General features: G+C 59.8%; 49 protein-coding genes. 28 read left to right on the top strand and 21 right to left on the bottom strand.

Annotated elements, in window-relative coordinates; all coding sequences use genetic code 11:
* Positions 1-380: 380 nt before the first annotated feature.
* Entirely contained in the window at positions 381-800 is a 420-nt protein-coding gene (locus tag GM79_RS13845) for a hypothetical protein (protein WP_035564832.1), read from the top strand.
* A gap of 163 nt (positions 801-963) precedes the next feature.
* On the opposite strand, the gene GM79_RS13840 is transcribed toward GM79_RS13845, so the two are convergent.
* The 3 genes from GM79_RS13840 to GM79_RS13830 all read right to left on the bottom strand — a co-directional run bounded on the left by GM79_RS13840 (position 964) and on the right by GM79_RS13830 (position 2,959).
* Positions 964-1,824: a TPM domain-containing protein gene (locus GM79_RS13840; RefSeq protein WP_316930116.1), complete on the bottom strand. Its 861-nt coding sequence runs from the start codon at positions 1,822-1,824 to the stop codon at positions 964-966.
* 8 nt (positions 1,825-1,832) lie between these two features.
* Complete coding sequence (locus GM79_RS13835) at positions 1,833-2,291, bottom strand: TPM domain-containing protein (protein WP_035564828.1); 459 nt, start codon at positions 2,289-2,291, stop codon at positions 1,833-1,835.
* Positions 2,292-2,380: 89 nt separating this feature from the next.
* Positions 2,381-2,959: a LemA family protein gene (locus tag GM79_RS13830; protein WP_035564826.1), complete on the bottom strand. Its 579-nt coding sequence runs from the start codon at positions 2,957-2,959 to the stop codon at positions 2,381-2,383.
* A 188-nt stretch (positions 2,960-3,147) separates the two neighbouring features.
* Here GM79_RS13830 and GM79_RS13825 point away from each other — a divergent pair, with 188 nt between their 5' ends.
* The 4 genes from GM79_RS13825 to GM79_RS13810 all read left to right on the top strand — a co-directional run bounded on the left by GM79_RS13825 (position 3,148) and on the right by GM79_RS13810 (position 9,156).
* Positions 3,148-4,149, top strand: a complete 1,002-nt coding sequence (locus GM79_RS13825; protein WP_035564824.1) for a sugar phosphate nucleotidyltransferase — start codon at positions 3,148-3,150, stop codon at positions 4,147-4,149.
* A 264-nt stretch (positions 4,150-4,413) separates the two neighbouring features.
* Positions 4,414-5,484: a hypothetical protein gene (locus tag GM79_RS13820; protein WP_035564822.1), complete on the top strand. Its 1,071-nt coding sequence runs from the start codon at positions 4,414-4,416 to the stop codon at positions 5,482-5,484.
* 327 nt (positions 5,485-5,811) lie between these two features.
* Entirely contained in the window at positions 5,812-8,043 is a 2,232-nt protein-coding gene (locus GM79_RS13815; RefSeq protein ID WP_035564820.1) for a prolyl oligopeptidase family serine peptidase, read from the top strand.
* A 24-nt stretch (positions 8,044-8,067) separates the two neighbouring features.
* On the top strand, positions 8,068-9,156 hold the full coding sequence (locus tag GM79_RS13810) for an LLM class flavin-dependent oxidoreductase (RefSeq protein ID WP_035564818.1): 1,089 nt from the start codon (positions 8,068-8,070) through the stop codon (positions 9,154-9,156).
* A 254-nt stretch (positions 9,157-9,410) separates the two neighbouring features.
* On the opposite strand, the gene ahcY is transcribed toward GM79_RS13810, so the two are convergent.
* Positions 9,411-10,727 (bottom strand): adenosylhomocysteinase, encoded by a 1,317-nt coding sequence (gene ahcY, locus GM79_RS13805; RefSeq protein WP_035564816.1) that lies wholly within the window; start codon positions 10,725-10,727, stop codon positions 9,411-9,413.
* 136 nt (positions 10,728-10,863) lie between these two features.
* Entirely contained in the window at positions 10,864-11,616 is a 753-nt protein-coding gene (locus tag GM79_RS13800; RefSeq protein ID WP_081867762.1) for a DUF4397 domain-containing protein, read from the bottom strand.
* A gap of 174 nt (positions 11,617-11,790) precedes the next feature.
* On the opposite strand from GM79_RS13800, the gene GM79_RS13795 reads away from it, so the two are divergent.
* The 4 genes from GM79_RS13795 to metK all read left to right on the top strand — a co-directional run bounded on the left by GM79_RS13795 (position 11,791) and on the right by metK (position 15,920).
* On the top strand, positions 11,791-12,387 hold the full coding sequence (locus GM79_RS13795; protein WP_035564813.1) for a hypothetical protein: 597 nt from the start codon (positions 11,791-11,793) through the stop codon (positions 12,385-12,387).
* Positions 12,388-12,416: 29 nt separating this feature from the next.
* Positions 12,417-13,628, top strand: a complete 1,212-nt coding sequence (locus GM79_RS13790; RefSeq protein WP_035564812.1) for a class I SAM-dependent methyltransferase — start codon at positions 12,417-12,419, stop codon at positions 13,626-13,628.
* A 100-nt stretch (positions 13,629-13,728) separates the two neighbouring features.
* Positions 13,729-14,463: an SDR family NAD(P)-dependent oxidoreductase gene (locus tag GM79_RS13785; protein ID WP_035564810.1), complete on the top strand. Its 735-nt coding sequence runs from the start codon at positions 13,729-13,731 to the stop codon at positions 14,461-14,463.
* 191 nt (positions 14,464-14,654) lie between these two features.
* A complete protein-coding gene (metK, locus tag GM79_RS13780; RefSeq protein ID WP_035564808.1) occupies positions 14,655-15,920 on the top strand; it encodes a methionine adenosyltransferase in 1,266 nt (421 codons plus the stop codon).
* A 154-nt stretch (positions 15,921-16,074) separates the two neighbouring features.
* On the opposite strand, the gene hpf is transcribed toward metK, so the two are convergent.
* Both hpf and GM79_RS13770 read right to left on the bottom strand, forming a co-directional pair.
* Positions 16,075-16,374: a ribosome hibernation-promoting factor, HPF/YfiA family gene (gene hpf, locus GM79_RS13775; protein WP_035564806.1), complete on the bottom strand. Its 300-nt coding sequence runs from the start codon at positions 16,372-16,374 to the stop codon at positions 16,075-16,077.
* A gap of 37 nt (positions 16,375-16,411) precedes the next feature.
* Positions 16,412-17,290: a tyrosine-type recombinase/integrase gene (locus tag GM79_RS13770; RefSeq protein WP_035564804.1), complete on the bottom strand. Its 879-nt coding sequence runs from the start codon at positions 17,288-17,290 to the stop codon at positions 16,412-16,414.
* A 341-nt stretch (positions 17,291-17,631) separates the two neighbouring features.
* Between GM79_RS13770 and GM79_RS25510 the strand changes: the two genes are divergently transcribed.
* The gene (locus tag GM79_RS25510; protein ID WP_161787179.1) at positions 17,632-17,796 is read left to right on the top strand and encodes a hypothetical protein; all 165 of its coding nucleotides are present in this window, start codon (positions 17,632-17,634) and stop codon (positions 17,794-17,796) included.
* A 109-nt stretch (positions 17,797-17,905) separates the two neighbouring features.
* On the opposite strand, the gene GM79_RS13765 is transcribed toward GM79_RS25510, so the two are convergent.
* The 5 genes from GM79_RS13765 to GM79_RS13745 all read right to left on the bottom strand — a co-directional run bounded on the left by GM79_RS13765 (position 17,906) and on the right by GM79_RS13745 (position 21,822).
* Positions 17,906-18,508, bottom strand: coding sequence for a peroxiredoxin-like family protein (locus tag GM79_RS13765; protein ID WP_051718889.1), 603 nt, complete (start codon positions 18,506-18,508; stop codon positions 17,906-17,908).
* A gap of 75 nt (positions 18,509-18,583) precedes the next feature.
* Positions 18,584-19,270, bottom strand: a complete 687-nt coding sequence (locus GM79_RS13760) for a haloacid dehalogenase type II (protein ID WP_035564803.1) — start codon at positions 19,268-19,270, stop codon at positions 18,584-18,586.
* Between the two features lie 205 nt (positions 19,271-19,475).
* Positions 19,476-20,072, bottom strand: a complete 597-nt coding sequence (locus GM79_RS13755) for a carboxymuconolactone decarboxylase family protein (RefSeq protein ID WP_035564801.1) — start codon at positions 20,070-20,072, stop codon at positions 19,476-19,478.
* Between the two features lie 196 nt (positions 20,073-20,268).
* Positions 20,269-20,463, bottom strand: a complete 195-nt coding sequence (gene rpsU, locus GM79_RS13750; protein WP_035564799.1) for a 30S ribosomal protein S21 — start codon at positions 20,461-20,463, stop codon at positions 20,269-20,271.
* 213 nt (positions 20,464-20,676) lie between these two features.
* The gene (locus GM79_RS13745; protein ID WP_035564797.1) at positions 20,677-21,822 is read right to left on the bottom strand and encodes an acyl-CoA dehydrogenase family protein; all 1,146 of its coding nucleotides are present in this window, start codon (positions 21,820-21,822) and stop codon (positions 20,677-20,679) included.
* Positions 21,823-22,071: 249 nt separating this feature from the next.
* On the opposite strand from GM79_RS13745, the gene GM79_RS13740 reads away from it, so the two are divergent.
* From GM79_RS13740 to GM79_RS13715, 6 genes are all read left to right on the top strand, one after another.
* Positions 22,072-23,040 carry a polysaccharide biosynthesis/export family protein gene (locus GM79_RS13740; RefSeq protein ID WP_152559994.1) on the top strand — a complete coding sequence of 323 codons (969 nt, stop codon included), beginning with the start codon at positions 22,072-22,074 and terminating at the stop codon, positions 23,038-23,040.
* Between the two features lie 154 nt (positions 23,041-23,194).
* Positions 23,195-25,690, top strand: a complete 2,496-nt coding sequence (locus tag GM79_RS13735) for a GumC family protein (protein ID WP_081867761.1) — start codon at positions 23,195-23,197, stop codon at positions 25,688-25,690.
* Positions 25,691-25,702: 12 nt separating this feature from the next.
* Positions 25,703-26,470, top strand: a complete 768-nt coding sequence (locus GM79_RS13730) for a tyrosine-protein phosphatase (RefSeq protein WP_035564793.1) — start codon at positions 25,703-25,705, stop codon at positions 26,468-26,470.
* A 141-nt stretch (positions 26,471-26,611) separates the two neighbouring features.
* Positions 26,612-27,634, top strand: coding sequence for an NAD-dependent epimerase/dehydratase family protein (locus GM79_RS13725; RefSeq protein ID WP_035564791.1), 1,023 nt, complete (start codon positions 26,612-26,614; stop codon positions 27,632-27,634).
* A gap of 168 nt (positions 27,635-27,802) precedes the next feature.
* A complete protein-coding gene (locus tag GM79_RS13720; RefSeq protein WP_035564874.1) occupies positions 27,803-29,203 on the top strand; it encodes a tetratricopeptide repeat protein in 1,401 nt (466 codons plus the stop codon).
* 244 nt (positions 29,204-29,447) lie between these two features.
* Positions 29,448-30,278, top strand: coding sequence for a phosphosulfolactate synthase (locus GM79_RS13715; RefSeq protein WP_035564790.1), 831 nt, complete (start codon positions 29,448-29,450; stop codon positions 30,276-30,278).
* A 105-nt stretch (positions 30,279-30,383) separates the two neighbouring features.
* Here the strand turns inward: GM79_RS13715 and GM79_RS24315 are convergent, their stop codons facing one another.
* Both GM79_RS24315 and GM79_RS13705 read right to left on the bottom strand, forming a co-directional pair.
* Positions 30,384-33,719: a T9SS type A sorting domain-containing protein gene (locus tag GM79_RS24315; protein WP_161787178.1), complete on the bottom strand. Its 3,336-nt coding sequence runs from the start codon at positions 33,717-33,719 to the stop codon at positions 30,384-30,386.
* Positions 33,720-33,905: 186 nt separating this feature from the next.
* Positions 33,906-34,829, bottom strand: a complete 924-nt coding sequence (locus GM79_RS13705) for a bestrophin family protein (protein ID WP_035564788.1) — start codon at positions 34,827-34,829, stop codon at positions 33,906-33,908.
* A 508-nt stretch (positions 34,830-35,337) separates the two neighbouring features.
* Here GM79_RS13705 and GM79_RS13700 point away from each other — a divergent pair.
* Positions 35,338-36,015 carry a DedA family protein gene (locus tag GM79_RS13700; RefSeq protein ID WP_035564786.1) on the top strand — a complete coding sequence of 226 codons (678 nt, stop codon included), beginning with the start codon at positions 35,338-35,340 and terminating at the stop codon, positions 36,013-36,015.
* A gap of 123 nt (positions 36,016-36,138) precedes the next feature.
* The gene (locus tag GM79_RS13695; protein WP_035564784.1) at positions 36,139-36,882 is read left to right on the top strand and encodes a shikimate dehydrogenase family protein; all 744 of its coding nucleotides are present in this window, start codon (positions 36,139-36,141) and stop codon (positions 36,880-36,882) included.
* Positions 36,883-36,971: 89 nt separating this feature from the next.
* Here the strand turns inward: GM79_RS13695 and GM79_RS13690 are convergent, their stop codons facing one another.
* Positions 36,972-38,405: a serine hydrolase gene (locus tag GM79_RS13690; RefSeq protein ID WP_051718886.1), complete on the bottom strand. Its 1,434-nt coding sequence runs from the start codon at positions 38,403-38,405 to the stop codon at positions 36,972-36,974.
* Between the two features lie 123 nt (positions 38,406-38,528).
* A complete protein-coding gene (locus GM79_RS25505) occupies positions 38,529-38,684 on the bottom strand; it encodes a hypothetical protein (protein ID WP_161787177.1) in 156 nt (51 codons plus the stop codon).
* Here GM79_RS25505 and GM79_RS23155 point away from each other — a divergent pair.
* Together GM79_RS23155 and GM79_RS13680 are read left to right on the top strand one after the other, a co-directional pair.
* On the top strand, positions 38,683-39,885 hold the full coding sequence (locus GM79_RS23155) for a sensor histidine kinase (RefSeq protein ID WP_051718885.1): 1,203 nt from the start codon (positions 38,683-38,685) through the stop codon (positions 39,883-39,885). The genes GM79_RS25505 and GM79_RS23155 overlap by 2 nt on opposite strands.
* Before the next feature lie 40 nt (positions 39,886-39,925).
* Complete coding sequence (locus GM79_RS13680) at positions 39,926-40,684, top strand: LytR/AlgR family response regulator transcription factor (protein ID WP_035564782.1); 759 nt, start codon at positions 39,926-39,928, stop codon at positions 40,682-40,684.
* A gap of 57 nt (positions 40,685-40,741) precedes the next feature.
* On the opposite strand, the gene wrbA is transcribed toward GM79_RS13680, so the two are convergent.
* The gene (wrbA, locus tag GM79_RS13675) at positions 40,742-41,356 is read right to left on the bottom strand and encodes an NAD(P)H:quinone oxidoreductase (RefSeq protein WP_035564780.1); all 615 of its coding nucleotides are present in this window, start codon (positions 41,354-41,356) and stop codon (positions 40,742-40,744) included.
* A 372-nt stretch (positions 41,357-41,728) separates the two neighbouring features.
* Between wrbA and GM79_RS13670 the strand changes: the two genes are divergently transcribed.
* From GM79_RS13670 to GM79_RS13650, 5 genes are all read left to right on the top strand, one after another.
* The gene (locus tag GM79_RS13670) at positions 41,729-42,379 is read left to right on the top strand and encodes an RNA polymerase sigma factor (protein WP_081867758.1); all 651 of its coding nucleotides are present in this window, start codon (positions 41,729-41,731) and stop codon (positions 42,377-42,379) included.
* Positions 42,369-44,102 (top strand): hypothetical protein, encoded by a 1,734-nt coding sequence (locus GM79_RS13665; protein ID WP_152559992.1) that lies wholly within the window; start codon positions 42,369-42,371, stop codon positions 44,100-44,102. The genes GM79_RS13670 and GM79_RS13665 overlap by 11 nt, the downstream gene beginning before the upstream one ends.
* 99 nt (positions 44,103-44,201) lie before the next feature.
* Positions 44,202-46,244 (top strand): excinuclease ABC subunit UvrB, encoded by a 2,043-nt coding sequence (gene uvrB, locus GM79_RS13660; RefSeq protein WP_035564776.1) that lies wholly within the window; start codon positions 44,202-44,204, stop codon positions 46,242-46,244.
* 82 nt (positions 46,245-46,326) lie between these two features.
* Positions 46,327-46,821 carry a hypothetical protein gene (locus GM79_RS13655; protein WP_035564774.1) on the top strand — a complete coding sequence of 165 codons (495 nt, stop codon included), beginning with the start codon at positions 46,327-46,329 and terminating at the stop codon, positions 46,819-46,821.
* Positions 46,822-46,886: 65 nt separating this feature from the next.
* On the top strand, positions 46,887-47,591 hold the full coding sequence (locus tag GM79_RS13650; protein WP_035564772.1) for a head GIN domain-containing protein: 705 nt from the start codon (positions 46,887-46,889) through the stop codon (positions 47,589-47,591).
* A 146-nt stretch (positions 47,592-47,737) separates the two neighbouring features.
* Here the strand turns inward: GM79_RS13650 and GM79_RS13645 are convergent, their stop codons facing one another.
* Together GM79_RS13645 and GM79_RS23150 are read right to left on the bottom strand one after the other, a co-directional pair.
* Complete coding sequence (locus tag GM79_RS13645; protein WP_051718884.1) at positions 47,738-48,979, bottom strand: metal-dependent hydrolase family protein; 1,242 nt, start codon at positions 48,977-48,979, stop codon at positions 47,738-47,740.
* A 325-nt stretch (positions 48,980-49,304) separates the two neighbouring features.
* Complete coding sequence (locus GM79_RS23150) at positions 49,305-52,769, bottom strand: PAS domain-containing protein (protein WP_051718883.1); 3,465 nt, start codon at positions 52,767-52,769, stop codon at positions 49,305-49,307.
* A 247-nt stretch (positions 52,770-53,016) separates the two neighbouring features.
* On the opposite strand from GM79_RS23150, the gene GM79_RS26335 reads away from it, so the two are divergent.
* Genes GM79_RS26335 through GM79_RS13625 form a run of 3 tightly spaced genes read left to right on the top strand, consistent with a single transcriptional unit; the run spans position 53,017 to position 54,685 of the window.
* Positions 53,017-53,469, top strand: a complete 453-nt coding sequence (locus GM79_RS26335; protein WP_081867757.1) for a MarR family winged helix-turn-helix transcriptional regulator — start codon at positions 53,017-53,019, stop codon at positions 53,467-53,469.
* Positions 53,470-53,511: 42 nt separating this feature from the next.
* On the top strand, positions 53,512-53,946 hold the full coding sequence (locus tag GM79_RS13630) for an organic hydroperoxide resistance protein (protein WP_035564770.1): 435 nt from the start codon (positions 53,512-53,514) through the stop codon (positions 53,944-53,946).
* Positions 53,947-54,004: 58 nt separating this feature from the next.
* Positions 54,005-54,685: a type 1 glutamine amidotransferase domain-containing protein gene (locus GM79_RS13625; protein ID WP_035564768.1), complete on the top strand. Its 681-nt coding sequence runs from the start codon at positions 54,005-54,007 to the stop codon at positions 54,683-54,685.
* A gap of 110 nt (positions 54,686-54,795) precedes the next feature.
* Here the strand turns inward: GM79_RS13625 and GM79_RS13620 are convergent, their stop codons facing one another.
* Positions 54,796-56,085 carry a cation:proton antiporter gene (locus tag GM79_RS13620; protein WP_035564766.1) on the bottom strand — a complete coding sequence of 430 codons (1,290 nt, stop codon included), beginning with the start codon at positions 56,083-56,085 and terminating at the stop codon, positions 54,796-54,798.
* A 32-nt stretch (positions 56,086-56,117) separates the two neighbouring features.
* Positions 56,118-57,012, bottom strand: an 895-nt coding sequence (locus GM79_RS13615) for a YitT family protein (protein WP_410471184.1), incomplete at its 5' end; no start/stop codon positions are given.

Raw genomic sequence — 57,012 nt, 5'->3', positions numbered from 1 at the left:
TTCGCGTCTCCGATGCGCGGGGCCAATGAGACCAGACGGAGGCGAACGGCAGCGGTTGGAATCGCCAAGCCAGCAAGCCACGCGTCAGAGACGCGCGCCAGCGGCTGAGGGCGTAAGTCCTGACAAAATAGCCCGCCGTACTGCGCACCCTTGTTCTTACCCAAAGCTGGAACACGCGCCGAAGCCAGTTAATGAACCGGAGCAGTGTATGTTTGGGAGTGCCCCGCCCTTGGCCGGAGAGCCTATAAAAACCTGAATAATTAGCCACAATGGTGAAACGCAGCTTATTAACTCTTTTCTGTTTGGCGGCCCTGCCATCATGGGGGCAGGAAGCGCTTCCCCTTGCGGCCTACCCGGTACGTCGGTTTTCTGTTGGGGTATTGGGCACTTACAATGGCGTGGGCATTCAGTCGGACTACCGCTTTGCCCGGCGCTGGGGCGTGAAGCTGGCCGGGGTTCAGCAGTTTGGCTACGAACGGGCCGCCGAGTACGGCCGGGCCGGCATCGGGCTCCTGACCTATTCCCTGCCCACCAACTTTAAACTGGTAGAACCGGTAGTGGGCGTTGGGGCCGTGTACTCACTTTACCACTGGGCGCTTGCCGGGGACAGCGGCAACGTAACCGACCTGAACTTCGGGGCAGGCTTTGGCACCAACCTACGGTTCAACGACCGTTTTCGGACCGGGCTCAACATTTTTGCAGTCAACGGTTTTCGGGCCGAATACCAGGCGGGCGACATGGTGGTAACCGGCCGCCGGGTGGTAGTTTTCCCAACCCTCACGCTGGACTTCTTCCTCTAGCCGGCTCGCCAAATAACTACGGCACCGCCCATTTAACGCACAAAAAAAGGTCCCTGCTGAAACCTGGCCCTTCCCCAAAACTCAAATAGCCCTTCCAGCCATGTGGCCGGAAGGGCTATTTGAGTCTCTCTATTTAAACACCTGGCGAATATCCGGTTTGCAGCTACCAGCTGCCGCTAGCGCCACCGCCGCCGCTGCTGCCGCCGCCGAAGCCACCGAAACCGCCCCCGCCGCCGCCACCAAAGCCACCACCGCCGAAGCCGCCACCGCCGCCACCAAAGCCGCCGCCGAAGAGGATGGGCGGGATAAAGCCGCCGCCAATGCCGCGGTTGCCGCGCCCGCCACCCCCTCCGCCGCGCTTGCGCAGGAAGAAGAAAACGAGCACCAAAACGCCGATAATAACCCAGAAGGGCGGACCCGAACCAGACGTATCGCGCCGGCCCCGGCGTTGGGCATCGGCCGGGTCGGCCTTGTACTCGCCTTTAGCGAGGGCAATGAGCTGGTCGGTGGCCCGGTCGAGGCCGGCGTAGTACTGGTTTTGGCGGAAGGCCGGCACCAGCGTGTTGCTGATGATGCGCTTGGCGATGGCGTCGGGCACGGCGCCTTCCAGGCCGTAGCCGGTTTGGATGCGCGCCACCCGTTCCTGCTGCGCCACTAGCACCAGAATACCGTTGTTGCTGCCTTTGCGGCCAATGCCCCAGCTTTCGTACAGCTTCTGAGCGTAATCAGCTATTTCCTCGCCCCCGAGGCTGGGCACGATGACCACCGCAATCTGCGACGAGGTGCTGTCATTATACGCCACCAGCTTGCGCTCCAGGGCATCGGTTTCGCCGGGCTGCATCAGGTTGGCCAGGTCGTTGACGAGACGCGGCGGATTAGGACGCGGCGGCAGGCCCTGGGCCGCCACCAACCCTCCCGGCAGCAGCCAGAGCAGCGCCAGCAGCAGCGGCCACCAGCGCATGGCTGCCCCAAACCAGGCGCGAGCTACCGGGCGAAGTAGCGTGGACGGCTGGGCGTTAGCCACAAAATTTCTCATTTGTCGGATGACGGCTTGGGGCCGCCGAAAGAAATGGCATCGTCCAGCTCGTTCTCGTCGGTCTGGGCGTTGTAGGGGAAGTAGCTTCTGAGCTGTTCGCCCACCCTATTAATGCCGTGCTCCAGGCCCAGCACGTACTTGCCGTGCCGAAACTGGTCTAGCACCGCTTCTTTGGTGGTTTCCCAAAAATCATCGGACACGGCCGCGTTGATGGCTGCATCGCCAATCACGGCAAACTGCCGGCTCTCCCAGGCCAGGTAAAACAGCACGCCGTTGCGGGCAGCCGTTTTGTGCATGTTGAGCTCGGCAAAAACCTGCGCCGCGCGGTCCAGGGGCTCGGGCGTGGGACAGACGTCCTCCAAGTGCACCCGAATTTCGCCCGAAGTCCGCACTTCAGCCCGGCGAATGGCTGCCACCAGCGCCGCGTCCTGCTCAGGGGTGAGAAAGCTTTTCATTCGCTGCTATTGAATATCACAAATCGATTGAACGTCATGCTTCGACAAGCTCGGCACAACAGACGACTATCGGTGTTGCATCTCTCCCTTTAAAACTGAACCGTGGGCGCCTTGCTGGCGGCGGCGTCAGCCTCAAAATAAGGCTTCTCGGCAAAGCCGTACATTTTGGCAAACAGGTTGTTGGGGAACGACTTCACGGTGCCGTTGTAGTCGTTGGTGACGGTGTTGAACTTGTTGCGCTCCACGTTGATGCGGTTTTCGGTACCTTCAATCTGAGCCTGCAGCTCCTGGAAGTTGGCGTTGGTTTTCAGCTCCGGGTAGTTCTCCGACACGGCCAGCAGCCGGCCCAGGCCGGAGGAGAGCTGGCTTTGCGCGGCCTGGAATTTCTGGATATTTTCGGGCGTGAGCTGGTCGGCCGAAATCTGCACGCTGGTGGCTTTAGCACGGGCCTCCATCACGCTGGTGAGGGTGGCCTGCTCCTGCTTGGCGGCGCCCTTCACGGTATTCACCAGGTTGGGAATCAGGTCGGCCCGGCGCTGGTAAGAACTTTGCACGTTGGCCCACTGGCCTTTCACGGCCTGCTCTTTCTCGGTCATGGCGTTGAAGCCGCAGGAGGACTGGGTGAGCAAAAGGGCCAGGCCCACGAAGTAAAGAAGGAAGCGTTTCATGATGAGGTGAGGGAATGAAAGGGTAAGAAGTTGAGAAGGGGTGATTTTCAGGCCGACCCAAACCTTGACGCGGCGGGGCCGGTTTAGGTCGGGTTTGGCGCAAAGTACGCAGCTTGGCCCCAGTGGTTGTAGCTTGCTCCCTAGCTGGGCCCGTTTTCGCACCCACTCACCTGCTTCCAACCACCCCCATGAAAGCTGTTATTCCCGTTGCCGGCATTGGTTCGCGCCTGCGCCCCCACACCCACACCCAGCCCAAAACTCTGGTTCCGGTGGCCGGAAACACCATTCTGGGCCACATCATCGACCGGCTGCGCAACGCTGGCATCACCGAGTTTGTGTTCATCGTGGGCTATCTGGGCGATAAAATCGTGCGCTACGTGCGCCGCCACTACCCGGCCCTCAACGCCACCTTCGTGGTGCAGGAACCCCGCGAAGGCATTGGCCACGCCCTATGGCTGGCCCGCGAAAACTTCCGCCACGACACCGACGGCGTGCTCATCCTGCTCGGCGACACCATTGTGGACGTGGACCTGCCCGCCCTGCTGGCCACGCCCGGCTCGGTGCTGGCCGTGAAGGAGGTGAAAACGCCCAGCCTGTTCGGGCTGGTAGAAACCGGGGCCGGCGGCCGGGTGAGCAAGGTGGTGGAGAAGCCTAAAATCCCAAAATCGAACTTCGCCATGGTGGGCCTCTACAAGCTGGCCTACCCCGAAAAGCTGGCCCAGGCCCTGGAATGGCTGCACGACACCGACGTGCGCACCCACGGCGAGCTGCAGCTCACCGACGCCCTCATGCACCTCATTGAGGAAGGCGAGGTGATGACCACGGCCTCGGTGGACAACTGGTTTGATTGCGGCCGCAAGGAAACGCTGCTCGAAGCCAACGCCCGACTGCTCAACACGGCCGAGTTTCTGGAGCCGCGCGACTACTCCGAGTTTCCCGACGCCGTGATTATTCCGCCGGTGAGCATTGGGCGCGGCTGCCAGATTTCGCACTCCATCATCGGCCCCAACGTGGCCATCGGCGACAAAACCATCATCAAAAACTGCATTCTGAGCGACTCCATCATCGGCACCTACTCCGAGCTGCGCTCGGCCGTGATGCACGACTGCATCGTGGGTTCCGACGCCTCGTTTCGGGGCATGAACCACTCGCTCAACATCGGGGACAACACGGAGATTGATTACAGCTGATTTTGGCAGAAAGCAGTGGCAAGCCCCCATTGAGGTGAGTCATTAAACCCCAGCATCCAAATCAATTGCCTCTGTCAATAAAGTAGCGTTTCTTTACAAAGGTCGGCTTGTACCCGCCTGCGCGCTCAGGCACTCGTGCTCCAGTCACTTCCCTGGGCCGCTGGCCTAGCCGTCGCGCCGACTCCACAAAGCGGCGCGCGCCCGTAGCACCCCACCCATAAATAGCGCCCCAGCCCGTACTTTTCCGGTAAAATCGCGCTGCTTATGATTCTCCGTTTCTTTCTGGCGGCCGTGCTGCTGGGCCTCGCCAGCTCCGCCCGCGCCCAGACGCCCCTCGGCCAGCCTTCCCTTGATGAGTCCAAGGTGCAAATCTGGTGCGCCACGGCCCGGTTCGTGTACGACGACGCCGGCCGGCCCAACCTCAAAAGCACCGTGCGCTGCGAAGGCGCCAACCTTGCCGCGCTGGCCGCCAGCATCCGGCCCGACAGCCTGCGGGTGTACAGCGTGCTCTACCAGCCCATTGAGGGCCGGGGCAGCATTTACGCGGGCAAAAAAGATACCCCGGCGCGCCTCATGGCCCTCACCAGGGCCATTATCAGCAAGCTGAAAAGCTCGCCGGCCCGCCGTCGCGACCCCGACCGCATGGCCCGCGTGGCTGCCCTCGAAATGGCCCTGACCAATTACGTGGTGTCGGGCACCCCGCCCGGCGACGTGCCCAGCGCCATGACGCCCGAAACGGCCGATACCACGGCCACCGCCAGCACCGTACTAGGCCCCGCCGAAGCAGCCGAAGCCCAAGCCGCCGCCGAAGGGCTCACCGATGAAACCAGCGCAGCGGCCCGACCCGCCACAGGCACTGGCAGCCTGCTGGACCAGTTTGCCGCGCCGCTGGCCCTGATTCTGGGCATCCTGAGCCTGGTGCTTTATATTATGCTGCGCGTGACGCTGGGCCACTGGCGCCGCCAGCAGCGCCGCGAAACCCTCACTGCCAAACAGGCTGCCACGGCCGCCCAGGCCGCCGCCGCCGAGACCAGCGCCGCCGTGGCCGACTCCGTGGCCCGCATCAAACGGGCCGAAGCCCTGGTGCTGGCCGCCACGCCCGACCCCACCACCCCGCCCGCAACGCCCGCACCGGATAAGCTCAGCCCTGCCCAACGCCTCGAGGTGGAGCGCCTGGTGAGCCAGCGCGTGGACGAGGAGCTGCGGTGGCTGCGGGCCAACTTGCCCGAGCTGATTGCCGCGGCCATCGCGCAACCCATCGCGACGGCACCCGTTGACGAACCGGCCCCGCCCAGTGCGGATAATGCGGTAGCCGACGATGTTCAGCTGGATTAAGAACTAGTGTCAGGAGGTGCTCGCTGGCGCTTAGCGCCTATCCAAATGGCCCGGCATGACAGTTCCTTTTTTTACCTTTTTCGGATAGGCACTTACTACTTGTTACTGATGTCTTACTATCTGACCTTACGCAGTGCACCCGCAAACCTCACCCCCTAACCCCCGGTTCGCTTTATGCGCGAAGCCCAGGAGAGGGGAACCATTTTTTAGCCTTAGCTACTAGAAACTAGGTTCTTAGAACTAAAGCTAGTCCCCCTCTCTTTTGGAGAGGGGGTTAGAGGGTGAGGCTAGCGTTTGGTCTGCGTAACAGCATTTACTACTCATCCTATGAAAGCTGCCATTCCTTTGCTGGCCGTAGTGGCCGCCCTGGCAGCCTGCCGGGCCACCACGAAACCCGAGCGCAACACGCTCCCCAGCAACCAGCCCCTCACCGAAATGACGAGTCCCGAACGCGGCGAGCCCAGCCGCCGGACCGGGCTTGCCGTCCTTGTTCCTGCCCCTGTGAAATACCCCACCGCCCGCCGCGCCCCCGTTACCGACAACTACTTCGGCACCACCATTCCCGACCCCTACCGCTGGCTTGAGGCCCTCGATACGCCCGAAACCAAGGCCTGGGTCACGGCCCAGAACGAAGTCACGTTTGGCTACCTGAGCCAGATTCCGTTTCGGGATAAAATCCGGGCGCGTCTCACCGAGATGTGGAACTACGAGCGCTACGGCGTGCCCGAGCAGGTAGGCGAGGACTTGGTATTCAGCAAGAACGACGGCCTGCAAAACCAGGCCGTGCTCTACCGGCAGCGTGGCGCCGAGGAGCCGCAGGTGTTGCTCGACCCCAACAAATTCTCGAAAGACGGCACCACGGCGCTGGCTGGCATGGAGTTCAGCAACGACCACCGCTACCTGGCCTACGCCACCAGCGGCGGCGGCTCCGACTGGCACAACGTGCGGATTCTGGACCTGAAAACCAACCAATTGCTGCCCGAAACCTTGAATTGGGTGAAAGTATCGGGGACGTCGTGGGCCAAAAACGGCTTCTATTACAGCCGCTACGATGCGCCCAAAACCGGCGAAAACAACCTGGCCGGCAAAAACGAGTTTCATCAGGTGTACTTCCACCAATTAAACACGCCGCAGCGTGCCGACCGGCTGGTGTACGAAAACCCTAAAATGGCCCTCGGCTTCCGTATTGCCGGCGCCACCGAAGACGAGCGGTTTCTCACGCTCTACCTCACCGATGGCAGGTCGGATGGCAACCGCCTGCAGGTGCGCGACCTCACCGACCCGAAGCAGGCGACGACCTGGACCACGCTGGTGGCCGCCTACGAATTCAACAATACCGTCGTCGGCAACGTGGGCGGCGAGGTATTGGTACTCACTAACTACAAGGCGCCCAACTACCGCGTGGTGCGCATCGACCCCAAAAAGCCGCAGGAAGCCAACTGGCACGACGTGCTGCCCGAAAGCAAAAACAAGCTGGAGGGCGTGAGCCACGTGGGCAGCCGTCTCGTGGCCGATTACCTGCACGATGCCAGCTCCCAGGTACGGGTGTATTCCGAGCGGGGCGAATTTCAGCACGAGCTGAAATTACCGGCCATTGGCACGGCCAGCGGCTTCGGCGGCCGGCGCGATGCCAAATCGGTGTACTACGCCTTCACCTCGTTCACCTACCCCACTACGATTTATAAGTACGACCTGGCTAGCAATACCAGCACCGTGTTCTGGGTCCCCAAAGTGGACGTAAACCCGCAGGATTACGTGACCACGCAGGTTTTTTACCCCAGCAAGGACGGCACGAAGATTCCCATGTTCATCGTGCACAAAAAAGGGCTGGTGCTCGATGGCAAAAACCCTACTTACCTCTACGCCTACGGCGGGTTCAACGTCTCGCTCACGCCGGGATTCTCGGTGGCGCGCATGCTCTGGCTCGAAAACGGCGGTATTCTAGCCATCCCCAACCTGCGCGGTGGCGGCGAATACGGCGAAGCCTGGCACCAGGCAGGCATGACGCCCAACAAGCAAAACGTGTTCGACGACTTCATCGCCGCTGCCGAGTACCTCAAGGCCAACAAGTACACCGATTACGACCACCTCGCCATTGCGGGCGGCTCGAACGGCGGCCTGCTGGTGGGCACTACCATGAACCAGCGGCCCAACCTGGCCAAAGTAGCCCTGCCCGCCGTGGGCGTCATGGACATGCTGCGCTACCAGAAGTTCACCATCGGCTGGAACTGGGCGCCCGAGTACGGCACTTCCGACAACGAAGCGCAGTTCCGCAACCTGCTGAAATTCTCGCCCCTGCACAACCTGCGGCCCGATACCAGCTACCCCGCCACGCTCATTACCACCGCCGACCACGACGACCGGGTGGTGCCAGCCCACTCCTTCAAGTTTGCCGCCACCCTGCAAGCCCTCAACGACGGCCCCAACCCCACCCTCATCCGCATCGACGTGAATGCGGGCCACGGCGCCGGCAAAAGCACCCAGCTGCAAATCGCCGAATGGGCCGACGTCTGGAGCTTCTGCTACGCCAACATGGGCGTGACGCCGGCGATAAAATAATTGCCTTCCGCCAACCACTTCCTTATGCAACTCGGCATCAGCTCCTTTGGTGAAATAGACCCCGCGCACGTATCGGGCCACGACACCCGCGCTGCTCAACGCATGCAAGAGCTGCTGGCCCTGGCCCGACGGGCCGATGAAGTCGGTCTCGACGTGCTGGCCCTGGGCGAGCACCACCGCGCCGATTTCATCATTTCGGCACCTGAAGTCATTCTGGCGGCCGTGGCGGCGGTCACGCAGCGCATCCGCCTGTCCAGTGCCGTCACGGTGCTGAGCTCGGCCGACCCGGTGCGCGTGTTCCAGAACTTCGCGACTGTGGACCTGATTTCCGGCGGGCGGGCCGAGATTCTGGCCGGGCGCGGTTCGTTCATCGAATCGTACCCGCTGTTTGGCTACGACCTCAATGATTACGACGAGCTATTTATCGAAAAGCTGACGCTGCTGCTCAAAATCAACGAAAGCGAAGTGGTTTCGTGGCAGGGCAAGCACCGCGCCGCCCTGGCCGGCCAGGGCGTGTACCCGCGCCCGGTGCAGTCCAAAATCCCCGTTTGGATTGGCATTGGGGGCACACCCGCATCGGCCGTGCGGGCGGGCAAGCTGGGGCTGCCGCTCACCATTGCCGTGCTGGGCGGGGCGCCCGCCCGGTACGTCCCGTTTGCCGAGCTGTACCGCGAATCGGCGCAGCAGGCCGGTCACGATGCCGCCCAACTGCCGCTGTGCCTCAACTGCCACTTTCACGTAGCCGAGACCTCACAGCAAGCTGCCGATGCGTTTTTCCCGCCCTACGCGCAGCTCATGAACCGTATTGGCCGCGAGCGCGGCTGGTCACCGATGGACCGCCGCCATTTCGATTTCCTACGCGGTCCGGAGGGTCCGCTGTTCGTAGGCACGCCCGCCGAAATCACCGAAAAGCTGCTGAACCTGCACAGCCTCTTTCAAAACACGCGCTTCCTGGGCCAGCTGGTCCTGGAGGGCATTTCGCACCAAAGCGTGCTGCAGTCCGTCGAGCTGTTCGGAACAGAAGTAGCACCAGCTGTACGAGCAGCGTTGGGAATTGCCCAAGAGGCCGTTGCTGCTGTTTCGCATCAAGCAGCCGCGCCTCAGCAACCTTAGTTTTCCAGCCTGTCATGCCTAGCGCAGCCGAGGCATCTCGCTCGCCTCGTCGAACGGTGCGGACGAAGCGAGCGAGATACCTCGGCTGCGCTCGGCATGACCAAATTCAATACTGTTCCTTTTGCTCAACTGCTTACCTCCCGCAAACGCAAAAAAGAAGGCCACTCCTGGGAGTGGCCTTCTTTATTTTACGCAGTAATCAGCAGGGAACTGCGCCGTTCACGAAACCCGTGAAATTCGCGCCAATCCGTGGTCTAGTAGCGGTATAGGTCCGACTTGAACGGACCGTCTACCGTTACCTTGATGTAGTCGGCCTGGTGCGTGGTCAGTTCGTCCAGCTCCACGCCAATTTTGGCGAGGTGCAGGCGGGCTACTTTCTCGTCCAGATGCTTGGGCAGAGTGTACACCTGGTTTTCGTACTGGTCGTTGCGCTCCCACAGCTCCAGCTGCGCCAGTACTTGGTTGGTGAACGAGGCCGACATCACGAACGATGGGTGGCCGGTGGCGCAGCCCAGGTTCACCAGACGGCCTTCGGCCAGAATGATTACCTCTTTGCCCTCAATGGTATAGATGTCAACCTGAGGCTTCACCGTGTCTTTGGTGTGGCCGTAGTTGCCGTTCAGCCACGCCATGTCAATCTCATCGTCAAAGTGACCGATGTTGCAAACAATAGCTTTGTCCTTCAGGCTGCGGAAGTGCGTCTCGGTGAGGATATCGCAGTTACCGGTAGCCGTCACCACGATGTCGGCTTCCTTCACGGCGTTGGCCAGCTTCTTCACAGCAAAGCCATCCATAGCCGCCTGTAGGGCGCAGATGGGGTCAATTTCGGTCACGATAACGCGGGCACCGGCACCAGCCAACGAGGCGGCCGTGCCTTTTCCTACGTCGCCGTAGCCGGCCACTACGGCCACTTTGCCAGCCATCATCACGTCGGTAGCCCGGCGGATAGCGTCCACGGCCGACTCTTTGCAGCCGTATTTGTTGTCAAACTTCGACTTCGTTACCGAGTCGTTCACGTTGATGGCGGGGAAGGCCAGTGTGCCATTCTTCACCCGCTCGTACAGGCGCAGCACGCCGGTCGTGGTTTCTTCCGAAACGCCTTTGATGCCAGCAGCCAGCTCGGGGAACTGGTTCAGCACCATATTGGTAAGGTCGCCACCATCGTCCAGAATCATGTTCAGCGGCTGCCGGTCTTCACCGAAAAACAGCGTCTGCTCGATGCACCAGTTGAATTCCTCCTCGTTCATGCCTTTCCAGGCGTATACCGGAATGCCAGCGGCAGCAATGGCCGCAGCGGCGTGGTCCTGAGTCGAGAAGATATTGCACGACGACCACGTTACCTCGGCACCCAGCGCCTTGAGGGTTTCGATGAGCACCGCCGTTTGGATGGTCATGTGCAGGCAGCCGGCAATGCGGGCGCCTTTGAAAGGCTGGGCCGCGCCAAACTCCTCGCGCAGACTCATCAAGCCGGGCATTTCGGCTTCAGCCAGGCGGATTTCCTTGCGGCCCCACTCGGCCAGGCTCATGTCCTTTACTTTGTACGGAACGTACGTCTTCGTCGTGGTTTCCACCGTGATGCAGTTTAGTTGAAGTATTCAGGATTCAACTGCAAAGGTACGGCCTTTGTTCAAAAGCCTGAAATGAAAAAACCCGCGTCGGTGAACGCGGGTTTTCTGCAGAAGGTCACAATGTGGCTATGACGCCAATTTAATTGTGCTGGATAATGATAGCCTGCGGCTGCTGCGCCGCGGGCACAGCGCCCCCGGAAATGCCGCGCACCACCACGGTGTAAATTTTTCCGGCTTCAAATGTTTTTGTGCCCGTGCCGGCTCCGGTACCGTCGCCCACGGCCAGCAACTCCGCGCGGGGCGTTGTGTTGACGGTAGTGACGCTCAGGTTGAAAGCACCGGCATTGAGGTTAGTAAAGGCCGAAGCTTTCGTAAATTCTACGTCCGTAGTGATGTCGGGGCCCAGGCTGCCGGGAATGGGTGAGGGCACGGAGAGACGCAACGGACTGGGGGCGCCCACGGCCAGATGCACCAGCCGCACTTTTACCTGGCCAGCGGGCGGGGCAGTCAGGTCATCGGGTACCTGGAGCAGGGCTATGCTGCCGATGGTAGCAGCAGGAGAATAGGCAAATACCGTGTAGTTCTGGTCTTTGGCAATGGTGAGCACCTGCGTGGCCACAGACTGCGTGCCGCTGTTGATGCGCAAGGCCTGGGTGCCCGCATTCGTGCTGAGGTAAGCGGTGCTTTGCCCGAAATTAAGCTGGCCCACTTGCTGGTCGTTGATGAACGCAGTTACCGGGGTGTTGGCGGCGGCGGCGGCGTGCGAAAGCAGCACCTTGCCTTTATCGGGCGCGGGGTCGGCGGGCTTGTCGTCTTTGCCGCAGGCGGTCAATAGTAGGGTTGCCGGCAGCAGAACTTGCAAAGTGCGGCGAAAAAGGGAGGATGTGCTCATAACAAATAGGCGTTTAGTAAATGAAACCTGCCAGCCCGAATACGCCAAGCCGGCCCGGCCTGAACGTGCAAAGCAGTGGGTTTGTTGAGTCGGGGCCCGGAATTATTTTATTATTCCCACTGAGTCGGCCTGGCAATCCGCCATACCTTTGTTAGCATGCACCTTACTCCTCGTATGCGTTTCTTAACCTGGCAGATACGCTTTGCTGCTGTTGTAGCCCTGTCCGGTGGCATTTTCTTGCCGACGCTGGCTCAGGATGTAAACACCATCCGGCTGAGCCCCGAGGATGCCACGCGCGGTTTCAACGGGGCCCAGCACAATTTCGACTTCCTGGCGCCTGGCGCGGAGGGCAATAAGTACCAGACCGCCGGCTTCTTCGGCCAGCGGCTGCGGCCTTACCTAGCTGGCAACCCCCAAGCCCTGGCCAACCTGGACCGCTACCGCCGCCAAAAAACCCTTTTTCTAATTGACCGGCTGGTGGCGGTGGGCTCGTTTGGGGTGTACGGCCAGCAGATTTTTGCCCACGGGGACCCTCAGTATTTCAACAACAACCAGAAAATGGCGCTGGGGGTATTCGCGAGCAGCGTGCTGGCCACGGTGTTCATCAATCGCAACACCAACAGCTACCTGCAGCGCGCCGTGAAAATGTACAACGAGTCGCCCAACGGTGCTGGCGGGGCATTTTGGCAGCGACTGCAACCTGCTTCTATTGGCCTTGGCGCAGCGCCCACGGGCCAGCCGCTGCTGGCTTTGCGCTGGACGGTGCGCTAATTTCTCCGTTTTCCCGTATTGGTTTATTGATGGAATACCCCTTGCCCGAAGCGGCCAGGCGCTATGTGGCCGCGCACTTGCACGACGACCCCGCGCATCTGGCCCTCCAAGCCCGCCGCCACCCCGGTTTGCCCGTACCCGAGCTGGTGCGCCAGATTCAGGCCCGCCAGAAGGCCCGCACCAAGCTGCCCGAATGGGCCGATAACCCGGATTTGATTTTTCCGCCCACGCTGTCGGTCGAGCAGGCCTCGTCGGCTCGCACGGCGGCCTTCAAAGCCAGCCTGGTGGAAGGCCAGCGCCTGGCCGACCTCACCGGTGGCTTCGGGGCCGACACGGCGCATTTTGCGGCCCGCGTAGCGCACGTCGATTATGTGGAGCGCGACCCCCGGCTGGCAGCAATCGTGAGCTACAATCTGACCCAGTTGGGCGTGACCAATGTGGCCGTGCACGCCGAAGACGCGCTGGCCTTCCTCAAAAGCACCCCCCACCACTACGACTGGCTGTACCTCGACCCAGCCCGGCGCGACACCGCGGCCCGCAAGATTTTTCTGCTGCGCGACTGCGAGCCCGACGTGGTGAAGCTGCTGCCGCTGCTGCTGCACAAGGCCGACAAGGTGCTGCTCAAAACCTCGCCCATGCTCGACATCGAGCACGCCGTGCAGGGCCTGGGGCACGTGCGCCGGCTGTGGGTGCTGGCCGTGGACAACGAGGTGAAGGAAGTACTCTACGAGTTGGGCCAGGAACCCGCCGTGGACCCCGAACGCTACGCCCTGAACCTGCGCCGCGATGGCAGTCAGCAGGAATTTCGCCTCAACCGCGCCCGCGAAGCCCGCGCCACGCCTCGTTACGCCGAAGCCCAGCAGTATTTGTACGAGCCCAATGCGGCGGTGCTCAAGGCCGGGGCCTTCCGCAGCATCGGCACGGCATTCGAGCTGCTCAAGCTGCATCAGCACAGCCATCTCTACACGTCGGAAGTGCTGCGGACTGACTTTCCGGGACGCATTTTTCGGGTAAAAGCCGTGGAAAAAGCCGACGGGGCCGCGCTAAAGGCGCACTTGGGACCCGAGGCCAGGGCGCACGTCACGACCCGCAACTTCCCGGAATCGGTGGCCGACTTCCGGCGCCATACCGGCATTCGGGAGGGCGGCGAGGTGTACCTTTTTGCCACTACGGACCTGCGCGGCCGACCGGTGGTGCTGGTTTGCGAGAAAATGCAGGCCCCGGTGGTGGGCTTGATTTAAACATCGCCCCGACTTCTTTAGTTGGCAGTTGCTGGTTGTCAGTTGTTAGAATGCATAATAAATTGACAACTGCCAACTAGTACCTCCTTTTGAATTAATAATGCGATTTACAGATAAAGTGTGCCTGGTAACGGGCGGAACGTCGGGCATTGGCCGCGCCACCTGCGTGCGGCTGGGCGCCGAAGGCGCTACCGTGGTAGTGCTGGGCCGCGACGCCGTGGACGGCGCCCTGACCGTAGCCACCATTACCGAAGCCGGGGGCACAGCCATTTTCCTGGCCTGTGACCTGGCCGAGCCCAAGGCAATTGCCGCCACGGTAAAGAAGGTAGTGACGAAATACCACCGCGTGGACGTACTGATATGCAACGCGGCCATGATGACTTTCGAGTCCCTCGTGGACCTGCCCCTGGGCGAATGGGACCTGCTCATGCAGGTGAACCTGCGCTCCCTGGCGCAGCTTACGCAGCTTTGCCTGCCGCACATGCCCAAGGGCAGCGCCATTGTGGCCATCAGCTCGGTGCACGCGCACCAGACCACGGCCAGCGTGGTGCCCTACGCCACCAGCAAAGGCGCGATGGAAGCCTTCGTACGCGGCATGAGCCGGGAGCTTGATTACCGGCAAATTCGCATCAACGCCGTGGCTCCCGGCGCCGTGGACACCCCCATGCTCTGGACCAACCCGAATGTGGAGAACGGCGTCGAAGTCATTGACAAAGCTACCGTAGGCCGGCCCGAAGAGTTGGCCGCTGCCATTGCTTTCATGGCCTCGCACGAAGCCAGCTTCATCCACGGCACCACTCTTGCCGTGGACGGCGGCCGCCTGGCGCAGCTGTAAGGAGCTGAGATAACCAGGAAAGCGGGCGTGCTGTGTAGTTATTGGGTTGAAATTCTGAGTGCTCGCGGCTGGGCCTGTACCGGCGGCCGTTCCCAATAGCCCGGATTTCCGTAGTTTTGCCCTGCGCCCGCCTGTTGTTCGCAGCCTGGGGGGAACCCTTGTCTTTTCTTTTTGCTCTTTTCGCGCTATCAATGCCCTATCTGTTCACTTCCGAATCGGTTTCGGAAGGTCATCCTGATAAAGTCGCTGACCAGATTTCCGATGCCATCCTCGACGAGTACCTCCGCCAGGACCCGACCGCCAAAGTTGCTTGCGAAACCCTCGTAACCACTGACTTTGCGCTGGTGGCTGGCGAAATCAAGTCCACGGCCCACGTCGATGCCGAGCCCATTATCCGCGAAACCATTCGCCGCATCGGCTACGACAAGCCCGAATACCTGTTCAACGCCGACACCTGCGAGGTAATGAACCGCCTGCACGAGCAGTCGCCCGACATCAACCAGGGCGTGGAGCGCGCCAAGGACGAAGACCAGGGCGCCGGCGACCAAGGCATGATGTTCGGCTACGCCAGCCACGAAACGGCCAATTACATGCCGCTGGCCCTTGATTTGTCGCACCGCTTGCTGCAGGAACTGGCCGCCATCCGCCGCGAAGGTCGCGAAATGACTTACCTGCGCCCCGACGCCAAGAGCCAGGTCACGATTCGCTACTCCGACGACCACCTGCCCGAAGCCATCGACACCATTGTCATCAGCACGCAGCACGACGAGTTCGACCCTTCTGAAACCGTGATGCTGGACCGCATCAAGGCCGATGTGCTCGCCATCCTCATCCCGCGCGTGAAAGCCGGCCTGAGCGCCGAAGCCCAGGCCCTGTTCACCGACCAGATTATCTACCACATCAACCCCACCGGCAAGTTCGTTATCGGCGGGCCCCACGGCGATTCCGGCCTCACGGGCCGTAAAATCATCGTGGACACCTACGGCGGCAAGGGCGCTCACGGCGGCGGTGCATTTTCCGGTAAAGACTCGTCTAAAGTAGACCGCTCGGCGGCCTACGCGGCCCGGCACATTGCCAAAAACCTGGTAGCGGCCGGCGTGGCCGACCAGGTACTCGTGCAGGTAGCCTACGCCATTGGCGTGGCCCAGCCCGTGGGCGTGTTCGTAACTACCTACGGCACCACCAAGGTCCAGGGCAGCCGTGGCACCACGCTCACCGACGGGGAAATCGCAGACAAAGTGAATAAGCTATTCGACCTGCGGCCTTATGCCATTGTGCAGCGCTTTGGCCTACAAAACCCCATTTTTGCCCAAACGGCGGCCTACGGCCACATGGGCCGGCAGCCCGGCACCGTGCAAGCCACCATGAAAGACGGCAGCGTGAAAACCTTCGAAACCTTCACTTGGGAAAAGCTCGACTACGTGCCCCAGATTAAGGCTGAGTTCGGACTTAATTAGCCATCTGTATCATAAGCTTCAGCTTGTGCCCGTCTGAGCGTTTTTCCGGCGCAAAATCCAGCAAAAAGCCCCGCTTGATTGTATCAAGCGGGGCTTTTTCTTTTAAAATATCTGAGGAGCTAACGGCTAAAAGCTGTCAGCTAACAGCTAATTATTAATGGGCGGTGGATTTCTCCTTGTATTTGGTGATTTGGCGGCGCAGGCTATCGGCGGCGGCATCGGCGGCGGCTTCGAAGGACGCGGCGTCTTCCTGGCTGAAAAGCGTAGTGCCGGGCACCAGCAGCTTTATTTCGACGGTCTTATTTTCTATTCCGTCTTTGTTGTTGAGGCGCATAATAACTTCGCCACCGGTTACTTTGTCGTAAAAAGTCTCAAGCTTATTGAGGCGTTGCTGCACGAAATCAAGCAGTTTTTGGTCGGCGTCGAAGTGCACCGAATGCATCTGTACTTTCATAAAGCAGTTGGTTAAGAGGTAAAAGGGTAAAAGAAACTCAAGCCCGTGGATGGGCTTGTTCAAATACGGATTTCAGCCTATCAACGGATAGGTGTGTATAGACTTGGGTGGCTGCCAGGCTGGCGTGCCCCAGCAATTCTTTGATGGAATTGAGGTCGGCGCCCTTGCCCAGCAAGTGCGTGGCAAAGGCATGGCGCAGCGCGTGCGGGTGCTGCTGCGCGCTCGACGTCGTAATCTGGCTGAGGTAGCGCTTCACGGTACGGTACACGAACTTCTCGTACATGGGCTCGCCTTTGTCGGTGAGCAGCAGCGGCCCTGCGGCCGGGCCAAACTCCCGCGCCCGGCGGGCCTGGTAGTGTTCAATCACCAGCTTCAATGATGGGTTTAGGGGCACGAGGCGCTGCTTATTGCCCTTGCCGGTGACGCGCACGGTGCTGGCGCCCAGGCTCACGTCGTCGGCGTGGATGCCGATGAGCTCCGACAAACGAATGCCCGTGCCGTAGAGCATCTCCAGCACGAGCTGGTCGCGGTGTCCGGCAAAGTCATCGCCAAATTCAAACGAGTTCAGCAGCCCGTTGAGCGCGTCCTCGGGCACGAATTCGGGCAGCTTCTTGGCCATTTTCGGGGCTTTGATACGCAGCATCGGGTTGGCTTCGATGCGGCCGTTACGCAGCAAAAACTTGTAGTACGAGCGCAGGCAGGCCACCTTGCGGTTCACGGTGCGCGGGTCCAGGTTCTGCTCCATCAGCTCCACCACCCAGCCCCGGATGAGCGGGTGCGTGGCCTGCGCCGGGTCGGGCAATTCGTAGGCCGATTTCAGATAGGCCGCGAACTGCCCCAGGTCGGTTTGGTACGAAGTGACCGTGTGGGGGCTGTAACGCCGCTCAAAGCGCAAAAAATCGAGAAAAGCATCCATACCAACACCAAAAATGCCCGGTGGGTGGGCCGGGCATCCAATGTACTGGTTTTTTATTATCCGCCAAACTCAGTGCCGGCTTGCTGCTTGAAGCGGAACGTATGCTTTACCGTTCTGCCCTTCTAAAAGCGTTTGGTGAACAAGCTGACAGTCCCCAATTTCAGCCGATACAAATGCCACCCGGCAAAGAAACAATAACCCTTGTTGCGGCGCACCAAGCCAGCGCGCCGGTTCGGCCGGGCTGGGGGCCTGAGCTTGTTCATGGCCCGCAGCAAGCTGCGCTTGCTGCTCATCAACCGCACAGCCGAGGACGTGGGCGGCGACTGCCCAGCCACGGCTGCGTGCCCAGCAAGTCCCTGATTCATGCGGCGCGGCAGATGCACAAAGCCCGGCAGGCCACGCAGTTTGGCTTGCCGATGAGCGGCGCGGCCGACATAGGCAAGGTACTGTACGTGCAGGGCCGGCGGGCCACCGGCTCGCGGCCGGAGCGGCTAGATGTCCACTAAACCCGGTGGCGGCCCGCATCAACCCAAAGCTGGTTATGGACCACCAGGACGTGTCGTCGCTGCTGCAATCGGCCCTCGATGTGGAATTTAAGCTGTAGCAGGCCCGGCCCTACAGCGCGGCCGCTATGCGGCGCACCGATACGCGCTGCTTGTAGTCGGGATTGAAGTAGGTGAACTTGATGCGGCCGTCGCGGCCGATGACGTAGGTGGCCGGCACGGGCAGCACGTCGTCGGAGGCGGCGTTGGCTTTCTGCAAATCAACCCCGAAACCCTTGTATTTGAGGGCAGTGGCGGGGTCGACGGTGAAGGCCGTGTTGTAGGCTTTCATGATGACGAAGCCCTGGTCCTGCACGATAGGGAAAGCCGCTTTGGTCTTCTCCACAGTTTTGCTGATGTTCTCCTGAGTTTCGGGCGTCACGACTACTATCTGAGCGCCCTTGGCCGTGAGCAGCTGCAGCGAGTCCTGGAGCTGGCTGAGCTGCTTGTTGCAGTAGGGGCACCACTGGCCACGGTAGAAGTAGAGCACCACCGGGCCCTTCTTCAGCAGCTGCTTCAGCTCGATGGGCTTTCCGGTGGCGTCCTTGCCTTTGAAGGCCGGGGCCACGGTGCCCACGGCCAGCGGCGCAGCGGTGCGGGCGGGCACAGTTTGGGCACGGCCGGCCAGCGGTAGCGCTAAAAGGAGCATCGAAACGGGCAGCCGGTAGTTCATCATGACCGAAAGGTAGTGGCTACTCCCTGGTTTCAGTTGAAAAGCCACCGGCCACCCGGCCACTTTAGCAGTAGCCGCCTAGCCGATGAGCTGCCGGGCAATGTCGGGCAGAGTGGGACCGGTGAGGGTGGGCGCGGGGGCTAATGGGTATACCTGCTGCCCCGGCCGGGAGATGAACGCGGCCTGCAGCCCCGCCAACTGCGCGCCGGCCGTATCCCAGCCGTGGGCAGCTACCAGCATGGCTTGGGCGGGCGCTACTTTCAGCTGCTTACAGGTGCTGTAGTAGGTTTCGGGGTGGGGCTTGTAGCGCTTGAGCGCGTCGATGCTGAGCAGCTGCTCGAAGAAGCTGGTGAGGCCGGCGTAGGCCATCTGCTTTTGCACCGTGGCATCGGGCGAGTTGGTGAGCGTGACCATGCGGAAGCCCGCCTTTTGCAGGGCCGTGAGGCCGGGAATGATGTCGGGGTGCGGGGGCAGCTCGGTAATGAGGATGAGGATTTCCTTTTTGCGGGCTGCAGGCCGGGCTGGCTGGCCCATCGCCTGCGCCAACATATCAAGGGCCGCGTCGCCAATCTGCCCGAAATTGTGGTAGTTGCCCGTCACGGTATCAACCAGCGAATACTGGAGCAGCAGCGCAAACCACTGCTTGAAGGCTGTTGCCGACCTAAACTCCTGATTGACGGCCTGCTGCAGCTTGCTTAGGTCGAGCAGGGTTTCGTTGACGTCGAAAATCAGCAGCTTGGGGTGGGAAAAGGCGACACTACTCATGGCGGATAAGGAAAAAGGCCCGGCTATAGCGGCGGCAAAGGCAAAGGACTACAAGACAGCGCGACGGGAAATCATGCGCCTGCTTACGCATCCCCGCCGCGTCGGGCTGCTCCAGACCACAGTTTTCTGGAAACGCCAGGTCCGGAAGAGCCACGCGTCAGCGGCTGGCTGCGCAAGTCCTGTAGTCATTTGCAACAGCACCGCCTTATGCGTGCTTGCCCGACGACCAGCCCTGGCCGGCGAGGTGCTGCTGGCCGGCGGCTACAGCACCGGACTCCAGGGTAGTACCCATCGAGTCGTTCCAGCGGTTGAGGTAGCCGAAAAGGCTCACAACACCTAGTATTTCCACGATTTCGCCTTCGTTCCAGTGGGCCCGCAGTGTGTCGCTGATAGGCTCATTCACAGCATTGGGCACGGCCGACGCGGCCACGGCAAAAGCCAGCGCCGCCCGCTCGGCCGCACTAAAGGCCGGATGCGTGGCAAACTCCCAGATGTGGTCGAGTTGCTCCTGAGCGGCGCCGTAGCGCTCAGCGGCCAGGATGGTGTGGGCCTGACAGTACTGGCAGCCCGCCGCGTGGCTGCTCAGGTAACCAATAAGCCGCTTCAGGGCACTAGTGACGCGGCCGTGGTTAGCCATTACGGCCTTATTCAATTCAATGAAAGCCGTGGCGATGGCCGGCCGGTGCTGCATGGTGAGCACGCTATTGGGGCAAAATCCCAGGGTTTCGTTGAAGAAGGTGGCCAGTTGAGCCACTTCGGAGTTGGCATCGGCCCGCAGGGGCGCAACGAGGGGAACGGACATGGGTGGGTGGGAAAGTGAAGTGGCAGGGTTGAAGAGCGCAGGCGGATGTTCTGCTAGCCGCGGCAGTGAGAACACGCAAATAGGGAATCATCTGCCAGCTAATCCATTACGGTACGGACGCGAAAAAACCGGCCGGCTTGCCTTCGAAGACAAACCTGCCGGTTCTAGCAATGCTAACGGTTCCCGAAATTTCGGGCTATTCGTTCGGCTGGCCGTAGGTGGCGAGCTTGTAAACAGCCTTTTGCTTCATCTTACGCTCGGTGATGCTGGGCTTCTGGAAAAACGTGCGACGACGCAACTCTTTCAGAACGCCGGTGCGCTCAAACTTCTTTTTGAAGCGCTTCAGCGCGCGGTCAACCGATTCGTTGTCTTTGATTTGAATGATAATCATATCAGGGAATGAGGGAGATTTTCAGGAGGGGAGCCGAGTAAATCGGGCCGCAAAGATAATCAAGGATTTATCGAATTAAAAACGAATTGGTCGGATTTTGTAGTCGATTTGTATTCAGCCTCAAGCTAAACGCTTCGTTTCGGCTATCAAACGCTTCCTACATGACGGCTACGAAATCCGGCAACGCCGCCGTTAATCCGACGAATTCGTGATTTATTTCAGTAGGACGCGGGCAATAACGAGCTTCTGGATTTCGCTGGTGCCTTCGCCGATGGTGCAGAGCTTGGCGTCGCGGTAGTACTTCTCGGCCGGGTAGTCTTTGGTGTAGCCGTAGCCACCAAAAATCTGCACGCCTTCGGTGGCCACGCGCACGCTCACTTCCGAGGCGTAGAGCTTGGCCATGGCCGATTCCAGGTTCACGTTCTGGCCGTGGTCCTTCATGTCGGCGGCACGGTAGGTGAGCAGGCTGGCGGCTTCAATTTCGGTGGCCATGTCCGCGAGCTTGAAGGCAATGCCCTGGAAGCTGCTAATGGGCTGATTGAACTGGTGGCGCTCCTTGCTGTACTGCACCGCGGCTTCGAAAGCGCCCTGGGCAATGCCAAGGCTAAGGGCGGCAATGCTGATACGGCCGCCGTCGAGCACTTTCAGCGACTGCACGAAGCCGTCGCCCACCTTGCCAATCACATTTCCCGTCGGCACTTTGCAGTCGGTGAAAATCAGCTCGGTGGTTTCCGACGCGCGCATGCCCAGCTTGTCTTCCTTGCGGCCCGCCTCGAAGCCCGGCGTGCCGCGCTCGACGATGAAGGCCGTCATGCCGTGGGAGTCGCCCACTTCGCCGGTGCGCACAATAACCACAGCCACGTGGCCAGATTTGCCGTGGGTGATGAAGTTTTTGGCGCCGTTAATGATGTAATTCTCGCCGCTCTCGTCGAGCACGGCGGTGGTACGCATGTTGCCGGCATCGGAGCCGGTGTTGGGCTCGGTGAGGCCCCAGGCCCCAATCCACTCACCCGAAGCCAGCTTGGGCAGGTACTTGCGCTTTTGCTCTTCGGAGGCATGCTGGAGAATGTGGCCGGTGCACAGCGAGTTGTGCGCGGCCATGCTCAGGCCAATGCTGCCGTCAATTTTGGCCAGCTCGGCAATAGCCGTCACATATTCCATGTAGCCAAAGCCCGAGCCGCCGTATTCCTGCGGCACGAGCACGCCCATCAGGCCCAGCTCGCCCAGCCTGTGGAACACGTCGATGGGAAACTCCTGGCTCTCGTCCCATTTCATCATGTTGGGCTTGATGTGTTGGGCGCCAAAGTCGCGCACCATCTGCGCAATCATGGTTTGGTTCTCGGTGGCTACGGCTTCCATTGAAAAGGAAATGAGGGTGGGAATTTGAAAGGACGGGGTTCAATGGCTTCAGAGCCATCAATAGGTGGGTTAACGCTGCAAAAGTACGATTCATGCGGCGGGAAAACCCAGCGCCAGGCCTGCACCTAATCACCTGTTTTTGAATAGGCACGCTAAAAGCGTTACTTTTGAGGCTTTTTGAGGAGAACCTAACCGTTGAGTCAAAGGTTTTTCGCGCCGTTCTGTCCAGTCCCCATCTAATTGGCCTCCATGCCTACTAATTTTTTTCGTCGCTACGCGCGATTGTTGCTGCTGGCATTGCCGGCGATGCTCTTCTTTTCGTCGTGCGCCACTACTAAATACTACCAAAAACGCACCCTTTTCCAGCTCACCGATAGCCAGGGCCGCAAACTCGACAGCACCAAGCTGCGCATCGCCGTAAACCGCACGGAGCGCAATTATGTCATTCAGGCCAATGATTTTCTGGAAGTGCGGGTTAATACAAACCGAGGAGAGCGTATTCTCGACCCCAACGGAGAATTACAATTTGGCCAGCCCGGTGGGGGTTTGCCGACTGGCGGTGGCGCAGTTCCTTCCGGTGGCGGGGGTGGTGGGGGCAGCAGTTCCGGCGCCAGCGCTTCCGGTGGAGGGGCTCGGGTTGCGGCTGGTGGGTCTGTCTTTTTGGTTCAGGCCGATGGTACGGTGGTATTGCCCATGGTAGACCGGGTACGCGTGAGCGGCCTGACGCTATTGGAGGCCGACAGCGTGCTGGCCCTGCGTTACAACGAATTTTATAAAGAGTCCTTCGTATCGACCCGCGTAACCAACAACCGGGTGATTGTGATGGGAGCCACGGGCGGACAGGTAATTCCCCTCAACAACGACAACATGAACCTGTTGGAAGTCCTGGCCCTGGCCGGCGGCATCGACGGGGGCAGGAGCTCAGGAGGAAGTGGTGGGGGCGGCGTGTCGAACTACCGCAACGGGGGCAAGGCCAACGACATCCGCATTATCAGAGGCGATTTGAAAAACCCCAGGGTGCAGCAGATTGACTTGTCTACGCTGGATGGCATGCGCCGCGCCAATTTACAGATAGAGCCCAACGACATTATTTATGTGGAGCCAATCCGACGGCCATTCCTGGATGCGCTGGCAGATTTAAGCCCAATTATTACCCTCTCAACACTGTTGCTCAGCACCACGTTTTTCCTTATCAACCAGTTCACCAGAAGCAACTAACATCCGTTATACATAGTAGGGCATCAGTCACAAGGCGTCGGATAGTTAGCAGGCACCTACAATCCTGCTGTCTTGTTGATTAAGTTCAATTATCTACTTATAACATTTCACTATACCACCTTGAATTGACGCCACTCCTGGCACTATCAGCAAAATGGCTACAAATGAGAATAAGGAGTTAGAGGACCTCATCCGCAACGCCAATGGTGGCGCTGCTGTTCCAGAGGCGCCGCTAATGAGTGGAAACGATTCCGAAGAAGAACCGGCCAGCTTGGACACGGCAACGCTCGTACTGGTGGCCCGTCGCAGCTTGCTGTGGATGATTCTGCTTGTCACACTGGGCGTCACGGCCTCGTGGCTGTACCTGCGCTACACCAAACCGGTCTACAAGTCGCAGTCGCTACTGAAGATAGACGAGCGCAACGAGGGCAGCGCCCTGGGCTTAGCGGGGACTCCGGCGGCTGAACAAAGCCGCACCAACAAGCTTGCCGGCGAAGTTGAGTTGATTAAATCGGATATCATTTATCGCAAGCTCAAAGATTCTCTGGCGCTCGACGTCAATTACTATGTGCAAGGCACCGTACTCGAAACGGAGCTTTTTGGCACTTCTCCCTTCCAGGTAAAACATAACATAACCGACCGTTCGTTATACAATAGCAAGTTTGATTTAAAATTTGTTTCTCCCAAGCGGTTCACCCTGGAGTATACCGGGCAGGGCCAGCCCATGAGGGGTGAATTTGACTTTGGCCAGGTGATAACCTGGCCCGGCATTACGCTGCAGGTATTTGGCACGTCAGAATTAAGTACCCGAACGCTGGAAGAAAACTATCACTTCGTGATGCTGAACGACAGCCAGGTAAACGCTTACCTGAACAAAAACCTAGCGGTTGAAATCGTAAATTTTGATGCCAATACGATTCAGATTTCCTTCACTGACTTCAACCCGAATAAAGCGCAGGTCATTGTTGATAAGATAGATGCACTTTATCTGACCGAGAAATTAAGCCGTAAGAACGAGGCAACCCGGAACCAGCTCGAGTTCCTGGACCAAATACTCGATGAGAACGGCAAAAATCTGGAGCGGGCCGAGGACCGGTTGCAGCGGTATGTGCAGCAAACAGGTAGCTACGATACGAAAGGAGAGTTCGAAGCCATTTCCACTAAAATGGAAGCTCTGGAAACCGCCCGGATTGCCCTCACGGATAAAATGAGCCTTTTGAGCGAGGTAGCTCAGATGGCCAGCCAGGAACAGCTTACCCGTGACGAAACTCAGACCGTCGAACAGAGCATGCCCTCCATCTCGGGCATTCAGGAGCCGCAATTGATACAGGAGTTGAACGCACTGAATGGATTGCAATGGGAGCTGCGGAGAATTTCGCGTTCCTATACCGATAAGACCGAGACGGTGCAGAGCCGCAAGGCTAACATCGCCTTCACGCGAGCCACTATAAAACGCCTGTTGAAGCAAAACCAGAAGCTTCTGCAGAGTGAGCTGGGCCGCCTGAACCAGCAGCGTGACCGGCTGGCCGGCGAATTGCAAAGCCTGCCCTCCAAAAGCACGGAGCTGGCGCGCCTGCAGCGGCCGCTGGGCCTGTACGACAAAAACTTCCTGCAGCTGATGGACCGCAAGGTTCAGTTCAACATCGAGCAGGCGGGCGCGACGGCTGATTTTCTGATACTCTCGCCGGCCACCCCGCCGGCCGCACCCATTTTCCCCAATCGGCTTATCGTGTACGCCATAGGGCTGGCTGCCGGGCTTTTCCTGGGCATTAGCCTGATTGCGGCCCGCTATTTCATGCACAACACCATCACGAATGTGCGGGAGCTGGAGCGCAACACCAAGGCGTCGGTGCTGGGGATTATTCCAACCTACGACAAAGAAAAGATGGAAGTCTCGCGGCTGATTGTGGATAAAAATCCCAAGTCTGCCATCTCGGAATCCATTCGCTCCATTCGAACAAACCTGGATTTTATCAGCTCGGCGAAGAAAAAGCGTATGATTTCGGTCACGTCCACCATCTCGGGCGAAGGCAAAACCTTTGTCACGGTGAATCTGGGCGGTATTATTGCCTTGTCAGGGCAGCGGGTCATCATCCTGGACCTGGACATGCGCAAGCCCAAAGTAAACCTGGCTTTTGGGGCACAGAACGTAAAAGGCATCAGCACCATTCTCATTGACCGGCACAGTGTGCAGGAATGCATCCAGCCCACTGCCATCGACTCGATGCAGTTTATCTCGGCCGGCCCCACGCCCCCCAATCCTTCGGAGCTAATTCTGAGCGACAAGTTTGACCTGATGATTCAGGAGCTGTTTCAGTCCTACGACGTTATTCTGATTGACACGCCCCCCGTTGGTTTGGTCACCGATGGTATTCTGATTATGCGCAAGGCCGACATTCCGCTCTACATCGTGCGGGCAGATTATTCCCGCAAGGCGTTTATCAAGAATATGAACCGGCTGATGCGCGCCAATAATCTGACGCGTATGTGCACCATTTTGAACGACGCCAGCAGCCGTGGTTCCGGCTATGGTTATGGCTACGGCTACGGGTATGGCTACGGCTACGGTGCCTACGGCCAGGGCTACTACGAAGAGCCCGTGACCAAGCCCCTCAGCTTCGGGGAAAAGCTGAAGAAATTCTTCAATTAACGGCCCGGCTGCATGTCATTCCTTCAACGCCTATTCGGGCGAAAGCCCACCAGCCCAGCGACGCTGACCGGACTGGGTACGCTGGCGGCCGACATGCACTCGCACCTGCTGCCCGGCCTGGACGACGGCGCCGAAACCGTGGAGCACTCGCTGCACCTGCTTCGGGCCTTGCGGGATTTGGGCTTTCGCAAGTTGATAATGACGCCCCACATCATGGGCGACTTCTATAAAAACACCCCGGAGGGCATCCGGGCCGCCTTGGCGCTGCTGCGAGAGGCAGCCGCGCAGGCAGGCCTGGCCGACGTGGCGCTCGAATGCGCTGCCGAATACTATCTCGATGAATTTTTGGGCTACAAGCTGGCCGATGGCACCGAGATGCTCACCTTCGGAGGCGACAAGCGCTACCTGCTATTCGAGACTTCGTACATGAACGAGCCGCTGAATTTGTTTGAAATCATTTTTGAAATGAAGGCCCAGGGGTATAGCCCGGTGCTGGCCCACCCCGAGCGCTACACCTACCTCTACGGCCGGTTCGATGAAATTGAGCAGCTACGCAACAACCACGGCGTGCTGATGCAGGTGAACCTCAACTCCTTGGCAGGCTACTACTCCTCCGCTGCCAAAAAAGTGGCCGAGCAATTGATTGACGGCGGCTTGGTTGACTTTGTAGGCACCGACACCCACCACTTGCGCCATACCGAAACGCTGTCGCGACGCGTCCTGCCCCAGCCCTACATGCAAAAGCTGCTTCAGTTGCCGCTGCTGAACCAAACGCTCTGAAACTGCTTTCCCTTCCTTATAGCTGAGCTCAACTGCGGGCCTTTGTAGAAGCAAAGAAATGAGCTGTTTTTTGATTGTTGTCAGTCAACGAATTACCTCGGCTCCAGCAACTGACAACTAATACCTCTTCCGCCCTTACTCATGATATTTGTTACCGGCGGCACCGGCCTCATTGGCTCATTTCTGTTGGAGGCACTGCGGGCGCGGGGGCTGGCCGTGCGGGCGTTGCACCGCGGGGCCGTGCCCACCGCAGGGCCGGCGGGCGTGGAATGGGTGGCGGGCGACCTGCTCGACACCGACCTGCTGCGGGCTGCCCTTACGCCCGGCGTAACCCACGTATTTCACTGCGCCGGCCTGGTTTCTTACGCGCCACAGGACGAGGATTTGCTGCTGCGCGTGAATGTGGAAGGCACCGCAGCCGTAGTGGATGCCTGCCTGGAAAGACCGGGCATTCGGCTAGCGCACGTGTCGTCGGTGGCCGCCCTGGGCGGGCCGGGCCCGTCAAGCATTGCCGGCCCCTCCGGCACGCATCTGGTAACCGAAACGAGCACCTGGGACCTGGGCGCGGCGCATCCGGCTTACGCTACTTCCAAGTATCTGGGCGAGCTGGAGGTGTGGCGGGGCGTGGCAGAAGGCTTATCGGCTGTCATCGTCAACCCATCGGTGGTGTTGGGGCCGGGCGACTGGCACCGCAGCAGCACCCGGCTGCTGCGCTACGCCCACCAGCAGCATCGGTTTTACACCCACGGGCTGGTCAATTTCGTGGATGTGCGCGACGTGGTGGCGCAGCTGCTGGCCCTGGCTCTCGACCAGCCCACCCGGAGCGGGGAGCGCTACATTCTGAGCGCCGAAGCCGTACCGCTGGCTGATTTTTTCCAGCAAGCTGCCACTGCCATGCAACGTCGGCCGCCTACCGTGGCGGTACCCAACTGGGCCGCCGAAATCATCTGGCGTTTGGAACACGCGCGGGCCGTCATCACCGGCGCCCGACCGCTTATTACCAAAGACACGGCCCGGGCCGGGCGCCACCCCGTACTGTACGCCCACGCCAAAGTACAAACTGCTACTGGCCTCGGGTTCCGCCCGTTATCGGATACGCTGGCTTGGTGCGCGGCCAGATTAGGGCTGAACCCGGCCATCTCCCCGGCAGTTATCGTATCTTAGCAATAAGCCAGATTGCACTGTTTTGGCTAATTTTTGTTATTATTGATATAGAAGGAATAAAGTGCCGGGCCCCGGTGCTGGCGTGCGACGTACCAACGAGAATCCGCTGGCAGATTCGGCCCTTCACAAACCCGGATAGTCCATTTATTTAACTGCGATTTTATGCGCATGAACGAACATTTTGAAAATCACCGGGCTGTGCTCGATGTCGTCCGTCGTTTCGAGCGCATGGTGGCCCAGCAGGAGCCCGTCTTCTTCGATTTAGAGGACTTTGAGAACATCATCGACCACTACGTTACCAACGCGGAATTTGATAAGGCCCTGCAAGCCTGCGAAGCGGCCCTGGGCCAGTACCCCTTCTCCACGGAGCTGCTCATCGACCGGGCCCAGGTTACGGCCATGCGCGGCGACTACACCGAAGCGGAACGCCAGATTGACGCCGTAGCGGCCCTCGACCCCACCAATGCCGACGTGGCCGTAACGCGGGGTATCATCAGCACCCAGCGGGGCGAGTTTGAGCAGGCGGTTGAGTTTTTTCGCGCCGGCCTCGAGCAGGAACCCGAGCGGGAAGACATTCACTTCAACCTTGGCCTGGCTTTCCAAAGCTGGCAGAAATTCAAGAGCGCGGCCAAGCACTACAAGCAAAGCCTGCGCCTCAACCCTGACAACGAAACCGGCGTGCAGGAGCTGTTGCACTGTCTGGACATCAGCGGGCGCCTTGACGAACACGAAGAGTTTTTCAAGCGCTTCACCGACGACGACCCGTTTTCGGCCACGGCCTGGTACAACCTGGGGCAGTACTGGTACCGCCGCGAGGATTTTGCCAAGGCAGTAGAAGCATTTGATTATGCGGTGGTCATCAGCCCCGATTTTCACGACGCCCACCACTGGCTGGCCGATACGTTTGTGTGCCAACAGGAGTACCAGAAAGCCATCCCCGAATTTGAGCTGGCCTACCCCACCGGCGAGCCCACCGATGAGGCCTTGTGCAACATTGGCGAATGCTACGAAAAGCTGCGCGACTGGGAGCCCGCCCGCCGCTACTACCGCCAGGCCCTGGAGCTAAACCCCGAGATGGACGAAGCGTGGTTTGGCCAGGGCGTGCTGCTGCAGGAGCAGGGCCGCTGGTTCGAAGCCATTCATTACTTCCGTAAGGCCACTGAGCTCTACGCCGAAAGCGGCGAATACTGGTCGGCGCTGGGGGCGGCCGAAAACCAGGTGGGCAACGTTGTCAGCGCCCTCGAATCGTATGAGAAGGCCACCGAAGTAGCACCCGACGACGCACAGGGCTGGGTGAGCTGGAGCGCCATTCTCTACGAGCAGGGGCATTTTACCGAAGCCGTGGAGCTGGTGCGCCACGCCGTTAACCTGCACCCGCACGAAGCGCACTTCCACTACATGCTGTGCGCCTACCAGCTAGCTGATGGCCGGATGCGCGAAGCCTATAACACGCTGGAAACGGCGCTCACGCTCAACTACGAGCAGCATGTGCTGCTATTCGACTACTTTCCGGCCCTGCGCGAACAGCCAGGTCTGAAGAAGCTGATTGAGCAGTTCCGAAATCACTGATTGGGCTTGATTAACCGTGATTTCGCTGATTATGTATTTATGTGAAGTGGCCGGTAACTGATTTGTAATCAGGCTATTGACGGCATACTTCACGCAATTACATTCTAATAACTCTGTCCTACCCTACTTTTGTAGCCGCCCGCGTTATTGCGGGCGGCTTTTTTGTGCCGAAGCCTGCCAGCCCATAAATTCGGGACCGTCAGGAATCAGCGAAATCATAGCTAATCACAGCTAATCAGCGATTATGAATTACGACCTCTCTCAACTCCCCGAGCGCACGCCCAAGCCCCGCGAACAGGGCTATACGATGGTAATGGACAAGGGCATGAGCCTGCGCGAAGTAGAAGATTTTCTGGAAGTGAGCGCCGCCTACACCGACGTGGTGAAGCTGGGCTGGGGAACTTCTTACGTGGTGCCCAACCTAAAGCGCAAGCTCGAAATCTACCGGGCGGCCGACATTCCCGTGTATTTCGGGGGCACCTTGTTTGAGGCTTTCATCATCCGCAACCAATTCGACGATTACCGCCGCCTGCTGGACACTTACGGCATGGAGTACGCCGAAGTATCCGATGGTAGCATCGACCTCAATCACGAGCGCAAATGCGGGTTTATCCGCGAGCTAAGCAAATCGGTACGCGTGCTGAGCGAAGTAGGCTCCAAGGATGCCGAGAAAATCATTCCGCCCTACAAATGGATTGCGCAGATGGAAGCCGAGCTGTCGGCCGGAGCCATCAAGGTAATCGGCGAGGCGCGTGAGGGAGGCAACGTGGGCCTGTTCCGTAGCACCGGCGAGGTACGCTCGGGACTGGTAGAGGAAATTCTCACCAAAATACCTTCCGAAAAGATTCTCTGGGAAGCGCCCCAGAAGGCGCAGCAGGTTTGGTTTATCAAACTACTGGGTGCCAACGTAAACCTGGGCAACATTGCGCCCAACGAGGTGGTGAGCCTCGAAACCATCCGCTTGGGCCTGCGGGGCGACACCTTCTCGCACTTCCTCGACATGGACGCCGTGGACCCCATGTTTCACCCGGCCGCCAAAACCGGCAAGCCTGGTACGTCTATGCCGCGCGGCTAACCGACCGGGTTGCTGCCGCAATCTGCGCGCAGCTATTGCGTAAGGCACAAAAAATGCCGGCCTCCTTGCGGAGACCGGCATTTTTACTTTTAGAGAGGGGTGAGCTTATTGCTTCACCACTTTCACATTCTTAACCTCGCCCGAAGGCATCGTTACCCGCATCAGGTAGAGGCCGGACTTGAGGTTTGCCAAATCCTTCACTTCTACTTCGTTGGTACCGGTAGCAAGCGCAATGGTGCGCTGACCAACCGTACGGCCCGTCATGTCGGTAATGTTGACCAAGGCTTTTCCGTCGGTGCTCGACTTGAGGCTCAGCGACACTTCGTTGATGTAGGGGTTCGGGTAAGCGAAGGCTACACCGGTCTGGTTAAAGGCACCTTCGAACGATACCACTTTCGGGGTATTGTAGGCCAGAGTACCGTCAATATCAACCTGCTCCAAACGGTAGTAGCGCAGGCCGGCTTTGTTCTTCTCGTTGTCGGTGAAGCTGTAGTTGGTGAGACGCGAGCTATTTGGCGCAACGCTGGCCACAAAGCCCAGGGTACGGAACTCCTTACCATCCTTCGACACCTGCACGCTGAAGCCTTTGCTGTTGATTTCGCTGGCCGTAGCCCACGTTACGAGCGCATCAGTACCAGTGCGCTGCACATCGAACTTGGTGAGAGTAACGGGTAAGGGAGGCAACACCGCAGCTTCACTCAATGTGAAGGTAGCAAACGTGGTTATGTTGGCTTTCGTGAGCACATTACCAGTATTGGAATCACGACCCAGCTGGTTGAACGTGTTGCCGCCCGTAGACGATACGTAAAGCGACAGCTTGCTCTCGTCCAGTGAGGTGGTACTGTTAAAGTTGGGGTTGTTAGGGTCGTCGAACCTTCTCAAGTTAACCAATTCATTGTCGAGGTAGCGGAAAGCTATGTTTGCCCTCAAACGGCGGCCTTGGGTAGCTGGGTTAGCTGGCTGCACGCCGAATATGCGACGGATACTTGGCCTAGGGTCGGAATTGGGGTTCAATGTCGAGCCCGCGAAAGCGGTTTCTGGCCGGTTTTCTACGGTGTTGCGGGTAACGGTCGTATTACCGGGCTCATTTTCGGTGAACGTCAGCGTTAGACCAATATTGCTGAAATTCTGAGGAGTATTGAGGGCAGCAGGCTGGGTAGTGGTTATGAAACCGCGCAACCAACTGGTTTCCGTTTCGCCAAGAAGCTGAGCCGCTGGAACAATAACCAAAGTAGTCGGGTCGGTAGAAGCGCCTTCAAAATCCACAAAGTTGCTGCTTACCAAGGAAATATTGGTTTGCAAAATGCCATTAATGAATCGCAGCGAGCCGCCGGCCTTCACCTTAAAGCTACCCGTCAGGGTCTTGATGCTATTGGCACCGCCGTCAATCTCAACATCCGTGAAACCGTTAATAGAGCCGCTAATGGTCTGATTACCTTGCGATTTGAAACTAATGACCGTTGTTTCACGCTGGATGAAGCTACCCTGGGGGTTGTCAAAATCACCAAACACATCTAACCGACCACGGATTAGGCGCGTGATGCTTCGGTTTCCCTGCGAGGTGCCCTGTAATGTGAGGTTGCGAACCATGGCATTGCCGCTGCCTCTATTGTCATAGCCGGGAGTAGCTGGAATGACGTCCTGAGTGCCATCCGGATTGGTGGAAGTGGATTGTGCCGTGGGCGGCTTCACCACATCGCTGTAGATGTTTGGGTAAGGCCGAGTGTTTCCACTTGGGAAGTTGGGGATAATAGCATTTGAAGTGGCCGTTGGCACGCCATTGGTCCAGTTTAGGGCATCGAACCAGTTGTCATCTAGTCCGCCAGTCCATACCGTAGTCACAACAGGTGTACCATTCACCGTGAAGTTGGCTATGTACGTAGGGCTGGTTACCAGAAAAGTACCATCCATGCCCTCAGCCTCCACATCCTCGTTTACACCGCTCGCCTGCAGATAAACATCAACCCGGTAATCACCCGTGGCGGTAACAGCTGCGAGCAAGTTTCGAGCGGCATTAGAAAGCTCGAAGGTGCGTGTCCGGGTGCCATTACCATCCGTATTTAAGGAGGTTTGTACTAACGGCAACGAGCTAAATCCCCCGCCGCCAGTACCATTCCTCCGAACGCGGAAATACAATGTAACGTCATCAACCATATTAGGGCCGTTTGCCACCGTAGTTGCTGTGCCACCATTAAGAACGAGTAAACCTTCGTTCACGTCAAAGGTGCCAAGGTTGGCGCCAGCAAAATCGGGATTAGCGGAAACATTGCTGCCATCGTACGAAACATTACTCCCACCATTGGCAGCAACTAGAACAGTTGTGTTATTCAGCGTAGGCTGGAATATCGGAACACCCGTGGCGGTAAATACCGAGCGCTGGCGCTGCCCACTGAGGGTAATAGGGTCGGAATCGAAATTGGTACCAGTAGCCGAAACGCTGACATCGAAGCGGTAGCTAGTGCCCGGACTACCACCAGTAGTGGCCAGTGACAAGATGTTACGAGCAGCATTGCTGAGAGCAAACCGACGCGTCATAGTAGCCGCATTATAGCTTACCTCCGTCAACGGCAAATTTTGTCCTTGGGGGAAAGCTGCCCCTGCCGTAGCGAGAGTACCCGGAGAAACTACGTAGCTGATTTGGGCCTGATTGAATGAGTCGCCATTGCGCTCCTGAATCTCGATGGCGCCACCGCGCAGCAGCAAACGGCTGCTGCTTAGGTTCAAGGGACCAAAGTCTGTTCCATTGAATACTCCTGGTCCAGCAGCGCTGGTATTAGCGTCGTAAGTGTTGGTAGTGGCATTAGCCGCCGTAGTGCCGGAAGTTACTATGACGTTGCGCAGCGTAGCCGATGAAGGAACAAAGGGAGGCGTAACGGCCGTAAAAACGGAATTTCTAATGGGCGAATTGTACGTCGTGCCATTGCCTTGAAATACCCGATAACGAAGGTCGAATCGATATGACGTACCAGCTGCACTACCAACTACCGAACTTAACAGGTTGATAGACGCTGAGCTCAGCGTGAATTGATGCGCGCCGTTTACAGTTCCGCCGTCTTGCAACGCTATAACAGTAAATGCCGGTGAGTTTGCAGTGCTTGCAGTAGATAGATTACCTTGGAAAACCCGGATTAGCAGGAAAGCATTGAGCGCAGTAGCTGCCGTCTCATCAAGCCGCAACGTAGTAGCGTTGAGCGTAAAGACATCGGAATTAACATTGAATGAACCGAAATCATTATTAACAAAGGTATTTCCATTGGTACCACGCGTGTTGTATGCACTGGTCGTACCCTTCACATTCAGGGTAACGTTGGTACCGACAGCAATGGCAACGTTTTGCGCCTGGGCCGAGCCCACACCCACAAACAACGCAAGTAGCGGGATGAGGCAGTTGAAGAAAAAGCGCTGCCGCAGCAGCTTTTGAGTAAAAGTTAGATTATTCATGGAATTGGGTATTTGAATGAAATCAGGGGAGAAAACGCGCGTTGCGCATCGAGCGCCATATACGCTCATGTTAAAAAAAAGGATGTCTTACTTATCTCAAAAAAAGAATAAATTGGTCAGACGATACTAAAACACTGCTTTATACGGCTTTGCGTGCCAATTAAACACCCAAAAACAAAACAAACGCTAATGCATAACGCTGTAGGGAACTGATGCTAAAGCTTTTTTCTCAGCCGGCAGCTCCACACCCAGCAGGTCGTGCACGCTCACCCGAATTTTGTTGGAAAGCTGGGTAATGGGCAGGTCATTGCTGTCGTAACCAAAAGGGTTTTCAATTTCGTTCCCTATCATTTCCAGTCCCAGCATGGCGTAGGCTCCAATCATGGTGATGGGCACCATCCACCAATCGCAGGAATCGACCAGCACGAGCGGCATTATCATAATAAATATTGTGATATAGCACTTTATAAAGAAGCTGTACGAATACGGGATGGGCGTGGACTTGATGCGCTCGCAAGTGCCGTTCACGGCCATCATCGCGAGGTAGTGCTGCTTGATATTGATGAGGTGAATGGGGTCGAATATCTGCACCTGGCGGAGCTGCTCCACGCTTTCCATGAGCACGGCAATGATGGTAGAAGCCACACTCTCGGCCTTTTGCAGGCGTTCGATGATGTCGGGCGTGGCTTCCATTTTATCGAAGCGCACCTTGTTGCGCAGGCTACCTTCCACAGCAATGGGGAAATTGGAGATGAGGGCCGCGAAGTAGCGCCGGCTGGCTTTGGCCTCGCGGGGCAGCAGGGCATTCATTTCCATAGCCAAGCCCCGGCATTGCGATACCAGAACGCCCCACACTTTGCGGCCTTCGTAGTAGCGGTCGTAGGCGGTATTGGTGCGGAACACGAGCAACAAGCTTAGCAGAATACCCAGGATGGAGAGGTATTCGCGACCGATTTTCACGTTCAGGGTATGAAAATCGAGGCTGATAACGGCTACTGCCGAGCCATAGAGGCCCACCAGTGCTACACGCTTCAGTAATAGGCGAATGATTGCCGAAGTCTGGAAGTGCCGCAAGGCTTTCCACCAATCCCCTCCCTGGTAAACAATCATTCGATAAAGTATAAGTTACGTCCTCTCCTACAACGAGAAAGGCATAATGGGAGTTATTGCGGTTTTGTTCGAAAAGACGCCGCCAGGCTCAGAAGCGTGACGGACAGACTTCCACCGCCGTCGTGCCCCGCACACGTCATGCCACTTTCCAAATTTTGGTTCCTCATGCAAAGGTTCGTAAACCAGCTGCGAGGCTTTCGCGACGCTCAATTGCGCGTCCAGTGTATTCCTAACGCCTATTCCTGCTCTTCGGTATCTACTGTAAAAACATTTAATAATTTATACTGCTATGTTTTGAATCTGAGCTACAAAGGTATGAACAGTGGGGGCCTGGCGCAAAATATTCTCATCAAATAATACCACCTCCTTTCTCTCCGGCCTTGCTGAAAATAACCGAATCCAAGGCCCTGCTAAATTGGTAAAAGGCCCTCATTAGTTACTCCTTAGTGTGGGGGCTTCGGCTGGTTCGGCGACTAACGGTTTTCTTTGTGCCTCACTTATATCTGGCATGGAATTAATTAAGCATTTTTTCGATATTGTTTTGCACCTCGACGTGCAACTCAAACTCCTGGTGAATGAATACGGCAGTCTGACTTATCTCATTCTGTTCCTCATTATCTTCACCGAGACGGGCGTCATCATCTTTCCTTTCCTGCCCGGCGACTCCCTTTTGTTTGTGGCCGGGACGCTGGCAGCACAGCCCAACCTCGAAACCGGGGAGCCGCTGCTGAATATCCTGATTCTCATTCCCCTGCTAATGGCCGCCGCCTTTTTGGGCGATAACCTCAACTACTTTGTAGGCGATTATCTGGGACCGAAAGTGTTTCGGGAAAACTACAAGTTCCTGAACCGCAAATACCTGGACCAAACGCAGGCTTTTTATGCCAAGCACGGCGGCAAGACCATCATCATGGCGCGCTTCGTGCCCATCGTGCGCACGTTTGCGCCATTTGTGGCCGGTGTGGGCACCATGACTTACCGCTTTTTCATCTCCTACAGCATTGCAGGCGCCGCGCTCTGGGTGATTTCGCTCACCCTGGCCGGTTACTTTTTTGGCAATATTGAATGGGTGCAGAAGAATTTTACCATGGTTATCTACGGGATTATTTTGCTGTCCATTCTGCCGCCCCTCTGGTCGTTCATCAAAGGCAAGCTCAGCCCCCAGCCCGTGGCCGAGGGCCAATAAGGACGTTACCTCCCGGAATTCTTACAAATTGCAATCTACTGATAAAGCCGCCCCGCCCTTTACCGGCCGGGGCGGCTTTTTTGTGTTATTTTAGAGCGTTTTTCTGCTATTTGAATTCCCCTTATGCGTCAGTTTGGGCTTATTGGCCGCACCCTCAGTCACTCGTTTTCGCAGACGTACTTCACGCAGAAATTTTATTCGCAGCAGCTAGCGGACCACCGGTACGACCTGTTTGAGCTGGCCACTATTGGGGAACTGCCCAGGCTGCTGGCCGCCAACCCCAACCTGACGGGCCTGAACGTGACCGTACCGTACAAAGAGTTAGTGGTGCCTTACCTCGACGACACGGCGCTTTCGGCTAACCGCGTGGGCGCCGTTAATGTGATTGAGCGCACGGCTGAAGGACGGCTGGTGGGCCACAACACAGATTACATCGGCTTTCGGGACTCCTTGCGCACCTTTTGCCCGCTGCGCGGCGAGGCGGCGCGGGCCCTGGTGCTGGGCACGGGCGGCGCGGCCAAAGCCGTGGAGGTGGCCCTGCGCGAGTTGGGCATTCCCTATTGGAACGTGTCGCGCACCTTGCTCGGACCGGGCCTCACCTACGACGACCTGACGCCACAGCTGCTGGCCTCGCACCGGCTCATTATCAATGCCACGCCAGTGGGCACGTTTCCGAACGCCGGCGAGTGCCCGCAGCTCCCGTACCACGCCCTCACCGCCGACCATTACCTCTACGACCTGGTGTATAACCCAATGGAAACCCTGTTTATGGCCAAGGGCCTGGAGGCGGGTGCCCAGGTAAAGAATGGTTTCGAGATGCTATGCCTGCAAGCCGAGGCCGCCTGGGATATCTGGAATGGTAAATAAAAGGGGATTTGCTCGTTGTTCGTTGTCAGTGAGCCAATTAGAAACCACCGACAACTAACAACGAGCAACTATAATTGAGCCGCACCGGCTTACTCGACTTTAGCGCCCCGTTGGTCACGCCCGCTCTGGTGCAAAATGAGTTCGGCCACTTGCCCTTTGTCGTTGTTGGCGAACTCAACCTGGGCGTCCACCCCTTTCAAGGCAAATAGCACTGGCGACGCTGCTTCGGTTTCGAACTCCGACTGACCGGTGGCTTGCATGAACAGCTTGCCGGCCCGCTGCCGCACGGTAATGCGGAAGCTGGGCGCCAGCTCGTACACGCCCTCGTAGGACTTGAGCACGGTTTCGCTCACGGCCACTGCCGCCGATGGCGCGGGGCTAGCAGCGGTGGCAGGTGGTGTGGCCGGCTGGTGATTGAGGATGCGGAGCAGCCCCCGGCGCAGTTCCGGCAGCGCATTGCTGCTATGATTGTCGAGCAACACAATAAACTGCTGGCGCTGGGGCACCCGCACGAGGTAAGACTTGAAGCCATTGACGCCGCCGTTGTGCTCCTGTAGCTCCATGGTTTCGGAACCCATTTTCGCCGTCATCACCATCCAGCCGTAGGCATAATTATCCTTAACGGGAGTAAAAAGCAGCTTCTTGCTGGCTTCCGACAGCATTTTGGTACCGTTCAGGGCCTGGTTCCAGCGGTACATATCAGCCACGGTGGAGGTGATGGCGCCGGCCGCGTAGGGCACGCTCATGTCGAGCGGGCTGGTATTCACCACGCCGTTGGGGGTGCTTTGGTAGCCGGCCGCGCGGCGTCGGTCGGCGGGTTCGAAGGCATCGTAGGCGGTGGATTTCATGTTGCACGGCCGGGCGATGTTTTCCTGAAACACTTGGGTGTAGGGCTTGCCCGTCACTTTTTCGATAATGGCACCCAGCAGCACGTAGTTGGAATTGCTGTACTGAAACTGCGTGCCGGGCTCAAACTGCAGGGGCAATGCCGCGAAGAGGGCTACCAGCTGCGTCGGCGTCTGGGGCGACCGCATGATGTCGGGGCCGAAATTGGGCAGGGCAGTGTAGTCGGGCAGGCCGGCCGTGTGCGACAGCAAGTGGTGCAGGATAAGCTGGCGGCCGGCCGGCTGGGGGTAATCGGGCAGGTAATCCGAAACGGAGCCAGCCAACCGGAGCTGGCCTTTTTCGACCAATTGCAGTACCAGCGCCGCCGTAAACTGCTTGGTGAGGGAGCCAATGCGAAATTTGGTATCGGGGGCGTTGGGTACCTGCGGCTCGCGGCTGGCCAGGCCGTAGCCTTTTTGCAGCAGCACCTGGCCTTGCTCGGCCACCAGCACCGAGCCGTTGAAGCGGCCAGCCTGCTGAAACTGCTGCACGTAGGCATCGAGCTGCTGATTGATGGTGGTGGCGCTTGCAACGGCCTGGGGAGCGCCGGAGGCAGCCTGGGCCTGGCTAGGGGCGGGCGTCAGCAAGCCGAGGAACAAGAGGCCAAGGCCGGCGGCGGAGGGGAGGCAGGTTTTCATAAGGCAGGCAGGAAAAAAGGTGAGCGTTGAACTGGTTAAGGCAGAAGTCTGAAGCAAACCTAAACGCCCTAAATCCCTAGCTACTGGCTATTCAACCAACCCGGCCGCCGTGTCCCGAAACGACTACTTTTGGCCCTCAAACGCCTGTTTGGCAGTTACCAGGCTGCTATTGGGGGCCGGCAGGTGGTTGGTGGCGCCAATGCAGGCGTTGGGCGGGATGCCGGAGCCGTTGGTTGAAACGCGGGCCGGATGCTTTTGCCGCTGGCTACCTTTCGGCATGGATACTTCTTTCGTTTCGGCGGCGGCACCCGGGCCGGGGACGGCTAGTCCGGGCCCGGCCGCTGCCGCCGGGCGGGCCCGCGCTTTCGGCGATTTTAAGTGGTGGCCGCGCGCGCCGGAAACCACACCCGTGCCGTGGTGGGTGCACGCACTGCTACTGTTCGTGCTGCTGGGCATCGATGTGCTCCTGTATTACGCCACGCTCCTCGGCCCGAAAAGCAACGTGCGCATCGACCTGGTGTGGTATGTGCGCAACGGCGCGCTGGATGCCCTGACGGCGGCGCTGTTCTACTGGAACTGGGCCGTGCTATTTCCGCGCACGCTGGCCCACGGCCGCATGGACCGCTACCTGCTGGCCGCCGCAGCTTCGGCGGCGGGGTTCACGCTGCTGCGAATGGCCACTTCCAACCTGGTGTATTACGCGCTGAGCACCAACGACCCGGACCTGAGCACGCATTTCGGGATGCTGTTTACCATGCTCTGGGTGGGCAACCTGGTGACCGTGGCCGCCAGCTCGGGCCTGCGCATCGCGCTCGATTACCTCCACAGCCAGCGCCAGCGCCGCGAGCTGGAACGCCAGCACCTGCTCACGGAGCTGGCCATGCTCAAAACCCAAATCAATCCGCATTTTCTCTTCAACACCCTCAACAACATCTATTCCCTCACCAGCCGCAAATCGGACCGCGCACCGGAAGCAGTGCTGCGCCTGGCCGAAAGCATGCGCTACCTTCTCTATGAAAGCAGCGCCGACACGGTGCCCCTGAGTCAGGAGTTGGCCCACCTGCGCAGCTTTCTGGACTTGCAGCGCCTGCGCCTGCCCCAGGCCGAAGCCGAGGCAGCCATCGTCCTCCACCTTTTCGGGTCCGCCGACCTGGTGTTTCCGGTGGCTCCGCTCTTGCTGCTGCCCTTGGTTGAAAACGCCTTTAAGCACGGCGATTTAGCGGCGCGCCCCGAGGCCATCCGCATCGAGCTGGAGCTGCTGGGCGAGGATTTGCACTTTTCGGTGCACAATTACGTGGCAGCCGCCACCGACCTGCCGCACCAGCCCGGCGGCCTGGGCCTGCACAACCTGCGCCGCCGCCTGGAACTGCTCTACCCTGGCCGCCACGCGCTCCATGTGCGCACGCTACCGGGCGAGTACGCCGTGGAACTAGTCTTGCACGGAGAAGCCAAACGGCTCACGGCCCCGCGCCGCGCCTGAGAATCTGCCTTTATTTGCGGGCTCCTTTGCCCTGCTACCAATGCAACGCCTGACCTGCGTCCTTCTTGACGACGAACCGCTGGCCCTCGACCTGCTGGCCGACTACTGTGCCCAAATACCATTTCTGGACCTGCGGGGGCAATTTCATGACGCGCTTACGGGCCTGGCTTTCCTACAGGACAATCCCGTGGACGTCGTTTTTATCGACATTCACATGCCGCGCCTCACCGGCCTGCAGCTGGTGCAGCTGCTGCCCAGCCCCGGCCCGCGCATCGTTTTCACCACCGCCTACGACCAATACGCGGTGCAGAGCTACAGCCTCAACGCTACCGATTACCTGCTCAAGCCCATCGCCTTTGAGCGGTTTTTGCAAGCCGTGGCCAAAGTGCGGCAGGCCGTGGCCCACGCGACACCGGGCGCGGCACCGGCCGCCGGGCCAGCGCCGGCATTGGTGGGTCCGGTCGCCGCCCCGCCCATCGATGCCATGTTCGTCAAAAACGAGCATCGCCTGCAGCGCGTGGCCTTCGACGACATTCTCTACATCGAGGGCATGAAGGAATACCTGCTGCTGCACACGGCTTCGGCGGGCAAAATCCTCACCCTCCAGTCGTTCCGCCGCGTGGAGGAAGTGCTGCCACCCGAGCGGTTCGCACGCATCCACAAATCCTTCCTCGTGGCCCTGAGCCACATCGAGCACGTCGAGCGCGGCAAGGTGCAGGTGGCCGGCCGGCTGCTGCCCGTCGGCGATACCTACCGCGAGTCGTTTGGGGAACTGATTCGGGCGCATAACCAGCTGTAACCAAAAAAACAGGCCGCCCGATTGGGCGGCCTGTTTTGCAAAAAACCGTTCTGATTATTACTTGGCGGCCAATTTTTTGGCAATTTCGGCGGTGTGCTTGCCCTGGAAGCGGGCACCTTCCAGCTCGTTGGCGCTGGGCTGGCGCTCGCCTTTGCCGCCGGCCACGGTGCTGGCGCCGTAGGGCGTGCCGCCGGTTACTTCCTCGTGGCCCATCTGGCCCTGCCAGGCGTAGGGCAAGCCCACAATAACAAAGCCATGGTGTAGCAGCTCGGTATGAAAGGCCCGAATGGTGGTTTCCTGGCCGCCGTGCTGAGTGGCGGTGCTCACGAATACGCCGCCCACTTTGCCCACCAGCGCGCCTTTGGCCCACAGGCCGCCAGTGCTGTCCATGTAGGACTGCATCTGCCCGCAGAGGTTGCCATAGCGCGTGGGCGTGCCGAAGATGATGGCATCGTACTCGGTCAGCTCATCGGGGGTGGCCACGGGTACGTGCGCGAAGGCTTTTTGGGCTTCGGTGGCACCGATTTGGTCCAGCAGCTCTTTGGGCAAGGTTTCGGGCACGCGTTTCACCACTACTTCGTTGCCGGCTACTTCGCGGGCGCCTTCGGCAATGCCTTCGGCCATTTTCCAGATGTGGCCATAGGTGGAATAGAACAACACAAGGGTTTTCATACGAAAAAGGAAAAGGGGTTGAAAAAGTAACGCCGCTGGCAAATCACGCCAGCCGGATTGCACAGTGAGGTTGCAGGTAAATGGAAGCGAAGCTCACAAAACAATGTACCTACATTATTTATACTCCTCAGGTGTATTTAAGGTTATTGTTTCTTCGCACAATATCTTCGACGTGCAGGCATTATTCCGCTGCTCTCCAGCCCACACCACGTCTTTTTAGAAAGTTGTTGCAACCATTCGGGGTCCGGGTGCATCCACATGCAGCGGGCCACCAACGGGACGGGGCCATGCACACTTCTACTACCTTTCTATGCTGCGAAAAATGACCTTCTCTACCCTTCTTCCCGTCGGCAGGATTTGCCGGCCGTCGGCATGAGCGCCGCGACGTGGTTCGCGTTCGGGGCCGATGACGTGCTACCCGACCAAACGCCCGTGGCCCCGCGCCTGACGGCCAGCCGGGCCGCCACCGCCGGGCCGCCCACCGAAGCCGAGCTGATTGACGGCTGCCTGCGCGGCCGCCAGCTGGCCCAGAAGCTGCTTTACGACAAGTACGCTGGCAAAATGATGGCCGTATGCCTGCGCTACGCCCAAACCACGTTCGAAGCCGAAGACGTGCTGCAGGAAGGCTTTCTGACGGTGTTCCGCACCCTGGCCAGCTTCCGGCGCGAGTGCCCGCTGGAGTTCTGGATTCGCCGCATCATGATAAACGCGGCCCTGCGCCAGCACCGCCGCAACGCCTCGCTGGTGGCGGTGAGCGACGGCGAGTACCCGCAAACCCTGGCCAGCGAAGAATTTACCCTAAGCAATTATAATTTTCAGGAGCTTTTGCAGATGGTGCAGGAGTTGGCCCCGCGCTACCGCATGGTGTTCAACCTGTACGCCATCGAAGGCTACAACCACAAAGAAATCGGCGAGCTATTAGGCATCACCGAAGGCACCAGCAAGTCGCAATACTCCAGGGGCCGGGCAATTTTACAAACTAAGCTGGAGCGCCTCAATGCTCCAATCCGCCATGTCAACTAATCCTATCGAAGATAATTCTACGCCTAAACCCACCGGCAGCTTAGAGGACCTGTTTCGCCACCATCTGGGCGAGGAGGCCGCCGTGCCCCCGCGTCCCATGCTCTGGGACCAGATTGACAACTCGCTGCTCGTGCGGCAGAACGAAACTTACCGCCGCCGACTGGCTGCCACCCGCTGGGTAGCGGCGGCCAGTCTGCTGCTGGCCACGCTGGCCGGCACCGGTTGGTGGGCCAGCCACACGGCCGAAATGACCGGAGCGGAAGTTGCCACAACCATTCGCACACCGCAAGCAACTACGGGCAATATCCCCTCGGGCCCGTCCCGTGCTGATGCTACCCAGGCAGGAAACAACGCCGCCGAATCAATGCCCGCCAACGCTTCCGTGTCGGCCAGCTCATCGGCCGCCACCCGCCTGGCTAACCGCGGAACCGCTGCCGACACCCCGGCTCGCGGCACTTATGCCGCAACTATGGCGGCGGCGGCGGCGGAACGGTCGGCGCGCCGGAGCACGGGCTTTGGTCCTGCGGCTGCCCGCACCGGCTTGGGCAATGGTCCGACTGCGGCCGGACGCGGCGCTGGCACTGGCACTGGAGTAGTTGAAATACCCGGCAATGGCGCTTCCGGTACAGTTTATAGTGCGGCCAACGGCGGTACCGAGCTGGCGGCAGCTCGCACCACGCAAGCGGACGCTACTGAAACTCCGGCGCCCGGCGGCGCTGACAGGGTGTATCCGGCGGCATTGCCGGCGACCGAAGCAGCGCTTGCCACGGCAGCGACTGGCAGCACGCTGGTAGCTGGCAGCGCGGCGGGGCTGGGTGCGGCCAGTGCTTCGGCAGCCCTGGCTACTGCCGGGTCGGCGGCAGCCGTGGCTGGCCCAGAGGCGGTGGGCTTGCTGGCCGCCCGCCCGGCGGCGTTGAGCCTGAGCGGCGCGGCCGCGTTGCCCCATGGTTTGGCGGCGCTGGCCATACCGGCCGAGGAACCCGCTCTGGCTTTGGCCACCAGCAAATGGCGCTTTGGCGGCACCTACACGGTTGGGGCGTTCAATCCCAACATCAATTTCTCCCGCGCGGGCATCGAAACCGAATACCCATATAATCCCGCCCTCGGCCCCGATTCGCCGGCTCTGACGGAAGCCGCCGCCACTCAATACCGCGAAAACCTACAGGCCGGTCTCAGCCAACGCCTCGCGCTGGTCGTCAAGCGCCACCTCACCGGCAACTGGTCGCTGAGCACGGGTTTGAGCCTGTCGCAGGCCACGGCCCAATCGGCTTCGACCTCGGCTTTTGTAGGCGAGCAGCTGATTGATTTGGGCCGGTTTACCAACGGAAAAATGTACGCCACCGACTTCCGCTACCGCGTGGCCGGCATTCCGGTAGAAGCAAGCTATAACAACCCATTGAAGCGCGGCTGGAGCCTGTATGGCCGCCTGGGCGGCGCGGTGAACGCCTTACTAAGCGTGCGCAGCGAAGTAGCGGGCTCCCCCGAAGCAACGAAAACCTACTCCATCGCTTCGGCCGGCGGGCCCTACCGCCGCCTGCTGGCCAGCGTGCAAGGAGGCGCGGGGGCTCAGTTCCGGCCCGGCAGCGGCCTGTGGGCCTTCACGCTCGGCCCGGTAGCCGAAATGAACCTGTTAACCCTGAACGCTAACCCGGCGCAGGGCTACCTGCGTCAGAGCCGCGCCTACACGTTCGGCCTTGAAGCAGGGCTGGAGTTTGGCCACTAAGCGAGCGTAACCAACACGCCTAATTCGCTTCCGACGAAACCCAAAATGGTGGTTTGCGGTTAAGTCAGGCTGACCTTTTCGGCCTACCTTTCGCGTTGCATGGAGTACCAACTGACCTCTGAATTTAAGCCGACCGGCGACCAGCCCACGGCCATTGCCAAGCTCGTGGAGGGCGTGAACAACGGGGAGCACGCCCAGGTGCTGCTCGGGGCCACCGGCACCGGCAAAACCTTCACCATGGCCAACGTTATTGCCCAAACGGGCAAGCCAGCCCTGGTGCTTTGCCACAACAAAACCCTGGCCGCGCAGCTCTACGGCGAATTCAAGGCATTTTTTCCGAACAATGCCGTCGAGTACTACATCAGCTACTACGACTACTACCAGCCGGAAGCCTACATTGCCAGCACCGACGTATTCATCGAGAAAGACCTGGCCATCAACCAGGAAATTGAGAAGCTGCGGCTGCACACCACCTCCACCCTGCTCAGCGGCCGGCGCGACATCATCGTCATCGCCTCGGTGTCGTGCATCTACGGCATCGGCAACCCCGAGGAATTCGCCAAAAACGTTATTTTCCTCAAGCCGGGCATGCGCTACACGCGCAACAACCTGCTCTATCAGTTCGTCCAGATTCTGTATTCGCGCACCGAGGTGGAGTTCACGCGCGGCACCTTCCGGGTGAAGGGCGACACCGTGGACGTGTTTCCGGCCTACGCCGACCACGCTTTCCGCATCTACTTTTTTGGTGATGAGATTGAGTCGGTGCACAAGATTGACCCGGTGAGCGGCAAGAAGCTGAGCGACGAGGCCAACGGCGTAGCGCTATACCCCGCCAACCTGTTCGTGACCGGCAAGGAAACCCTGAATGCGGCCATTAAGCAAATTCAGGACGACATGGTGCTGCAGCACGCTTACTTCGAAAAAGAAGGCCGCGACTCCGAAGCCAAGCGCATTATGGAGCGCACCGAGTTCGATTTGGAGATGATTCGCGAATTGGGCTACTGCTCGGGCATCGAGAACTACTCGCGCTATTTTGATGGGCGCACGCCGGGCTCGCGGCCGTTCTGCCTGCTCGACTATTTCCCCCAGGACTACCTATTGGTAGTAGACGAGAGCCACGCCACCATGCCCCAGATTCGGGCCATGTGGGGCGGCGACCGCAGCCGCAAAACCGCCCTCATTGAGTACGGTTTCCGCCTGCCCTCGGCCCTGGATAACCGGCCGCTAACTTTCAATGAGTTCGAAAGCATGTACCGGCAGGCCGTATTCGTATCGGCCACGCCGTCGGACTACGAGCTGGCCCAGGCCGACGGCGTGGTGGTGGAGCAGATTATCCGCCCCACCGGCCTGCTCGACCCGGAAATCGACATCCGCCCCAGTATCAACCAGATTGACGACCTGCTGGACGAAGTGGACAACCGCGTGAAAATGGGCGACCGGGTGCTCGTCACCACCCTCACCAAGCGCATGGCCGAGGAGCTGAGCAAGTACATGGACCGCCTGGGCATCAAGGTCGAGTACGTGCACTCCGACGTGAAAACGCTGGACCGCGTGGAGATTCTGCGCAAGCTGCGCCTGGGCGAAATCGACGTGCTGATTGGCGTGAACCTGCTGCGCGAAGGGCTGGATTTGCCCGAAGTGAGCTTGGTGGCTATTCTCGATGCCGACAAGGAAGGCTTCCTGCGCGACCAGCGCAGCCTGATTCAGACCATGGGCCGCGCCGCCCGAAACGACCGCGGCAAGGTGATTATGTACGCCGACCGCATGACCGGCTCGATGCAGCGCGCCATTGACGAGACCAACCGGCGCCGCGCCACCCAGGCCGCCTACAACGAGGAGCACGGCATCACGCCCCGCACCGTGCGCAAGAGCCACGCCGAAATCATGGGCCAGACCTCGCTTTCCGATTACCGCGTGCTCGACAACCAAGCCTATGCTGGCCCCGATTCCGACGGTGCCGCTCTGGCACTGGCCGCCGAGCCCGTGGTGGCCATGATGAACCGCACGGAGCTGGAAAAGCTCATTAAAACCACCGAAAAGCAGATGGAAGCCGCCGCCAAAGAGCTGGATTTTTTGCAAGCTGCCAAGCTGCGCGACGAGCTGGCCGCGCTCAAAACCATGCTCAAAGGCAAGAGGGACTAACCGCGACTGGCACGGAATTCGAAAAAGGGGTGAGAACGCCGCATGACGCGCCGTTCTCACCCTTTTTTCTGCTTTTGACCTTATGAGACACTGGCTACTTTTTGCCGCGCTGCTGCCTTGCCAGTTGGCGGTGGCGCAGGCCGGGGCCACGCTCCCACCCCACACTATACTGCCCGCGCTGCCCGTGGCCAGCCTGCAGCCTACAAACAGTACCACGGCGGTGCGCAGTGCGGCGGGGGTGCGCTACCAGTACCAGCTGGTTCACCTCGACAACCGTATTATCTGGCTGGCACCGGCCTGGCGCGGCCAAACGAAGCGGGAAGCGTCCCGCCGGCTCTTCAACAGCAATGAAGTGGGTGAATTGGATGGCCTACTGCTCAAAATCATCAACGAGCTTTCGGCCGATGGCTGGGAATTGCTGGAAATACAAGCTTCCACGATGCCGGTAGAAGCCACTCAAAAAATCGAGACGGAGCTGCCCTTCAACGACCCTACCCGGCCGGTTTACAAGGGCACAACGTCCATTGTTACTTCTTCGGAAACGCGCTACCTTTTTCGGAAAGCTGTGGTAAATTAGGGCGCCGGACAACCTCGCACTGCGTTCCGGCATCCAGTCGTTCACACCTTTTTTCTGCGTTTCTCATGAAGACATTATTTCTTATCGCCACCGTGGCTGCATTTTCGTTCGACACCTGCACCGCGCAGGCGCAGGAAAGGAAAACGCGCCAGCTAGGCAGCTTTGACGCCGTGAGCTCCAGCGGCGGCATTGACGTGGTTCTGACCCAGGGCGCCACTACTTCCGTGACGGTAGAAGCCTCGGCCGAAGCCCAGTCCCATCTGGTAACGGAAGTGAAAGACGGGGCCCTCACCATTGGCTGGGAACGCGACTATTCCTGGCGAAACCTGTTGAGCAGCAAAGGCAAAGTCGTAGTCTACATCACTTCTCCGCGGCTCAAATCCGTGTCGATGAGCGGCGGCGCAGATGCCAGAAGCGAATCCACATTTACCACCGATAATTTCAGAATCAATGCCAGCGGCGGCAGCGACATCAACCTCACCCTGGCCGCCAAAACCATTTCCGTGCAGGCATCCGGCGGCAGCGATATCAAGCTGGCCGGGCGTGCCGAACGCCTGAAGGTGAATGTGAGCGGCGGCTCCGATTACGACGGCTTCGCCCTGCGCAGCACCGCAGCCACCGTAAGCGCCAGCGGCGGCTCCGACGCCAACGTATCGGCGGAGAGCGAAATTTCCGTCAACGCCTCCGGCGGCAGCGACATTCGCTACAAGGGTGCCGCCAAAGTATCCAAATCCAGCAGCGGCGGCAGCAGCGTGCGCCACATCCAATAAGTCATTAGACTTGTTCCTAAATACAAAAAAGTGTAAAATCGACGGTCATGCTGAGCGCAGCCGAAGCATGACCGTCGATTTTTTCGTTTCTGCTTATTCGGGAACAAATTTATTAGCTGTTAGTGGCGAACGAAAGGCACTGACCGTTATTTATACAGTACTCCGCCCTTCATCACGAGCCGGATTTGGCGCACGGCGGACACATCCTGGGTAGGGTCGCCGGCCACGGCCACCAGGTCGGCCAGCAGGCCGGGACGGATGCTGCCCCGGTCGGCGAGGTGAAAAATCCGGGCGTTGCCGCTCGTGGCCTGCCGCAGCACTTGTAGCGGCGTGAGACCAAAGTCCTGCACCAGCTGCTCCATCTCGCGGGCGTTGTCGCCGTGGGTAAATACGCCAACGTCGCCGCCCATCACCAGCGTCACGCCGGCTTTCAGGGCGGCCTCCATGCTGGCATGTTTTTGCTGAATGCGCGGTGGCTGAGGTTCCCGCCCTTTTTTCCAGCCCTTGTATTGCGAAGTGGCGTCGCCGGCGGCCACGGTGGGACACAGCGCCACGCCACGCTGCTTCATCAGCCGGAATATTTCGACGGTGCCTTCGTCGCCGTGTTCGATGGTTTCGACGCCGGCCAGCGTGGCACGGCGCATACCCTCCACCGTGGAGGCGTGTGCCACCACGCCCCGGCCCGCCGAGCGGGCCGTTTGCACGATGAGCGTCAGCTCGTCCTGCGAAAACGTGGGCTGGGCAGTGTTATTGAGGCCCCAGCGGTAGTCGGCGTACACTTTGATAAGGTCGGCGCCCTTCCCGATTTGCTCCCGTACGGCGCGCACGAGACCGTCCACACCGTCGGCTTCCTGGGCGCCCTGGGGCACGTCGATGTCAGTAGCCAGCTTGGGGCCGTAGCTGCCCGTAGCTACCAGCGCCCGCGTGGCCACCAGTAGGCGCGGGCCCGGAATAATGCCCTGGTCGATGGCCTGCTTCAGGCCCACATCGGCATAGCCGGCACCCTCGCTGCCCAGGTCGCGGGCCGTGGTGAAGCCCGCCAGCAGCGTGCGCTGCGCGTGCATCGTAGCGCGAGCCACGCGCAGGGCCTGCGACTCCAGCAGCACCTGGTCGTTCCAGGAAGTTTCGTTGTAAGGGTGCAGCAGCAGGTGCGCGTGACCTTCAATGAGGCCAGGCAGCAGCGTGAGGCCAGGCAGGTCGAGGGTGCGCCCGCCGACGGGCAACGTTACCTGAGCCGCCGGGCCGGCGGCCGTTATCCGGTCGTTTTCCACCAGTACAACCCAGCCCTGGTGCAGGTTCTGCCCGTCGAACACGGCGGCGGGCCGTAGCAGGGTAGCCCCGGCAGCGGGGCTGGTTGCGGCGGGTTGCGCCTGAGCGGCCAGCCCCATGCCCACCCACAAGCCGACGCACAGCAAGCCCCTGCGGCCAGCCCGCCAGCACCCAAAACCACGTTTTTCAGCGGACCACCGCAAGCAATTTTTACTCATATCTGAAGCCGCGTTGCCCGGTATTGCGGGGCCACCCGGCGAAGCTACTCTCCCAACCGCATTTGCCGCCAGCCAACCGTTGGCCGACGCCTGGCTTTTGGGTCTGTAGTCAGCTATAGGGCCACAAGCTGAGCGGGGGTAGGGGTCGTCGGCCAGCAGTGATACGCCGTTTTCAGCTGCGCAGGAAGCCACTGGGTGCGGCAAAGCTTATCAGGCAGCGGCGGCCTCAATTCAGCTCGACATCCAAGCCTGGTTCGGTGGATAGCTCGGTGGGCAATTCGGTTAGTGCACGGTTTACGGCAGCGGCCAGCTGCGCTACCAGTAAGGTCCGGTCGGTGGTATTGGCTTGGGTAGCGTACTGATGCGCACCCGGGGCTTTTTCCAGCGCGCTCATCGCGTGCGCCACCCCTGGTATGCCCAGCGCGGCCAAATTGGGCTTGATGTGGTGGGTGAGCTCGGCCACCCGGCTCCACTGCCCGGTCGCGGCGGCCTCCTGAAGCTGCGCCAGGGTGGCCGGCGTATTGGTGAGAAAGGAACGAATGATTTTGCCCACAAACGCTTCCCGGCCACGGGCCATGGCGCGCAGCTTGGTCAGGTCGTAGGGCCGGACCGGGGAGGGCAGCGCGCGCAGGGCCGTCAGCTTATGGTAGAGGTCCTGCTCCTCGAAGGGCTTGGCAAGGCAGTCGTTCATGCCAGCGGCACGGTAGCGCTCGTTGTCTTCCCGGAAAGCATTGGCCGTGAGGGCCAAAATGGGCACCTGCGCTTTAATTGGGTCGGCCAGCTGGCGCACAGCCCTGGTCACGTCCACCCCGCTCAGGCCGGGCATCTGAATATCCATCAGCACCGCGTCGTAGGTGTGGGCGGTGAGTAATTTCAGGCCCTGCTCGCCGTCCACGGCCTCTTCCAGCAGCACGCCCCACTCTTCCAGCATAAAGCGGGCGACCTCGCGGTTTATTTCGTTGTCCTCCACCAGCAGCACCCGCAGGCCGGCCAGCGCGCCAGTATTGAACTCGCCGGCGGTATCGGGCACCACTACGGGCGCTTCGGCCTTGGGCAAGGTGAGGGTGAAGGCGAACGTGCTGCCCTGGCCGGGGGCGCTGCGCAGGCGCAGGGTGCCGCCCAGCTGCTCTACCAGCGCCCGGCTGATGCTCAGGCCCAGCCCCGTGCCGCCGAAGTGCCGCGACGTATCGGCGTAAGCCTGGGTGAAGCCCTCGAAAATACTGGCGTGCTTGTCTGGGGCAATGCCGATGCCGGTATCCGTCACGCTGAATTCCACGGTGAGGTGCGTGCTGGTTTCGGTCAGCTGGCGCCCCGCTACGGTGATGCCGCCGCGGGCCGTGAACTTGATAGCGTTGGCCACCAGGTTAATGAGAATCTGATTCAGCCGGTAGGGGTCGCTCACCACCCAGGGGTAAGCGCAGCTTTCGCGCAGCGTGGTGGCACTAAAAGTTAGTCCTTTTTCCTGGGCCTGCAGCACGAGGGGCTGCACGGCCTGGCCCATCGATTCGCAGAGGTTGAAGGCGACTTGCTCAAATTCCAGCTTGCCCGAGGTGATTTTGGCCATGTCCAGCACGTCGTTGATGACACTGAGCAGGTGTTGGCCAGAGGTGCGAATCATGCGCAGAAACTCCTGCTGCCGGGGCTCCAGTGGAGTTTTGCCCAGCTGGCTGGCCATGCCCAGAATGCCATTGAGGGGCGTGCGGATTTCGTGGCTCATGTTGGCCAGGAAATTTTCCCTGGCCAGCGCCGCCGACTCGGCCGCTTCTTTGGCGCGCCGCATTTCCCGCTCGGCGGCAATGCGCTCGGTAATGTCGTGCGAGTGCGAAATAACATACGGCTCCTGGCCCGGCTCGCTCACCAAAAAGTTGCGGTAGAGCAGGTAGCGCTGCTCGGTGCTGCCGCGGGGGCACACACGCTGCACGCCCGACGCCTCGTGGGCCGCCGTGATAAGCGCCAGGTAATCGGCAAAGGCGGCCCGGTCATCGCTGGTCATTACCACGGCCACATTGCTGCCCACAATCTCGTCCATGGGCATATTCAGCAGCTCGCTCAGGGCGGGGTTGGCCGTGAGCACCGTGCCGTCGAGGGCGTGCGCACAAATGAAGGCCTGCGCGTAGTTCATCAGGTCGCGGTACTGCTTTTCGCTGCGTTCCAGGGTTTGCTGCGCGCGGCGGAAAGCGGTGATGTCGGTGCTCACGCCCAGCACGTGCATGCGGCCGTCGGGCCGGGGCAGGGGTCGTTTCACAGTTTGGTACACGCGCTTCGAGCCGTCGATTAGGGTCAGGGTTTCCTCCACCTGCAGCGTTTGGCCGCTGCGGATAACCTGCTGGTCGTTGGCAATAAGCTGCGCTGCTTCTGCCGCCTCCACGCTGCCGGGCGCTAGTTCCTCACCCGACAGGTGGTGGCAAACCTGCCGGACGGCCTGCATGGCGTGGTTTTCAAACACAATACGGTGCGCTCCGTCGCGCACGTAAATCACGCTGGGGCTGGCATCCAGAATGCTTTGGGTGAAGTCCTGCTGCTCGCTCAGTGCCCGGCGCGTTATTTCCTGCGCCGTTATGTCAAGCCCGTAGCCGATAACCAACCGGATGGCCTCGCCGGCTTCGGGCACGGGCTGCAGGCGGCGCATCATGTAGTGGGGATGTTCGGCATCGCCCAAAGTCTCGACCCATTCGTGACGCTGGCGGCTGCGAAGCACGTTTTGCATGTGCTGCTGCCGACGCTGCGCCAGGCTGGTCGGGCTGCCCCGGTGGGCGTTATATTCCTCGTTGGTGCGCCCCAGCATCCACTGGCGGAGTGCGGTATCGGGCACGGCCGCCGGGTTCACGAACCGGTAGCGGTATTCCTGGTCCACCACAAATACCTCGGCGGGCAGCTCGTTGAGAATGGTTACGTAGAAGTGCTCCTGCTCCCGCAACTGCTGCTCGGCCCGCACGCGCGTGGTTGTTTCACCCAAATACAGGTTTACATAGCCTTCAGCGGCAAATGGCACTACATGCGCGCTAAACCACCGCTGGCCCAAGGCGTTTTCCATCTGAAAACCGGTGCCCTGGCTCAGCGCCTGCGTGGCCAATCGGCGCAGCTCCGCTTGGCCCTGCACCCGCTCGGCCCGGGCCAGGCTCCGACTCAGCTGGTGGGCGGCGGCGTTGGCATAGAGCAGCCGGCCCGAAGCAGCCAGCCGCACCACCGGGTAGGGGTTTTGCTGCGGAATGCGGGCCACGGACTCCAGCTGGGCCAATAGCTGCTGCCGCTCCGTTACCTCGTGCCAATACAATAGCCGCCGGCCGGTGTCGCCATCCTCCCCGGCCTCGGATAGCTCGCCGAATGCCAGCACCCGGCCGCCGTGCAGGGTGTGAACCAGTCCAAAGCTGCTCGCCTCGCTTGCCAGCACCTGGGTTTGCGCGTGGGACAGCAACTTTTCTACGGGCTGCCCCAGCCAGCTGGTCGGCGCATCCGGCAGCCCATAAAGCGTAAAAAAGCGCTGGTTAAGTACTTCCACGCGGCCGTCGGCGCCGAGAAGCGCAATACCCTCGGGCAGCAAGTCGATAAGCAGATGCGCCTGGGGGGTTATGGCTTCAGCCGCTTCGGGAGCGGGTGCCAGGGCCCGGAGCAAAGCGGTGGCACGCTGCCGGGCCTGGGCCAGGTCGGCGGGGGTAGCGGAAGGCAACGGCAGCGGCGAGGGCGTGAGCATAGGGAGTTACTCCGCAATATCTGGCCTTAAAAGGCCGCGATTCTTCCGCCTTGGCCCAACGACTAGTTTTGCCATCCGAACATCGGTATGTGCCCGGTGAAACCAGCGTTTCAGCAGACGAGCGAAGCGGTGTAGTGCTTGCAGTCGCGTTTTAAACCGGGGAGCACTTGAGCTGCGTAACAGGGATTATTTAATTGTGCACAATTAAACCTTGCGCCACTTAAATTGGTTTACCCTTTCGAAACCTATGAACACGCCCAGCACTCCTACCCCCGTCAACCCCATGCAGCAGCTGGCAAACCAGTTGTGTTTTCCGCTCTACGCCGCGTCGCGGATGCTCACCAAGGCCTACCAGCCCTACCTGCAGGAGCTGGAGCTGACGTACCCGCAATACCTCGTGCTGCTGCTGCTGTGGGAGCACGAAGAGCTAACGGTGAAAGCATTGGGCGAGCAATTGATACTGGATTCGGGTACGCTCACGCCCCTGCTTAAGCGCATGGAGCAAAAGCAGTGGCTCAGCCGCCGCCGCGACCCCACCGATGAGCGCATGGTACTTATCCGGCTGCTGCCGGCCGGACGCGACTTGCAGGCCCGGGCCTGCCACATTCCCAAGCAGCTGCTCAAAAAGCTGGCCCTCACCTCCACCGAATTCGACGCCCTTCGCGGCCAACTGCAACACATCCTGACCCAGCTGGCCTGATTGAGGCCGCTTTTTTTACTTCAACCCCTTTTTTTAACCCTAATGAAAATCGAAAAAATCTTCACCGCCCAGGCCTTGGCCAAAGGTGGCCGCGACGGCGCTATCACCACCGCCAACAATGCGCTGAGCCTCAGCCTGAGCACGCCCAAAGAAATGGGCGGCCCCGGCAAAGCTGGCGCCACCAACCCCGAGCAACTGTTCGCCGCCGGCTACGCGGCCTGTTTTGAAGGCGCTTTGGGCGTGGCCGCGCGCCAGGCCGACGTGAAGCTGAGCAACGTGACCGTGGAAGCCTTCATTGGCTTTGGCCAGGCAACGGACGGGGGCTACGGCATCTCGGCCGACCTGCACGTGAACCTGCCCGGCATTCCGCAGCCGCAAGCCGAGGAGCTGGTGGCGGCGGCCCACGGTATCTGCCCGTATTCGCGAGCTACCAAAGGCAACATCGAGGTGAGCCTCACCACGACTACCAACGCCTAATCCTGCTGCCAGCAGGCAGTTGGGCTACCCAATTTTTCAACTTAACCCTACGATACCGATGAAGATTTTAATGGTGCTGACTTCGCACGACCAACTGGGCGATACCGGCGAGAAAACCGGCTTTTGGCTGGAGGAATTTGCCGCGCCCTACTACGTGTTTCAGGACGCAGGCGCAGACCTCACGCTGGCTTCGCCCAAAGGTGGCCAGCCGCCCCTCGACCCCAAAAGCGACGCCCCCGACGCTCAAACCGAAGCCACCAAGCGCTTCAAGCAGGACACGGCCGCCCAGCAGGCCCTGGCCACAACCGTGCAGCTGAGCACGGTGAGTGCCGCCGACTACGACGCCGTGTTTTACCCCGGCGGCCACGGTCCGCTCTGGGATTTGGCCGAGGACCAGCAGTCCATCGCGCTGATTGAAACCATGTATGCCGCCGGCAAGCCCGTGGCGGCCGTGTGCCACGCGCCCGCCGTGCTGCGCCACCCCAAAGCCGCCGACGGTACGCCCCTGGTGCAGGGCAAGTCTGTGACCGGCTTCACCAACACCGAGGAAGAAGCGGTGCAGCTGACCAACATAGTGCCTTTTCTGGTGGAAGACATGCTGAAAAGCAACGGCGGCGAGTACTCGAAAGGCGCCGACTGGGCGCCCTACGTGGTAACGGCCGGCCACCTCATCACTGGCCAAAACCCGGCCTCCTCCGAGCCCGCCGCCCACGAGCTGCTGAAGCAGCTGGCGAAGTAAGTACGGGTTTGAATTTGCTGGCTGCCCCGGTCGCTCCATTAATCAGGAGGGGCCGGGGCAGCTTTTTGCTTGTGGGCTTGTGAAGAGCTGGCCGTGGTGTTGCCCACTCGCTATTCGGCGGTTGGCTCTGCTTTGCCGTCGGATTCTTCGGTTATCTCGGCGGCTATTTTGCGGCCGTGGCGGCGGTCCAGCCAGTTCATGACGGGCGTGGCAAGTGCGCCGTGCATCACGATGGAAACCAGCATGGTGAAGCCCAGCACGGCCCACAGCAGGCGGGCCTGGGGGAAATTAGCTCGCTCCAGCGCGAAGGCAATGTAGAAAATGGAACCGATGCCCCGAATGCCGAAAAAGGAGATAACCACCCGCTCGGCCAGGGTAACGCGCTCGGAGCCAGCCAGGGTGAGCATACCGCCCAGGGGCCGCAGCACCAGTAGCAGCAGCAGGCCTACGGCGGCGGCCTGCCAGGTGAGCGGCGCCAGCAAGCCCCCCGCAATGGCGCCGCCAAAGAGAATCAGAATCACCACAATCAGCAGGCGCTCCAGCTGGTCGGTGAAGGCGTGCATCTGCTTGTGGTATTCGTGCTTGCTCTCGCGGCCGCGCAGCGTGATGGCGGCCACGAACACGGCCAGAAAGCCGTAGCCATGCACCAGCTCCGTGACGCCGTAGCTGACGAGCGTCACGGCCAGGGCCACGAAGCCGTAGGCGCTGGCCTTGATGCTGATGCGCTTGGGCAGGCTGAAAATGAGGAAGGCCAGCAGCCGACCCGACAGCCAGCCCAGTACCACGCCTGCCACCACGCGGTAGAGCACGTCCATCCAGAGCCAGTGCAGCAGCCGGTCAGTTACCGGAATAGCATCGGGGATCAGGGCCAGGGCCAGCCACACGAAGGGAAATGCCAGGCCGTCGTTGAGGCCGGCCTCGCCGGTGAGGGCGAAGCGCACGTTGTCTTCGCGGCCTTCGCCGGGGTCGCCCACCTGCACGTCGCCGGCCAGCACAGGGTCGGTAGGGGCCAGCGCGGCCGCCAACAGCACCGCCGAGGGCAACGCCAAGCCCAACAGCCCCCAGCCAGCCAGCGTGAGGCCGGCAATGGTGAGGACCATGAGAATGAGTACCAGCTTAAGCGGCGTGCGCCACCGAAGCAGCGAAAACGCCCGGTCAATTTTCAGCCCGGTACCGGTGAGGGCCACGATGACGCAAAGCTCGGACAGGTGGGTAATAAGCGTCGGGGACTCGAAAGGGTCAACTGAGGGCAGCTCAATGGGCAACGAAAACACACCCAACCCCAGCAAAATATAGAAAATGGGGTAGGAAAGCGGGTACTTTTCGAGCAGGGAAGGCAGCCAGGCCACGCCCATAATGGCCACGCCCAGCACCACCAGCGCAATGTTATAAAATGACATACGGAAGAATAGTTGAGCTGTAAGCTTGAGGCTTAATGTAAGGGGCGGCGTTTGACGAGGCCACCTTTGGTTTCGCGCACGCTGTGCATCACTACGAATGCCTGGGGGTCAATCTGGTCGATTTCTTCTTTGAGGCGGGTGACTTCCAGCCGGGTAGTTACCGTGAAAATGATGTCGATGGTTTCGCGGGCCTGGCCGTGGGCGCCAAACCCCCGGCGCCCGGCGTAGATGGTGGCGCCGCGCCCGAGCTTTTCGGTGAGCATGGTGCGGATGGCTTCGCTGTGGGCCGAGATGATGGTGACGCCGGTGTATTCCTCGATGCCTTCGATAATGAAATCAATCGTTTTGGCGGCCGAGAGGTAGGCGAGAATGGAATACAGAGCGGTTTCGACCGAAAGCAGCAGGGCCGCCGCGCCAAAAATAACGAGGTTAATAAGCAGAATTACATCGCCGACGGAGAGGGACGTTTTTTTGCTCAGGTACAGGGCCAGCACTTCGGTGCCGTCGAGCACGGCGCCACCGCGCACTGTGAGGCCGATGCCCGCGCCGAGGAAAAACCCGCCAAACACGGCAATCAGCAGCTTGTCGTGGGTGAGGGTTGGGAAGGAGATGAAGAGCAGCACCACGGCCAGCCCCACAATGGCGGCCAGCGTTTTGAGGGCAAACGTGCGGCCCAGTTGGTAGTAGCCCATCACGATGAAGGGCAGGTTGAGCAGCACAATCAGCACCGAAACGGAGACCCCGGAAAGCTGGTTGCCCAGCAGCGAAATGCCGGTTACGCCCCCGTCGATGAAGCCGTTGGGCAGCAAGAACCCTTTCAGGCCCAGGGCCGCCGATAGCACACCCGCAGCGATGAAAATGACCGGTACGAGGTAGCTGCGCAGCGGCCGGCCGGCGGCGGCGGCGCCCGGCAGTGGCGCGGCCGGC

It is taken from the genome of Hymenobacter sp. IS2118 (assembly GCF_000715495.1).
GTDB lineage: Bacteria > Bacteroidota > Bacteroidia > Cytophagales > Hymenobacteraceae > Hymenobacter.
Note: the sequence above shows the minus strand (reverse complement) of the source record. Positions and strands in the feature narration are given on the sequence as shown.

What these genes read in the sequence shown, in the direction of transcription:
- GM79_RS13835 (WP_035564828.1), bottom strand. Translation starts at nt 2,291, where the DNA reads ATGAAAAGCTTTCTCACCCCTGAGCAGGACGCGGCGCTGGTGGCAGCC.
- GM79_RS13830 (WP_035564826.1), bottom strand. Translation starts at nt 2,959, where the DNA reads ATGAAACGCTTCCTTCTTTACTTCGTGGGCCTGGCCCTTTTGCTCACC.
- GM79_RS13825 (WP_035564824.1), top strand. Translation starts at nt 3,148, where the DNA reads ATGAAAGCTGTTATTCCCGTTGCCGGCATTGGTTCGCGCCTGCGCCCC.
- GM79_RS13820 (WP_035564822.1), top strand. Translation starts at nt 4,414, where the DNA reads ATGATTCTCCGTTTCTTTCTGGCGGCCGTGCTGCTGGGCCTCGCCAGC.
- GM79_RS13815 (WP_035564820.1), top strand. Translation starts at nt 5,812, where the DNA reads ATGAAAGCTGCCATTCCTTTGCTGGCCGTAGTGGCCGCCCTGGCAGCC.
- GM79_RS13810 (WP_035564818.1), top strand. Translation starts at nt 8,068, where the DNA reads ATGCAACTCGGCATCAGCTCCTTTGGTGAAATAGACCCCGCGCACGTA.
- GM79_RS13800 (WP_081867762.1), bottom strand. Translation starts at nt 11,616, where the DNA reads ATGAGCACATCCTCCCTTTTTCGCCGCACTTTGCAAGTTCTGCTGCCG.
- GM79_RS13795 (WP_035564813.1), top strand. Translation starts at nt 11,791, where the DNA reads ATGCGTTTCTTAACCTGGCAGATACGCTTTGCTGCTGTTGTAGCCCTG.
- GM79_RS13790 (WP_035564812.1), top strand. Translation starts at nt 12,417, where the DNA reads ATGGAATACCCCTTGCCCGAAGCGGCCAGGCGCTATGTGGCCGCGCAC.
- GM79_RS13785 (WP_035564810.1), top strand. Translation starts at nt 13,729, where the DNA reads ATGCGATTTACAGATAAAGTGTGCCTGGTAACGGGCGGAACGTCGGGC.
- metK (WP_035564808.1), top strand. Translation starts at nt 14,655, where the DNA reads ATGCCCTATCTGTTCACTTCCGAATCGGTTTCGGAAGGTCATCCTGAT.
- hpf (WP_035564806.1), bottom strand. Translation starts at nt 16,374, where the DNA reads ATGAAAGTACAGATGCATTCGGTGCACTTCGACGCCGACCAAAAACTG.
- GM79_RS13770 (WP_035564804.1), bottom strand. Translation starts at nt 17,290, where the DNA reads ATGGATGCTTTTCTCGATTTTTTGCGCTTTGAGCGGCGTTACAGCCCC.
- GM79_RS13765 (WP_051718889.1), bottom strand. Translation starts at nt 18,508, where the DNA reads ATGATGAACTACCGGCTGCCCGTTTCGATGCTCCTTTTAGCGCTACCG.
- GM79_RS13760 (WP_035564803.1), bottom strand. Translation starts at nt 19,270, where the DNA reads ATGAGTAGTGTCGCCTTTTCCCACCCCAAGCTGCTGATTTTCGACGTC.
- GM79_RS13755 (WP_035564801.1), bottom strand. Translation starts at nt 20,072, where the DNA reads ATGTCCGTTCCCCTCGTTGCGCCCCTGCGGGCCGATGCCAACTCCGAA.
- rpsU (WP_035564799.1), bottom strand. Translation starts at nt 20,463, where the DNA reads ATGATTATCATTCAAATCAAAGACAACGAATCGGTTGACCGCGCGCTG.
- GM79_RS13745 (WP_035564797.1), bottom strand. Translation starts at nt 21,822, where the DNA reads ATGGAAGCCGTAGCCACCGAGAACCAAACCATGATTGCGCAGATGGTG.
- GM79_RS13740 (WP_152559994.1), top strand. Translation starts at nt 22,072, where the DNA reads ATGCCTACTAATTTTTTTCGTCGCTACGCGCGATTGTTGCTGCTGGCA.
- GM79_RS13735 (WP_081867761.1), top strand. Translation starts at nt 23,195, where the DNA reads ATGGCTACAAATGAGAATAAGGAGTTAGAGGACCTCATCCGCAACGCC.
- GM79_RS13730 (WP_035564793.1), top strand. Translation starts at nt 25,703, where the DNA reads ATGTCATTCCTTCAACGCCTATTCGGGCGAAAGCCCACCAGCCCAGCG.
- GM79_RS13725 (WP_035564791.1), top strand. Translation starts at nt 26,612, where the DNA reads ATGATATTTGTTACCGGCGGCACCGGCCTCATTGGCTCATTTCTGTTG.
- GM79_RS13720 (WP_035564874.1), top strand. Translation starts at nt 27,803, where the DNA reads ATGAACGAACATTTTGAAAATCACCGGGCTGTGCTCGATGTCGTCCGT.
- GM79_RS13715 (WP_035564790.1), top strand. Translation starts at nt 29,448, where the DNA reads ATGAATTACGACCTCTCTCAACTCCCCGAGCGCACGCCCAAGCCCCGC.
- GM79_RS24315 (WP_161787178.1), bottom strand. Translation starts at nt 33,719, where the DNA reads ATGAATAATCTAACTTTTACTCAAAAGCTGCTGCGGCAGCGCTTTTTC.
- GM79_RS13705 (WP_035564788.1), bottom strand. Translation starts at nt 34,829, where the DNA reads ATGATTGTTTACCAGGGAGGGGATTGGTGGAAAGCCTTGCGGCACTTC.
- GM79_RS13700 (WP_035564786.1), top strand. Translation starts at nt 35,338, where the DNA reads ATGGAATTAATTAAGCATTTTTTCGATATTGTTTTGCACCTCGACGTG.
- GM79_RS13695 (WP_035564784.1), top strand. Translation starts at nt 36,139, where the DNA reads ATGCGTCAGTTTGGGCTTATTGGCCGCACCCTCAGTCACTCGTTTTCG.
- GM79_RS13690 (WP_051718886.1), bottom strand. Translation starts at nt 38,405, where the DNA reads ATGAAAACCTGCCTCCCCTCCGCCGCCGGCCTTGGCCTCTTGTTCCTC.
- GM79_RS23155 (WP_051718885.1), top strand. Translation starts at nt 38,683, where the DNA reads ATGGATACTTCTTTCGTTTCGGCGGCGGCACCCGGGCCGGGGACGGCT.
- GM79_RS25505 (WP_161787177.1), bottom strand. Translation starts at nt 38,684, where the DNA reads ATGCCGAAAGGTAGCCAGCGGCAAAAGCATCCGGCCCGCGTTTCAACC.
- GM79_RS13680 (WP_035564782.1), top strand. Translation starts at nt 39,926, where the DNA reads ATGCAACGCCTGACCTGCGTCCTTCTTGACGACGAACCGCTGGCCCTC.
- wrbA (WP_035564780.1), bottom strand. Translation starts at nt 41,356, where the DNA reads ATGAAAACCCTTGTGTTGTTCTATTCCACCTATGGCCACATCTGGAAA.
- GM79_RS13670 (WP_081867758.1), top strand. Translation starts at nt 41,729, where the DNA reads ATGAGCGCCGCGACGTGGTTCGCGTTCGGGGCCGATGACGTGCTACCC.
- GM79_RS13665 (WP_152559992.1), top strand. Translation starts at nt 42,369, where the DNA reads ATGTCAACTAATCCTATCGAAGATAATTCTACGCCTAAACCCACCGGC.
- uvrB (WP_035564776.1), top strand. Translation starts at nt 44,202, where the DNA reads ATGGAGTACCAACTGACCTCTGAATTTAAGCCGACCGGCGACCAGCCC.
- GM79_RS13655 (WP_035564774.1), top strand. Translation starts at nt 46,327, where the DNA reads ATGAGACACTGGCTACTTTTTGCCGCGCTGCTGCCTTGCCAGTTGGCG.
- GM79_RS13650 (WP_035564772.1), top strand. Translation starts at nt 46,887, where the DNA reads ATGAAGACATTATTTCTTATCGCCACCGTGGCTGCATTTTCGTTCGAC.
- GM79_RS13645 (WP_051718884.1), bottom strand. Translation starts at nt 48,979, where the DNA reads ATGGGGCTGGCCGCTCAGGCGCAACCCGCCGCAACCAGCCCCGCTGCC.
- GM79_RS23150 (WP_051718883.1), bottom strand. Translation starts at nt 52,769, where the DNA reads ATGCTCACGCCCTCGCCGCTGCCGTTGCCTTCCGCTACCCCCGCCGAC.
- GM79_RS26335 (WP_081867757.1), top strand. Translation starts at nt 53,017, where the DNA reads ATGAACACGCCCAGCACTCCTACCCCCGTCAACCCCATGCAGCAGCTG.
- GM79_RS13630 (WP_035564770.1), top strand. Translation starts at nt 53,512, where the DNA reads ATGAAAATCGAAAAAATCTTCACCGCCCAGGCCTTGGCCAAAGGTGGC.
- GM79_RS13625 (WP_035564768.1), top strand. Translation starts at nt 54,005, where the DNA reads ATGAAGATTTTAATGGTGCTGACTTCGCACGACCAACTGGGCGATACC.
- GM79_RS13620 (WP_035564766.1), bottom strand. Translation starts at nt 56,085, where the DNA reads ATGTCATTTTATAACATTGCGCTGGTGGTGCTGGGCGTGGCCATTATG.